At 68.5% G+C, this 56,790-nt stretch carries 50 protein-coding genes (1 of these 50 only partly in view); 22 read left to right on the forward strand and 28 right to left on the reverse strand.

All coding sequences use genetic code 11. From position 1 onward, the window contains the following. The first annotated feature begins 110 nt into the window (after positions 1-110). From ABD679_RS04175 to ABD679_RS04205, 7 genes are all read left to right on the forward strand, one after another. Positions 111-1,082 carry a hypothetical protein gene (locus ABD679_RS04175; RefSeq protein WP_344758697.1) on the forward strand — a complete coding sequence of 324 codons (972 nt, stop codon included), beginning with the start codon at positions 111-113 and terminating at the stop codon, positions 1,080-1,082. Between the two features lie 457 nt (positions 1,083-1,539). Beyond that, positions 1,540-2,160 (forward strand): CDP-alcohol phosphatidyltransferase family protein, encoded by a 621-nt coding sequence (locus ABD679_RS04180; RefSeq protein WP_344758698.1) that lies wholly within the window; start codon positions 1,540-1,542, stop codon positions 2,158-2,160. Positions 2,161-2,218: 58 nt separating this feature from the next. Further along, the gene (gene phaE, locus ABD679_RS04185; RefSeq protein WP_344758699.1) at positions 2,219-3,292 is read left to right on the forward strand and encodes a class III poly(R)-hydroxyalkanoic acid synthase subunit PhaE; all 1,074 of its coding nucleotides are present in this window, start codon (positions 2,219-2,221) and stop codon (positions 3,290-3,292) included. 1 nt (position 3,293) lies between these two features. Beyond that, positions 3,294-4,364 carry a class III poly(R)-hydroxyalkanoic acid synthase subunit PhaC gene (locus tag ABD679_RS04190; RefSeq protein ID WP_344758700.1) on the forward strand — a complete coding sequence of 357 codons (1,071 nt, stop codon included), beginning with the start codon at positions 3,294-3,296 and terminating at the stop codon, positions 4,362-4,364. Between the two features lie 92 nt (positions 4,365-4,456). Continuing rightward, the gene (locus ABD679_RS04195; RefSeq protein ID WP_344758701.1) at positions 4,457-4,657 is read left to right on the forward strand and encodes a PspC domain-containing protein; all 201 of its coding nucleotides are present in this window, start codon (positions 4,457-4,459) and stop codon (positions 4,655-4,657) included. Then, positions 4,654-5,118 carry a hypothetical protein gene (locus ABD679_RS04200; RefSeq protein WP_344758702.1) on the forward strand — a complete coding sequence of 155 codons (465 nt, stop codon included), beginning with the start codon at positions 4,654-4,656 and terminating at the stop codon, positions 5,116-5,118. The genes ABD679_RS04195 and ABD679_RS04200 overlap by 4 nt, the downstream gene beginning before the upstream one ends. Before the next feature lie 368 nt (positions 5,119-5,486). Further along, a complete protein-coding gene (locus ABD679_RS04205; RefSeq protein WP_344758703.1) occupies positions 5,487-5,903 on the forward strand; it encodes a hypothetical protein in 417 nt (138 codons plus the stop codon). A 6-nt stretch (positions 5,904-5,909) separates the two neighbouring features. Here ABD679_RS04205 and ABD679_RS04210 read toward each other — a convergent pair whose 3' ends face one another. Then, entirely contained in the window at positions 5,910-6,710 is an 801-nt protein-coding gene (locus ABD679_RS04210; protein WP_344758705.1) for an NRDE family protein, read from the reverse strand. Between the two features lie 4 nt (positions 6,711-6,714). Further along, the gene (gene arsC, locus ABD679_RS04215; RefSeq protein ID WP_344758706.1) at positions 6,715-7,086 is read right to left on the reverse strand and encodes an arsenate reductase (glutaredoxin); all 372 of its coding nucleotides are present in this window, start codon (positions 7,084-7,086) and stop codon (positions 6,715-6,717) included. 185 nt (positions 7,087-7,271) lie between these two features. Here arsC and ABD679_RS04220 point away from each other — a divergent pair, with 185 nt between their 5' ends. Further along, on the forward strand, positions 7,272-7,628 hold the full coding sequence (locus ABD679_RS04220) for a DUF1428 domain-containing protein (protein WP_344758707.1): 357 nt from the start codon (positions 7,272-7,274) through the stop codon (positions 7,626-7,628). Positions 7,629-7,638: 10 nt separating this feature from the next. Then, positions 7,639-8,238, forward strand: a complete 600-nt coding sequence (locus ABD679_RS04225; RefSeq protein WP_425561843.1) for a YceI family protein — start codon at positions 7,639-7,641, stop codon at positions 8,236-8,238. A 79-nt stretch (positions 8,239-8,317) separates the two neighbouring features. Here ABD679_RS04225 and ABD679_RS04230 read toward each other — a convergent pair whose 3' ends face one another. From ABD679_RS04230 to purB, 14 genes are all read right to left on the reverse strand, one after another. After that, positions 8,318-9,574, reverse strand: a complete 1,257-nt coding sequence (locus ABD679_RS04230; RefSeq protein WP_344758709.1) for an RNA polymerase sigma factor — start codon at positions 9,572-9,574, stop codon at positions 8,318-8,320. Positions 9,575-9,733: 159 nt separating this feature from the next. Further along, entirely contained in the window at positions 9,734-10,087 is a 354-nt protein-coding gene (locus ABD679_RS04235; RefSeq protein ID WP_344759127.1) for a low affinity iron permease family protein, read from the reverse strand. Positions 10,088-10,187: 100 nt separating this feature from the next. After that, positions 10,188-11,198 (reverse strand): SDR family oxidoreductase, encoded by a 1,011-nt coding sequence (locus tag ABD679_RS04240; RefSeq protein WP_344758711.1) that lies wholly within the window; start codon positions 11,196-11,198, stop codon positions 10,188-10,190. Between the two features lie 87 nt (positions 11,199-11,285). Next, the gene (locus ABD679_RS04245; protein WP_344759149.1) at positions 11,286-11,471 is read right to left on the reverse strand and encodes a hypothetical protein; all 186 of its coding nucleotides are present in this window, start codon (positions 11,469-11,471) and stop codon (positions 11,286-11,288) included. A gap of 173 nt (positions 11,472-11,644) precedes the next feature. Next, positions 11,645-12,886 (reverse strand): TCR/Tet family MFS transporter, encoded by a 1,242-nt coding sequence (locus ABD679_RS04250; protein ID WP_344758712.1) that lies wholly within the window; start codon positions 12,884-12,886, stop codon positions 11,645-11,647. A gap of 322 nt (positions 12,887-13,208) precedes the next feature. After that, on the reverse strand, positions 13,209-13,802 hold the full coding sequence (locus tag ABD679_RS04255) for an LOG family protein (protein WP_344758713.1): 594 nt from the start codon (positions 13,800-13,802) through the stop codon (positions 13,209-13,211). Between the two features lie 205 nt (positions 13,803-14,007). Continuing rightward, positions 14,008-15,450: a dihydrolipoyl dehydrogenase gene (lpdA, locus tag ABD679_RS04260; protein WP_344758714.1), complete on the reverse strand. Its 1,443-nt coding sequence runs from the start codon at positions 15,448-15,450 to the stop codon at positions 14,008-14,010. A 123-nt stretch (positions 15,451-15,573) separates the two neighbouring features. After that, entirely contained in the window at positions 15,574-16,818 is a 1,245-nt protein-coding gene (gene sucB, locus ABD679_RS04265; RefSeq protein ID WP_344758715.1) for a dihydrolipoyllysine-residue succinyltransferase, read from the reverse strand. 45 nt (positions 16,819-16,863) lie between these two features. Further along, on the reverse strand, positions 16,864-19,689 hold the full coding sequence (locus tag ABD679_RS04270; RefSeq protein WP_344758716.1) for a 2-oxoglutarate dehydrogenase E1 component: 2,826 nt from the start codon (positions 19,687-19,689) through the stop codon (positions 16,864-16,866). Positions 19,690-19,847: 158 nt separating this feature from the next. Continuing rightward, the gene (locus ABD679_RS04275; protein WP_344758717.1) at positions 19,848-20,789 is read right to left on the reverse strand and encodes a GNAT family N-acetyltransferase; all 942 of its coding nucleotides are present in this window, start codon (positions 20,787-20,789) and stop codon (positions 19,848-19,850) included. After that, the gene (locus ABD679_RS04280; protein ID WP_344758718.1) at positions 20,786-21,991 is read right to left on the reverse strand and encodes a ribosomal protein uL16 3-hydroxylase; all 1,206 of its coding nucleotides are present in this window, start codon (positions 21,989-21,991) and stop codon (positions 20,786-20,788) included. Before ABD679_RS04280 ends, ABD679_RS04275 begins: the two co-directional genes overlap by 4 nt. Before the next feature lie 90 nt (positions 21,992-22,081). Beyond that, on the reverse strand, positions 22,082-22,900 hold the full coding sequence (locus ABD679_RS04285) for an ankyrin repeat domain-containing protein (RefSeq protein ID WP_344758719.1): 819 nt from the start codon (positions 22,898-22,900) through the stop codon (positions 22,082-22,084). A 214-nt stretch (positions 22,901-23,114) separates the two neighbouring features. Next, the gene (locus tag ABD679_RS04290) at positions 23,115-24,539 is read right to left on the reverse strand and encodes a Tle-like phospholipase domain-containing protein (RefSeq protein WP_344758720.1); all 1,425 of its coding nucleotides are present in this window, start codon (positions 24,537-24,539) and stop codon (positions 23,115-23,117) included. A 99-nt stretch (positions 24,540-24,638) separates the two neighbouring features. Beyond that, positions 24,639-26,009 (reverse strand): adenylosuccinate lyase, encoded by a 1,371-nt coding sequence (gene purB, locus ABD679_RS04295; RefSeq protein WP_344758721.1) that lies wholly within the window; start codon positions 26,007-26,009, stop codon positions 24,639-24,641. A 147-nt stretch (positions 26,010-26,156) separates the two neighbouring features. On the opposite strand from purB, the gene ABD679_RS04300 reads away from it, so the two are divergent. Beyond that, complete coding sequence (locus tag ABD679_RS04300; RefSeq protein WP_344758722.1) at positions 26,157-27,557, forward strand: class II fumarate hydratase; 1,401 nt, start codon at positions 26,157-26,159, stop codon at positions 27,555-27,557. 67 nt (positions 27,558-27,624) lie between these two features. On the opposite strand, the gene ABD679_RS04305 is transcribed toward ABD679_RS04300, so the two are convergent. The 6 genes from ABD679_RS04305 to ABD679_RS04330 are packed head-to-tail and all read right to left on the reverse strand — an operon-like array spanning position 27,625 to position 31,908. After that, positions 27,625-28,248 (reverse strand): YggN family protein, encoded by a 624-nt coding sequence (locus ABD679_RS04305; RefSeq protein ID WP_344758723.1) that lies wholly within the window; start codon positions 28,246-28,248, stop codon positions 27,625-27,627. A gap of 32 nt (positions 28,249-28,280) precedes the next feature. Continuing rightward, positions 28,281-29,111, reverse strand: coding sequence for a DUF4097 family beta strand repeat-containing protein (locus ABD679_RS04310; RefSeq protein WP_344758724.1), 831 nt, complete (start codon positions 29,109-29,111; stop codon positions 28,281-28,283). Positions 29,112-29,171: 60 nt separating this feature from the next. Next, positions 29,172-30,224 carry a hypothetical protein gene (locus tag ABD679_RS04315; RefSeq protein ID WP_344758725.1) on the reverse strand — a complete coding sequence of 351 codons (1,053 nt, stop codon included), beginning with the start codon at positions 30,222-30,224 and terminating at the stop codon, positions 29,172-29,174. Next, positions 30,221-31,102 (reverse strand): ABC transporter ATP-binding protein, encoded by an 882-nt coding sequence (locus tag ABD679_RS04320; RefSeq protein ID WP_344758726.1) that lies wholly within the window; start codon positions 31,100-31,102, stop codon positions 30,221-30,223. The genes ABD679_RS04315 and ABD679_RS04320 overlap by 4 nt, the downstream gene beginning before the upstream one ends. Further along, positions 31,099-31,470 (reverse strand): GntR family transcriptional regulator, encoded by a 372-nt coding sequence (locus ABD679_RS04325; RefSeq protein WP_344758727.1) that lies wholly within the window; start codon positions 31,468-31,470, stop codon positions 31,099-31,101. The genes ABD679_RS04320 and ABD679_RS04325 overlap by 4 nt, the downstream gene beginning before the upstream one ends. 3 nt (positions 31,471-31,473) lie before the next feature. Beyond that, a complete protein-coding gene (locus ABD679_RS04330; RefSeq protein ID WP_344758728.1) occupies positions 31,474-31,908 on the reverse strand; it encodes a hypothetical protein in 435 nt (144 codons plus the stop codon). Positions 31,909-32,410: 502 nt separating this feature from the next. Between ABD679_RS04330 and ABD679_RS04335 the strand changes: the two genes are divergently transcribed. The 5 genes from ABD679_RS04335 (at position 32,411) to ABD679_RS04355 (ending at position 36,522) form a co-directional block, all read left to right on the forward strand. Next, positions 32,411-33,352: an FKBP-type peptidyl-prolyl cis-trans isomerase N-terminal domain-containing protein gene (locus ABD679_RS04335; RefSeq protein ID WP_344758729.1), complete on the forward strand. Its 942-nt coding sequence runs from the start codon at positions 32,411-32,413 to the stop codon at positions 33,350-33,352. A 72-nt stretch (positions 33,353-33,424) separates the two neighbouring features. Further along, positions 33,425-34,225, forward strand: coding sequence for an FKBP-type peptidyl-prolyl cis-trans isomerase (locus ABD679_RS04340; RefSeq protein ID WP_344758730.1), 801 nt, complete (start codon positions 33,425-33,427; stop codon positions 34,223-34,225). Positions 34,226-34,238: 13 nt separating this feature from the next. Further along, positions 34,239-35,585 (forward strand): UDP-glucose dehydrogenase family protein, encoded by a 1,347-nt coding sequence (locus ABD679_RS04345; protein WP_344758731.1) that lies wholly within the window; start codon positions 34,239-34,241, stop codon positions 35,583-35,585. A gap of 2 nt (positions 35,586-35,587) precedes the next feature. Then, positions 35,588-35,803 (forward strand): SlyX family protein, encoded by a 216-nt coding sequence (locus tag ABD679_RS04350; protein WP_344758732.1) that lies wholly within the window; start codon positions 35,588-35,590, stop codon positions 35,801-35,803. A 110-nt stretch (positions 35,804-35,913) separates the two neighbouring features. Then, positions 35,914-36,522: a DUF2058 domain-containing protein gene (locus ABD679_RS04355; protein WP_344758734.1), complete on the forward strand. Its 609-nt coding sequence runs from the start codon at positions 35,914-35,916 to the stop codon at positions 36,520-36,522. 103 nt (positions 36,523-36,625) lie between these two features. Here ABD679_RS04355 and metH read toward each other — a convergent pair whose 3' ends face one another. The 3 genes from metH to ABD679_RS04370 all read right to left on the reverse strand — a co-directional run bounded on the left by metH (position 36,626) and on the right by ABD679_RS04370 (position 41,685). Then, positions 36,626-39,322 (reverse strand): methionine synthase, encoded by a 2,697-nt coding sequence (gene metH, locus ABD679_RS04360; RefSeq protein ID WP_344758735.1) that lies wholly within the window; start codon positions 39,320-39,322, stop codon positions 36,626-36,628. 226 nt (positions 39,323-39,548) lie between these two features. Beyond that, complete coding sequence (locus ABD679_RS04365; protein WP_344758737.1) at positions 39,549-40,634, reverse strand: homocysteine S-methyltransferase family protein; 1,086 nt, start codon at positions 40,632-40,634, stop codon at positions 39,549-39,551. A gap of 121 nt (positions 40,635-40,755) precedes the next feature. Then, positions 40,756-41,685 (reverse strand): ArsR/SmtB family transcription factor, encoded by a 930-nt coding sequence (locus tag ABD679_RS04370; RefSeq protein WP_344758739.1) that lies wholly within the window; start codon positions 41,683-41,685, stop codon positions 40,756-40,758. A gap of 240 nt (positions 41,686-41,925) precedes the next feature. Here ABD679_RS04370 and ABD679_RS04375 point away from each other — a divergent pair, with 240 nt between their 5' ends. The 3 genes from ABD679_RS04375 (at position 41,926) to ABD679_RS04385 (ending at position 49,164) form a co-directional block, all read left to right on the forward strand. Beyond that, positions 41,926-43,074 carry an acyl-CoA dehydrogenase family protein gene (locus ABD679_RS04375; protein ID WP_344758741.1) on the forward strand — a complete coding sequence of 383 codons (1,149 nt, stop codon included), beginning with the start codon at positions 41,926-41,928 and terminating at the stop codon, positions 43,072-43,074. 215 nt (positions 43,075-43,289) lie between these two features. Further along, a complete protein-coding gene (locus tag ABD679_RS04380) occupies positions 43,290-48,260 on the forward strand; it encodes an NAD-glutamate dehydrogenase (protein WP_344758742.1) in 4,971 nt (1,656 codons plus the stop codon). Positions 48,261-48,378: 118 nt separating this feature from the next. After that, positions 48,379-49,164 carry an NAD kinase gene (locus tag ABD679_RS04385; RefSeq protein WP_344758743.1) on the forward strand — a complete coding sequence of 262 codons (786 nt, stop codon included), beginning with the start codon at positions 48,379-48,381 and terminating at the stop codon, positions 49,162-49,164. A 98-nt stretch (positions 49,165-49,262) separates the two neighbouring features. Here ABD679_RS04385 and ABD679_RS04390 read toward each other — a convergent pair whose 3' ends face one another. Beyond that, positions 49,263-49,604 (reverse strand): 4a-hydroxytetrahydrobiopterin dehydratase, encoded by a 342-nt coding sequence (locus tag ABD679_RS04390; protein WP_344758744.1) that lies wholly within the window; start codon positions 49,602-49,604, stop codon positions 49,263-49,265. A gap of 186 nt (positions 49,605-49,790) precedes the next feature. On the opposite strand from ABD679_RS04390, the gene ABD679_RS04395 reads away from it, so the two are divergent. After that, positions 49,791-50,384 carry an NfuA family Fe-S biogenesis protein gene (locus ABD679_RS04395; protein ID WP_344758745.1) on the forward strand — a complete coding sequence of 198 codons (594 nt, stop codon included), beginning with the start codon at positions 49,791-49,793 and terminating at the stop codon, positions 50,382-50,384. Positions 50,385-50,411: 27 nt separating this feature from the next. Further along, entirely contained in the window at positions 50,412-52,154 is a 1,743-nt protein-coding gene (locus tag ABD679_RS04400) for a hypothetical protein (protein WP_344758746.1), read from the forward strand. Positions 52,155-52,302: 148 nt separating this feature from the next. Here the strand turns inward: ABD679_RS04400 and ABD679_RS04405 are convergent, their stop codons facing one another. Further along, positions 52,303-52,743, reverse strand: a complete 441-nt coding sequence (locus ABD679_RS04405) for a c-type cytochrome (protein WP_344758748.1) — start codon at positions 52,741-52,743, stop codon at positions 52,303-52,305. Positions 52,744-52,751: 8 nt separating this feature from the next. After that, complete coding sequence (locus ABD679_RS04410; RefSeq protein WP_344758749.1) at positions 52,752-53,159, reverse strand: c-type cytochrome; 408 nt, start codon at positions 53,157-53,159, stop codon at positions 52,752-52,754. Between the two features lie 230 nt (positions 53,160-53,389). On the opposite strand from ABD679_RS04410, the gene ABD679_RS04415 reads away from it, so the two are divergent. After that, positions 53,390-54,529, forward strand: a complete 1,140-nt coding sequence (locus ABD679_RS04415) for an efflux RND transporter periplasmic adaptor subunit (protein ID WP_425561844.1) — start codon at positions 53,390-53,392, stop codon at positions 54,527-54,529. Next, positions 54,529-56,790: the 5' portion of an efflux RND transporter permease subunit gene (locus ABD679_RS04420; protein ID WP_344758751.1), read on the forward strand. It continues 1,233 nt past the right edge of the window; the window shows 2,262 of its 3,495 coding nt (coding positions 1-2,262); the start codon lies at positions 54,529-54,531; its stop codon lies beyond the right edge, outside the window. Before ABD679_RS04415 ends, ABD679_RS04420 begins: the two co-directional genes overlap by 1 nt.

Genomic DNA, 56,790 nt, shown 5'->3' on the forward strand with positions numbered 1-56,790 from the left:
TCCGATACGAGGAAAGGCTTCCTCAGCAGTGAACCCCATCGCCGGTTACACAAAAATCTGTACACCCTCGCGAGCCGCTGCAGGAGGGAGCGGCCCCTAATGCGCGACAGATGGTGTCGGCGATCAACCCCGCCTATTTGGAGTTCACCAAGACATTCAGAACGAGCTTTCGACCGTTTGCCATATTGATTGCAGTATGGGGTGGTGGTTTCTTCTTTTTGATGATGATTCCATCGATATTTGATATGCTATCAAGGCTTAATGAAGAAAGAACTCAGATATTCTTCCTGCTTGTCTCAGTATTATTGCTCGCAATTCCAGTGGCCTGCTTTGTGTTTGCGTATCGCCTGCTAAATACTTTTCAGTCTAGGATTATCCTTAGTCGTACCCTCAGGCGCTTCTACCAATGGCAGGGTAAGAAGCTAGGCTGGACTTGGGTTGACTATGACACGATAGTGCCTGCAGTTTACGGCTATACAGGAGTCTCACCTTACGGCGCCAGCTCGATGTACATGCTGGACGTCTATGAGGTGGAGCCGAGAACGCGCCGAATTCTGAAGGGCATCCGGGTCAGCGATGCGGCTAACTATGTGATTGCCCAAGCCGAGTTGTGGGAGTTCATTCGTCTATACATGGAAGCGCCACCACACAATGTGCCGCCGATCGAGTATCGCCTTCCAGAGGGTCAGGAGCACGGGATCCATGCGCGCATCGATCGGGACACCATTCCCGGTCTGCTCGACGATGAGCATCGTCTGAAACGCGGCTTGTTCTACAAGCTCTACTTCGGTATGGGGGCGATGTTCAGTTACTGGGCCGATCGGATGATTCCGTGGATCGAGCGCCACACTCGCCGTCCGCCGTTGCCCCCGGAGTTGGAGGAGTCGATGCAGTGGGAGGGGGAGAACCCTTACCGGGTCATCCCGCCAACCGAGATCGAGCAACGGGCGATCGACGGCGAGTTGCCCTACATGAATTTGCGCTGGCGTATTGGAATGATGCTGTCCACGCTGGCATATGGAGGAAGCTTCCTGTTCATGGTGTTCGTTGGCTGGCGTGAAGTGATCTTCGGTCCAGACTGACGTTTGCACTGGGATGGATTCCCGAGGGCGCCAACTAGGAACGGATTAAGAACGGATCAGGTTGAGCGGGGTACGCCCGCGCCAATTTGCTCACGCTAGAAGTGGAATTTTCTCGTAGTCTTTCCCGAGGAGGTTCCATGAAGCAGCCCGCTTCACCGACAGCCAGATGATCGCCGTGCTCAAAGCTGGCGCGCGGGTCTCGGAGCTTTGCCGGGAGCACGGCATCAGCTCGGCAATGCCGGCTCTCAACAGACGAATGTCTGGTCAGCTCGCACTGGCCGCCTAGCTCCACTTTTGGTGGCCGCTAAAAGCAGGGGGGGATTACCGATGCATTTGGTTTTGATGTTTGGAGATGTGCCGTCCGGTCACCAGTAGGGAATGCTATCGTCAGCGCGGTACAGGCGCCCATCGCCTGCACGATGTCTTCAATTCCCGCTCCCCGCATTCCGGCAACGCCATGCAACGCCCCCGCCACTTCTCCATGCTCCGCGAATTCCAGCTGGCCGACTGGTTCACGCTGGCCAATGCCTTTTGCGGGACAGGGGCAATTTTTGCGGCGATGCGGTTCCTGCATGAGGGTGTGGTTCGCGATCTGATGGTGGGGATGGCGCTGATTCCGCTGGCGTTCGTGTTCGATGCGCTGGACGGGCGGATTGCGCGGTGGCGGAAGGTGGCTTCGACGCTGGGGCGGGAGCTGGATTCGCTGGCGGACGTGATCTCGTTCGGCGTCGCGCCGGCGGCGCTGGGTTATGCGTGCGGGATGCGCGGCGGCTGGGACTGGGTGGTGCTGAGCTATTTCGTCGGCTGTGGGGTCAGCCGGCTGGCACGCTACAACGTCACTGCCGAGACGCTGGCCGATGGTGGCGACAAGGTGAAGTATTTCGAGGGCACGCCGATCCCCACCAGCCTGGCCATCGTGGTGGCGTTGGCGATGGCGGCCTGGCTGGGGCGGATCGGCGATGCGCTCTGGTTCGGGATGTGGCAGGTGGGGCCGTGGCAGTTGCATCCGCTGGTGCTGGTCTATGCGTTGTCGGGGTCGCTGATGATCAGCCAGACCCTGCGCATCCCCAAGCCCTGACCCGCCGGATTGCCGCCGGACGATTGCTATGATCGTGGCCTGATCCGGGAGGAAGGCAATGGGCGACAGCGGGCAGCATGGGGGGGCACAGCCGGGCGATTTCGACGCATTGGCGCGCCAGTACTGGAATGCCTGGGCAGGGGCGCTGCGCGGCGCATCGCCGGAGGCGGTCGCGGCCCAGCCCTGGCAGGCGGCGATGGACTGGTGGGGGCGCGCTGTACAGGGCGGTCCCGCCGCGTCCGGCGACGCCCTGGGGCGGTTCAATGCGCAGGCGCGCCAATGGTTCGGGCAGATGCAGCAAGTCGCCGCGCAGTTTGGCGGCGGCGACGCCAGTGCCTCGCAGATCGCGTCCGCCTGGCGACGGGCGGTGGAGTCGGCGGGCGCAGACCCGTTCGTCGACCTGATGCGCGGCATGCGCGGCCCCGGGCTGGAGGGCTTCGAGCAGTGGTTCGAGCAGGCCAGGCCGTGGCTCGACGGGATGCGTGGCGAGTCGCTTTCGTGGCTGCGCACGCCGACGTTCGGCTTCGCCCGCGAACACCAGCAGCGCTGGCAGCAGCTGGCCCTGGCGGTGGCCGACTACCAGCAGTGCACGCAGGCCTACGACGAACTGATGCGCGAGGCCACGCGGGATGCCTGCGCGATCTTCGAGGACAAGCTCGGCGCACACGAGGCACCGGGAGAGCAGCTCCAGTCGGCGCGAGCGCTGTTTGACCTGTGGGTGGATGCCGCCGAGGACGCTTACGCGAAGATCGCGCTGTCCAGAGAGTTCCAAGAAGCGTACGGAAAGCTGGTGGACGCGCAGATGCGGGTCCGCGGGGGTGTCCAGCGCGAGGTGGAGCAGGCGTCCGCGGTGTTCGGCATGCCGACCCGCACCGAGCTGGACGGCGCGTATCGCAAAATCGTGGCGCTGGAGCGGCAGCTGCGGAAACTGCAGGATGAAATGAAAGCCGCGTCCGGTCCGGCCAAGGCAGGTGCACCGGCGCCGGCTGCGCGAAAGACCCGGAAAGCCGCGCCTGCGAAGACGACCCAGACCAAGGCCGCGGCCTCGCGCAAGCCGGCGGCGAAGAAGCAGATTGCGAAGAAGCAGGCGCCAAAACCCGCGAAGAAGAAGACCACGAAGGGGAAGCGCTGACATGGCCGGACCACTGGACATCACCCCGGACCGGCTTGCCGCCGAGGCGGTCGCGTTCCAGCAGAAGCTCATGGCCGGGCTGCAGACCCTGCGCGAGGTCGACGACGTCGACTACGGCGCCACCGCGAAGGAAGAGGTCTGGCGCGACGGCAAGGTCGTGCTTTACCGCTACCGCGGCGAAGGCAAGCCCACCGCGAAGGTGCCGCTGCTGATCAGCTACGCGCTGGTCAACCGCCCGTACATGGTCGACCTGCAGGCCGACAAGTCGATCGTGCGCAACCTGCTGGCGCGCGGCGAAGACGTGTACATCATCGATTGGGGTTACGCGGACCGCTCCGACCGGTTCCTGACGCTCGAGGACTACATCGAACGCTTCCTCGGTGGCGCGGTCGACCACCTGCGCGAAGCGCACGGGCTGGACGCGATCAACCTGCTCGGCATCTGCCAGGGTGGCGCGTTCTCGCTGTGCTATGCGTCGCTGCACCCGGACAAGGTGCGCAACCTGGTCACGATGGTCACGCCGGTGGACTTCCACACCGACGACAACATGCTGTCCAACTGGACGCGGGCCATGGACGTGGACCTGTTCGTCGATACGCTGGGCAACGTGCCGGCGGACCTGATGAACCTGTGCTACCTCACGCTCAAGCCGTGGCGGCTGTTCGCGCAGAAGTACGTGGGGCTGGTCGACATCCTCGACGACAAGCGCAAGGTCGAGGATTTCCTGCGCATGGAGAAGTGGATCTTCGATTCCCCGGACCAGGCGGGTGAAGCGTTCCGGCAGTTCGTCAAGCAGTTCTACCAGGCAAATGGCTTCGTCAACGGCGGCATCGTGATCGGCGACCGCGAGGTGCACCTGGGGCTGGTCGAGATGCCGGTGCTCAACATCTTCGCCGAGCAGGACCACCTGGTGCCGCCGGCGGCATCGAAGCGGTTGAAGGAACTGGTCGGCACCGACGACTACACGGAGCTTTCCTTCCGTGGTGGCCACATCGGCATCTATGTGTCCGGCCGGGCGCAGAAGGAAGTGCCGGGCACCATCCACGACTGGCTGGCCGAGCGTTCGCGCTGACCGATGGCTGCGCACGCGAACCAGCCTGCGTCGACGTTGCTTAACGCATGTCAGGCTAGACTCCAGCCGTCTTCCGGCCCGCAATCAAGACGATGAACCAGCCGCAACGTTTCACCCGATCGATCAATGACCGCGTCCTTGCCGGCGTCATGGGCGGCATCGCGCAGCGCTACGGCTGGAATTCGACCCTGGTGCGCGCGGTCTACGTCATCGTCTCGGTCGCCTCCGCCGCGTTCCCCGGCATCCTGGTCTACCTGGTCCTGTGGCTGCTGATGCCCGAAGGCGACGGTTGAGCGCATCGCCTGGCGCATATCGTGCGCCGGGCGCCGGCCTGCGCGCGCTGCAGCTGCTGGGCATCGTATGGACGTTGCCCAACACGCTGGTCGGATGTGTCCTCGGCGTTGCCGGCCTGGCTGCCGGCGCGCACATGCACCTGCGCGTGCGCGACCTTGCGATCGTCTTCCATCGCTGGCCCTGGGGACCGGGTGGTGCGCTGACGCTGGGCAACGTGATCCTGCATACCGGCGACACGCTCGACTCGGCGTGCATGACCTATGCCCATCGCGCGGGCCACGGCGAGGAGGCACCGATCGTGCTGGCGGACCACGAGCGCGCGCATGTGTACCAGTACATGGTGCTCGGCCCGCTGTTCCTGCCGCTGTACCTGCTGTGCGGCGGCGTCTCGGTGCGCAACCGCTTCGAGCGCGCCGCCGATCGCTACGCCTGCGAAGGCCGCAGCTGGTGGCCGTGGTAGAAGGGCCGCGTGCCGACGAACGGTCACTGCGTTTTACATCCTGGTAACGGGCATCGCGGTAATCTGCATCCGTCGAAGAAAAAGCGGAAGGCGAAAGCCGGAAGCAATCGCTTCGACGACAGAAGGCTCAGCCGATCGGAGAAATCCGGCAGACTGGGCCTTCTACTTTTGTGCGGTCGCGACAGACGCTTGCCGGTTTTTCAGGTGATTGCGCGACATGCTGCGCGTATCGGGGCAACAACGGCGCGCAAGCTGCGGATCCTCCTTCCTCTTTCGTCCGTTTCCACGTGAATGCGCTTCCGCAGCGCGTGCGCTAGGCTCGTGTGGGCGAGGGAGGGCTGGGAATGAATCGAGACGGGTTCCGCGCTTTGACGCCGTGGTCTTTCTTCCTGCCCATCGCGCTGGCCGTGGCACTGGGCGTGCTGGTTGCCAACGGGCTTGGGGCGATGTTCTTCGGGGCAGGCGAATCCGGCAGCGCGCAGCAGGTGCGGGCCGATGATGTGGACGCCGACGGCGACGCGCACACCCCGGATGATGTGCCTGTTCCCGGCGCGAAGGCATCCGCCGCATCGGGAAGTGCCGATGCGGCCGACATGGACGGCAAGCCCGAAGCAGAGGCACCTGTCGCGCTCGAGCCGGTCAGGCTGCCGGGTCCCAGCGCTGCGCGGCGCGACGGACTGTCGCGCGCCTGCATCGGCGGCACCATCGCGGTGCGCGCGACCAACGGCTGGGAGCAGGAAGTGGTGGAAGACGCGCCGGCGCGCTGCATCGCCGCCTCGCCCTGACGCTGCTCAGTCGCCGGATCGGCGCAGCGGCAGGGACCGCAGGCTTTCGCCCAGCACCGAGGCGTCCGGGCCGAACCGGCGCTCCGCGAACAGGATCGATGCGTCGTCCACCAGCACCACGCTGCTGCAGCGGGTGCCGTAGCGCGGGTCACGCACAAACGGCGGCGACAGCCGGCGCTCCAGTTCCGCTCCCACCCCGGTGTCGGGCAGCGCGTCGTCCGGCGCGATGGTGGTGTCAGCGAGTGTGTCGAGCAGCGGCGCGATCACGTCGGCACCGGGTGACTTGACGCCTGCCGCCGGTGACTGCAGCCATGCGTCCAGGGCCCGGGTGGCGCGCGTGGTCTTCGGCCAGGGCGCGTCGAACGCGCCGTTGGACATCGCATGCAGGCCGGGCGCGACGACCGCCGCGGCGAAGCCCGGATGATTGCCCGCGAACGCCAGCGTGTTGCCATCCCAGGCCAGCAGGTTGAAGCGCCCGAACTCCGCCGCGACCGGCGCCAGCGCTTCCGTTGCCGCCACCGCGGCGGTGTCGCCGCGCACGAAGTCGCGCACCAGCGCGCCGCGGGAGCGCGGCCTGGCTTCGGGCGCCAGGCCGGCGCGGACGTTGGTGACCGCTGCCAGCCGCCCGCGCTTGGAGACCTGCAGCCAGCCGCCGCCCTGGACCAGGTCGCGGCCGCCGTAGACGTCCGCGGCCTCCGGGTCCACGCCCGCGGCGGCGCTGGGCCGCGCGTGCAGTTCGTCGCGGTTGGCGATCAGCGCCAGCCGGTAGCGCGGGTGTGCGCGCCAGGCGAGGGCGACCAGGCACACCGGCTCAGTCGCCGCTGGTCGGCAGCAGGCCGGCCACGAGCTCGGCCGGCCGGCACAGGCGGGTGCCCAGCGGCGTGACCACGATCGGCCGGTTGATCAGGACCGGATGGGCAAGCATGGCGTCGATGAGCGCGTCGTCGCCGATGGACGGGTCGTCCAGGCCCAGCTCGGCATAGGGCTCGGCCTTCGTCCGCAACACCTCACGCACCGGGACGCCCATCGCGTCGATCATGGCGACCAGGGTCTCCCGGTCCGGCGGGTCCTTGAGGTATTCGATCACGCGCGGCTCGAAGCCGGCGTTGCGGATCATGCCGAGCGTGGTCCGCGACGTGCCGCAGGCGGGGTTGTGGTAGATGGTGATGTCGGGCGTTGCCATGGAGCCGGAACCTCGTCGGTTTTGGTGCGAACCGACAGTTTCGTCCGATGCGCCCGGCAATGCGAGCCGGATGGCCACGGGCGACGCGCGATGCGATGTCGATCCGGCGCCCGTCCGTTCGTCGCTCTCCAGAACCCCCGGCATTCCGGCCGGTGGTCGCAGCCATGCAAGCGAGGAGGTCCCCAATGCGTTATGTCGATGGTTTCGTGGTCCCGGTCCCCAAGGAGAACCTGGCGGCCTACCGGCGCCTGGCCCGCAAGGCGGGTGCGATCTGGAAGGAGTACGGCGCGCTGGAGTACGTCGAATGCGTCGCAGACGACGTCCAGCCCGGCAAGCGCACGTCGTTTCCGCAAAGCGTGAAGCTCAAGCCGGACGAAGTCGTGGTGTTCTCCTGGATCGTCTACAAGTCGCGGGCCCAGCGCGACCGCATCAACAAGCAGGTCATGGCCGATCCGCGCCTGGCCGACATGGACCCCAAGTCGATGCCGTTCGATGGCAAGCGGATGTTCTGGGGCGGCTTCAAGACGATCGTGGAACTGTGAGGGCCGGGCGATGGTGAACACGACACGATGCGTGCTCGCAGTGCCGGCGCTGGCGCTGCTGCTGGGTGTCACCGGCACGGCCGCGGCGGCGACGCGGACCTACGACATCGACCCGGAGCACACCTTTCCCAGCTTCGAAGCCGACCATCTGGGCGGGCTGTCGGTGTGGCGGGGAAAGTTCAACAGCAGCCACGGCAGCGTGACGCTGGACCGCGAGGCAGGCAGCGGAACGATGGAGGTCGTGGTCGACGTATCGAGCATCGACTTCGGTCATGACGCGCTCAACGAACACGCGCTCGGTGCCGAGCTGTTCGACGCGGGGGAGTATCCACGGGCGGTCTACAAGGGACGGCTGGAAGACTTCGTGGACGGCAGGCCGACGCGCGTGGCGGGAGAGTTGACCCTGCACGGCGTGACGCGCCCGGTCGAACTGGAGGTCAGGAGCTTCAAGTGCATGCCGCACCCGGTGCTCAAGCGTGAGCTGTGTGGTGCCGATGCCCTGGCGACGATCCAGCGCGACGAGTTCGGCATCGATGCGGGCAAGGACTACGGCTTCGACATGGCGGTGACGCTGCGGATCCAGGTCGAGGCGATCGTGCGGGAGGAGTGAGGGGGCGCCAGGTTGACGCGTGGGGCGCTGCGCGCCTCCGTCTCCCGCAGGCGGGAGAGGGGGCTGGGGTCGCGTCGCATCAGGCGCACTCGCGCGCCCTGGCCAGCAGCAGCTCGCGTTCGCGCACGTTGCGGGTCATGCCGGCCGCGCGTTCGAACTCCGCGCGCGCCTCGTCGAAGCGTTCGAGCCGGCGCAGCAGCTCGCCGCGGACGCTTGGCAGCAGGTGGTAGTCGCGCAGGGCGCGCTCGCCGGCGATGGCGTCGACGGCGGCCAGCCCGGCCTCCGCACCCGCGGCCATCGACACCGCCACCGCGCGATTGAGCGCGACCACGGGCGAGGGCAGGACGCGCACGAGCGCGTCGTAAAGCGCGACGATCCGCGGCCAGTCGGTGTCGTCGGCGCGCGCAGCACGTGCATGGCAGGCGGCGATCGCGGCCTGCAGGGCGTGGCTGCCCTCGCGCCCGCCGAGCGCTTCGGCGCGCTCAAGCGAGGCCAGGCCCTGGCGGATCAGCGCCTGGTCCCACTGCGTGCGGTCCTGGTCGAGGAGCAGGACCGGTTCGCCATCCTTGCCAACGCGGGCAGCGGCGCGCGAGGCCTGCAGTTCCATCAGCGCCAGCAGGCCGTGGACTTCCGGTTCGCGCGGCATCAGCGTCGCCAGCGTGCGGCCCAGGCGCAGCGCCTCCTCGCACAGCGCCGGGCGCAGCCAGTCTTCGCCCGCGGTGGCGGCGTAGCCCTCGTTGAAGACCAGGTAGATCACTTCGAGCACGGACGCCAGCCGCTCCAGCCGGTCGTCGCCGCGCGGCACCTCGAATGGCACCTGCTTCTCCGACAGCGTGCGCTTGGCGCGGACGATGCGCTGCGCCATCGTCGGTTCGGGCACGAGGAAGGCGCGCGCGATTTCGTCGGTGGACAGCCCGCAGAGCATGCGCAGGGCCATGGCGACGCGACCTTCGCGCGGCAGCACCGGATGACAGGCGGTGAACACCAGCCGCAGCAGGTCGTCACCGATGTCGTCGTCGAGCGCCTCCTCGAATCCCGGGGCCATGGCCTGCTGCGCCTCCAGCTCACGCGCGATCTCCGCGTGTTTCCTCCATTGCAGCTTGCTGCGTCGCAGGCGGTCGATGGCGCGGCGCTTGGCCGTGGCCATCAGCCAGGCCGCGGGGTTGTCCGGCATGCCGGCCTCCGGCCAGCGTTCCAGCGCGGCCACCAGCGCGTCCTGCGCCAGTTCCTCGGCCAGTCCCACGTCGCGGACCATGCGCGCGAGCGCGGCAATCAGCCTGGCCGATTCGGCGCGCCAGGTGGCCTCGATCGCGCGGTGGATGTCGGTCGTCGTCATCGCGCCGATCACAACACCGGCGGCCCGGTCGCGCAAGCCCGCTGCTGTCCCACAGCACCTCGGGCGCGTTCCGCGGTCGTCGCAGGCCGCGCCCTTGTGATATTGACGAAGCAGGGCGGGGGAATTCGACAATCAGGGAAGGCCTGCCGGCGCGAAGCTTCAATCGTCGGCCAGTGCATCCCCGTCGCGATGGCCGTTGCGCTCGCTTTCCTCGCGCGCCTCGCGGGCGAGTTCGGCGAAGCGCCTGCGCTGCTTTTCCAGCGCGGTGTCGTCGAGTTCCTCCAGTGCGAGCAAGGTGTTGTTCGCAGTCTCGGTGGCGCGGATCAGTTCGTCCAGCTTGATCTGCAGGGCTTCGGTGTCGCGGTTCTGCGTGTTCTGGATCAGGAACACCATCAGGAAAGTGATGATGGTGGTCCCGGTATTGATCACCAGTTGCCAGGTGTTGTTGAACTTGAAGACCGGCCCGGTCACCGCCCAGATGATGATCAGCAGCGCGGCGATCGCGAAGCACAGCGGCCGCCCTGTGAATCACGCCGCCGCCTGGGCGAAGCGCGTGAACGCGGAGGAATGTTTCATGCCAGCCTCGCTGGAAGGAAATGCCGGAGTCGCCCGCTCATCCGCGCGGACCGCCCATCACCGGAAGCACCACGCCGTTGACATAGGACGCGGTAATGGGCGAGGCGAGAAACACGTAGGCCGGCGAGATCTCCTCCGGCTGTGCCGGGCGCCCCATGTCGCTGTCCTTGCCGAAGTCGACGACATCGCCGGCGGATTTGTCGGCCGGGTTGAGCGGCGTCCAGACCGGGCCGGGCGCGACTGCATTCACGCGGATGCCGCGTTCGAGCAGGTTGGCCGCCAGCGAGAGGGTGAAGGCATGGATCGCGCCCTTGGTCGCGGAATAGTCGAGCAGGTGCGGGTTGCCGAAGATGCCCGTTTCCGAACCGGTGTTGATGATGCTGGCGCCTTCGCCCATGTGCGCCAGCGCCGCGCGCGCCATGTTGAAGTAGCCGCCGATGTTGGTGCGCAGGGTTTCCTGCAGGCGCGCGTCGGTGATGTCGGCGATGTCCTTCGCGTGCAGCTGGAAGGCGGCGTTGTTGACCAGCACGTCGAGCCGGCCGAAGGCCCTGGCCACCTTGCGCACGGCGCCGTCGCAGAACTTCGCGTCGCCGACGTCGCCAGCATGGAGGACGCAGCGGCGGCCTTCGGCTTCGACGCAGCGTTTGGTCTCCTTTGCGTCGGCGTGTTCGTCCAGGTAGAACACCGCCACGTCCGCGCCTTCGCGCGCGAACAGTACGGCCACCGCGCGGCCGATGCCGGAGTCGCCGCCGGTGACGATCGCGGCCATGCCCTCGAGCTTGCCGCTGCCGGCGTAGTCGGGCGCGAGGAAGCGCGGCTGCAGTTCGAGGTCATGCTCGTTGCCGGGCTTGGGCAGGTGCTGCGCCGGCATCGGGTTTGCCGGCTGGCGGCGGATGCCGGCCTGGACCGGCTTCTTCTTCTTTTTCGCAGCGCTCTTGGACGCCCGTTTCCCGGCCTTCGCATCGGCCTGCTTCTGCAACGTGCGCTGCCGTCGGACAGCCGTGGCAGCGGCCTTGTGCGGTGCCTTGCCTTTCGCCGTGGTCGCCATCGCCGATCCTCCCTGCGGATGCAGTGGGGCGACGATAGGAACCCCGGCGTCGTTGCCGCGTGACACGCCGCTGCGGCGCGCCCGGGATCAGTCGGATGTCCGGGCGGGGATGAAGGGCGATGCCGGGTCGCTGGCCGGGAAGGTTTCCTCCAGCGCCTCGTCCTGGTTGTCGCTCTCGTGCTGCTTGCGTTGCTGTCGATGTTGCGGTGTTTCAGGGGCGCAGTCATCGCCGGGATCGATGGGTGGATCCTTGCGGTCGCGACGGTTGCTCATTGCGATGCTCCGTGGCTGGTGTCGAGCCGATGGTGCGGTAGTGCGGTGGCCGGGCCGCTGGAGTCGGCAGCGCGGCCGCGCCGCGGGGCTGGACGCTCAATATCCGCCCGCGGCCGTTGCCCCGGCGTCAAGATGTACACCGCGTCGGCGCACGGGTTGGAAGGCGATGGCGTTCAGGCAGCGGCAGCCGCGGCGAGTTCTGCACGGCGCGCCACCCGCCAGCCGATGACCGCCGCGCCGAGTAGCACCGCCGATGCGATCAGGAACGCGGTACCGGGGTGCGGGAACCACGCCTCCGGCCCCACCGAAACCGCATACACCGCGCCGAAGAACAGCGGCGACACCACGCCGGCGATCGCGCCGACGCTGTTGTTCGCACCCTGCAGCTGGCCCTGTTCGGACTCGGACACACGCTGGGTCATCAGCGACTGGATCGTCGGCATCGCCAGCCCCCACAGGGCGTTGGGCAGCATCGCCAGGGTGAACAGCACCCCGGTCGGCGCCAGGCCCATGCAGGCGATACCGGCGGCGCCGAAGCACAGCCCGGTGATCATCACCCGGCGGTCGCCGAAGCGTTTCACGGCGGGACCGACGAGCAGGCCCTGCACCAGCATGTCGAGCACGCCGACCATCGCCAGCAGCACGCCGACCTGCCATGCGCTCCAGCCATAGCGGTAACCGGCGTAGAGCACGAACACCGCCGAAAACACGTGGTGGGCGAAGTACAGCAGGAAGTTGACGCCGGCCAGGCCCGTGAGCTCCGGGTGCGAACGCAGCAGGCGCAGGGCGCCCAGCGGGTTGGCGCGTTTCCACGAGAACGCCATGCGTCGCTCCTGCGGCAGCGATTCGGGCAGTACCAAGGCGCCGTACAGGAATGCGATGCCGCTGAGTCCGGCCGCAGCCCAGAACGGCGCCCGCGGCGACCATTCGCCGAGCACGCCGCCCAGCAAGGGGCCAGCGACGAAGCCGGCGCTGAAGGCGGCGCCGATCAGCCCGTAGCCGCGGGCGCGGTGTTCGGGCTCGGTGATATCGGCCATGTAGGCGAACGCGGTGGTGAAGCTGGCCGACGTCACGCCGGCGATGATCCGGCCCAGCGCCAGCCACCACAGGTCCGGCGCCACCGCCATGAGCACGTAGTCGATGGCCAGGCCGACGGTGGAGATCAGGATCACCGGCCGCCGACCGTACTGGTCGGACAGCGAGCCGATCACCGGCGAGGCGAGGAACTGCATCAGCGCCCACAGGGCGACGAACAGGCCGTTGATGATCCCGGCGCGCGCATTGGAGCCGGTGAACTGTTCGATCAGCGTTGGCAGGACGGGGATGACGATGCCCATCGACAGCACGTCGAGCATCGCAGTGACGAGGATGAACGCGATCGCGGCCTTGCTGGCGCGGAAGGCGACAGGAGACATGGAATGATTTCCGGGGAGTGCGCCGGCTTGCCGGCGCGGAGTGCGGATGCACGGACGATCCCGGGCCTTGGCCGGGACGGAGGAAACGGACCCGGCCCGTGGGGCAGGGGAAGCGCGTGGCTTCAGGTGTTGGCGACAATCCGCATGGTTGCTGCCCCTCGGCGAACAAGGGGCGCGATGTTACACGATGGCCGATTGCGCGTGCCAGCGGCGCCTGCGGCGGGGTTCACGTGGCGAAGGTGCGGGTCGGCACGGTTCGCGGGATTGAAGGGAACAGTCTTGCCACTTCGCTGCGTGGCCGTGGCAGGAAGTCCCGCGCGGATCAGCGCAGCCCGCTCCTGCGCTTGGCGTCGAGCCACTTGAGCGCATGCGCGGGCTGGTAGCCGTCGAGCCAGGCGAACAGTCCGTCGATGTCGTCGCCGTGCCACAGGTCGGCGCGCTGGTCAGGATGCAGGAAGCGTTCGGCGACCATGCGGTCGATCATCGCCAGCAGTGGATCGTAGAAGTCGTCGACGTCGAGGAAGGCGCAGGGCTTCTCGCCGAGGCCGAGCTGGCGCCAGGTGAGCATCTCGAACATCTCGTCCATCGTGCCGAAGCCGCCGGGTAGGGCGACGAAGGCATCGGCCAGGTCGAACATGCGCGCCTTGCGCTCATGCATCGAGCCGACGACTTCAAGCCGGGTCACGCCGCGGTGCGCGACTTCCAGGTCCACCAGTTGCTGCGGGATCACGCCGATAACTTCGCCGCCGCCCTCCAGCACCGCGTCGGCGACGATGCCCATCAAGCCGACGTTGCCGCCACCGTAGACCAGGGCCAGCCCATCGGCCGCCATGCGCGCGCCCAGGGCCTTCGCACGTTCGGCATAGGCGGGGCGGAGGCCGGCGTTGGAGCCGCAGTAGACGCAGATGCTTTTCATGGGGCAGGGTTCTTGAAGATCGGTGCGGAGCCTGGAGTCACTGGATCCCCGCCTGCGCGGGGATGGCGATCAGAAATCCAGGGTCCAGGTTTTGCCCCAGCCCCCAGGTTGGGGGCGGTTCGCGCCGAAGGCGCGAAGGGGCGGGGATGGCGGCATGTTTTGGGGCCCGCGGTTTGCGCAGCAAATCGTGGGCGCAAGGCGAACCCTAGTTCGCCTTGTGGATCGCCCGCTTGTCCACCGCCATCGCCGCGTCGTGGATCGACTCGGACAGGGTGGGGTGGGCGTGGCAGATGCGGGCGAGATCGTCGGCGGAGCCCTTGAACTCCATCGCCAGCACGCCTTCGTGCACCAGTTCGGAGACGCCCACGCCGACCAGGTGCAGGCCGAGCACGCGATCGGTTTCGGCGTGCGCGATCACCTTCACGAAGCCGGCCGGTTCTGCCATGGCCACGGCGCGGCCGAGCGCGGCGAACGGGAAGCTGCCGGTCTTGTACGGCGTGCCGTCTTCCTTGAGCTGCTGCTCGGTCTTGCCGACCCAGGCCACTTCCGGCTCGGTGTAGATCACGTTGGGGATGGTGTCGTAGTTGACGTGGCCGGGCAGGCCCGCGATCAGCTCGGCCACCGCGATGCCTTCCTCGAAGCCCTTGTGCGCAAGCATCGGCCCGCGCACGCAGTCGCCCACGGCCCAGACGCCGTCGACGCCGGTGTGGCAGTGCTCGTCGACCTCGATCACGCCGCGCTGGTCGAGCTTGACGCCGGTGCCTTCGGCCAGCAGGTCCTTGCTCGCGGCGCGACGGCCGACAGCGACCAGCAGCTTGTCGAAGGTGATCGTCTGCTCGCCGTTCTTGTCGGTGTAGGTGACGACCACTTCCTTCTTCTTGCCCTTGCCCTTGACCTCGGTCTTCGAGACCTTGGCGCCCAGGCGGATGTCCAGGCCCTGCTTCTTGAACTCGCGCGCGGCGGTCTTGGCGACCTCGGCGTCGGCGACGGCCAGGAAGTCGGGCAGGGCCTCGAGCACCGTGACCTCGGCGCCCAGGCGCTTCCACACGCTGCCCAGCTCCAGCCCGATCACGCCGGCGCCGATCACGCCCAGGCGCTTGGGCACTTCGGTGAAGTCGAGCGCGCCGACGTTGTCGACGATGCATTCGCCGTCGAACTTCGCGAACGGCAGTTCGATCGAATCCGAGCCGGCGGCCAGCACCACGTTGGCGGCCTTGAGTTCGACCTCGGAGCCGTCGTGCTGCTTGACCTTGACCACGTTGCCCGGCTGCAGCTGGCCGAAGCCGTAGAACGGCGTGACCTTGTTGGCCTTGAACAGCATCGCGATGCCGCCGGTGAACTGCTTCACGATGGCGTCCTTGCGGCCGACCATCTTCGCCACGTCCATCTTCGCGTCCTTGAAGCTGATGCCGTGCTGGTCGAACAGGTGGCCCATGTTCCAGTACTGGCGCGAGGAGTCGAGCAGCGCCTTGGACGGGATGCAGCCCACGCGCAGGCAGGTGCCGCCCAGCGCCGGCTTGCCGTCCTTGCCCAGCGCGGCGTCGATGCAGGCGGTCTTCATGCCCAGCTGCGCGGCGCGGATGGCGGCGTGGTAGCCGGCGGGGCCGGCACCGATGACGATGACGTCGAATTGCTGTTGTTCGCTCATTGCGTGGTCCTTGTTCCTGGTTCCCTCTCCTTCAAGGGGAGGGCTAGGGGGATGGTTGCCTCGCGGCGTCGATGGGGAAACCCATCCCCATCCCGACCTTCCCCTTGAAGGGGAAGGGGAAAGTTACATGCCGAGCAGCATCCGGTGCGGATTCTCGAGCTGGTTCTTGATGTCCACCAGGAACAGCACCGCGTCCTTGCCGTCGATGATGCGGTGGTCGTAGCTCAGCGCGATGTACATCATCGGCGCGGCGACGACCTGGCCGTTCTCGACGATGGCGCGCTCCTTGATCGTGTGCATCCCGAGGATCGCCGACTGCGGCGGGTTGACGATCGGCGTCGACATCAGCGAGCCGAAGGTGCCGCCGTTGGTGATGGTGAACGTGCCGCCCTGCAGGTCCTCGAGCTTCAGCCCGCCCTCGCGCGCGGCCCTGGCGTAGCCGTCGATGCCCTTTTCGACGTCGGCAAAGGACATGCGCTCGACGTTGCGCAGCACCGGGGTGACCAGGCCGCGGTCGGTGGAAACCGCGATCGAGATGTCGGCGTAGCCGTGATAGATGATGTCCTCGCCGTCGACCGAGGCGTTGACTGCCGGGTACTTGGCCAGCGCGTTGGCCGCGGCCTTGGCGAAGAAGCTCATGAAGCCGAGCTTGATGCCGTTGGCCTTCATGAAATCGTCCTGCAGCTGCTTGCGCATCGCCATGACGTTGGCCAGGTTGACCTCGTTGAACGAGGTCAGCATCGCGATCGACTCCTTCGACTGCATCAGGCGCTCGGCGATGCGCTTGCGGATGCGGGTCATCGGCACGCGCTCTTCCGGACGCGCGCCGCCGGAGACGCCCGCGGTCTTGCCGCTGGCGTAGTTGACCAGGTCTTCCTTGGTCACCGCGCCGCGACGGCCGGTGCCTTCGACCTGCGACGGGTCGATGCCTTCCTTCGTCGCGGTGAAACGTGCGCCCGGCGGCAGGTCGTCGGTCTTCGCCGCGGCGCCGCCCTTGCCGGCGGAGGACTTGGGCTGGACTTCCTCGGCGCCCGCCGCCGGCTTCGACGGCGTGGTCGCCGGGGCGTCGGCCTTCTTGTCGTTGGCGGGCTTGTCGGCCTTGGCGTCTTCCTTCGGCGCTTCGGCGGCCGCGCCTTCCTCGATCACCGCGATGACCTGCTGGCTGGTGACGGTGGCGCCTTCCTCGAACTTGAGTTCCTTGATCACGCCGTCGACGGTGGACGGGACTTCAAGCACGACCTTGTCGGTTTCGAGATCGACGAGGTTCTCGTCGCGCTTGACCGCATCCCCGACCTTCTTGTGCCACGACGCGATGGTGGCGTCGGAAACGGATTCGGGAAGGACCGGGACTTTGATTTCGGTGGCCATGGTGGGCGGCGTCCTGATGGAAACGTGGAAGGAGGGCGGGGCGGATTATTCGCTGACGGTTTCGCCGTCGAGCGGGTTGACCAGTGCGTCGGCAACGAGTTGCTTCTGTTCGGCGACGTGGTCGTTGAAATGGCCGACGGCCGGGGCAGGCGAGCGCGGGCGGCCGGCATAGTGCAGCGACTGCTTCGGAGCCAGGCACGCGACCAGGTGGTGGCGGATCTGGTACCACGCGCCCTGGTTGTGCGGCTCTTCCTGGCACCAGACCACGTCGGTGGCCCTGGTGTAGCGCTTGAGCTGCGCGGCCAGCAGTTCGCGCGGGAACGGGTACAGCTGCTCGACGCGGATCAGCGCCACGTCGTCGGCGCCGCGCTTTTGCATGTCCTCGAGCAGGTCGTAATAGACCTTGCCCGCGCACAGCACCACGCGCGTGGCTTTCTTCGGGCTGCTGGTGGTGTCGGGGATCAGGTGCTGGAACTCCCCATCGGCCAGTTCGGCCAGCGACGACACCGCCAGCTTGTGGCGCAGCAGCGACTTGGGCGTCATCACCACCAGCGGCTTGCGGGTGTCCATGCACAGCTGGCGGCGGATCATGTGGAAGGCCTGCGCCGGCGTGGTCGGCACGCAGACCAGCATGTTGTCCAGCGCGCACAGCTGCAGGAAACGCTCGAGGCGTGCGGAGCTGTGCTCCGGGCCCTGGCCCTCGTAGCCGTGCGGCAGGAACAGCGCCATCCCGCACAGGCGGTTCCACTTGGCCTCGCCGGAGCTGATGAACTGGTCGATCACCACCTGCGCGCCGTTGGCGAAGTCGCCGAACTGGCCTTCCCAGATGTCGAGCGTGTCCGGGTCGGCGGTGGCGTAGCCGTATTCGAAGGCCATCACCGCTTCCTCGCTGAGCAGCGAGTCGATGATGATGGCGTCCTCGGGGTTCTTCACCAGCTGCTGCAGCGGCAGGTAATGGGTGTCGCTCTTCTGGTCGTGCAGCACCGCGTGGCGGTGGAAGAAGGTGCCGCGGCCGCTGTCCTGTCCGACCAGGCGCAGCTTGTGGCCTTCGTCGAGCAGGGTGGCGTAGGCGAGGTTTTCGGCGAAGCCCCAGTCGCCGGGCTGTTCGCCTGCGGCCATCTTGCGGCGGTCGTCGTAGATCTTGGCCACGCGCGGATGCAGCACGATGTCGTCGGGGACGGTGTTGATCACCTTGGCCAGCTTGTCGAGCGTGGCGCGCTTGACCGTGGTGTCCACCGGGTCGGACAGCTTGCCCGACAGGTACTGCGACCAGTCGATGGTGAATTCGTCGGGCTTCACCTCGGCCAGCTCGGTGGTGACTTCGCCCGCATCGAGCTTGTTGCGGTAGCCGTCGACCAGCGCCTGCGCGTCGTCGCCGGCGATCACGCCGTCGGCCGCCAGGCGGTCGGCATAAAGCTCGCGGGTGGTCTTGTGCGCGCGGATGGTCTTGTACATCAGCGGCTGGGTCGCGGCCGGCTCGTCGGCCTCGTTGTGGCCGTGGCGGCGATAGCAGACCAGGTCGATGACCACGTCCTTGCCGAAACGCTGGCGGAAGTCGAATGCCAGCTCCGCGCAGAACACCACGGCTTCCGGGTCGTCGCCGTTCACGTGCAGCACTGGCGCGCCGACCATCTTGGCCACGTCGGTGCAGTACAGCGTGGAGCGCGCATCCTCGGCGGCGCTGGTGGTGAAGCCGACCTGGTTGTTGATGACGATGTGCACCGTGCCGCCGACGCGGAAGCCGCGTGCCTGCGACATCTGGAACAGCTCCATCACCACGCCCTGGCCCGCGAACGCGGCATCGCCGTGCAGCAGGATTGGCAGCACCTGCTTGCGCTCGGTATCGCCGCGGCGGTGCTGGCGCGAGCGCACGGAACCGGCGACCACCGGGTCGACGATTTCCAGGTGCGAGGGATTGAAGGCCAGCGCCAGGTGCACCGGGCCGCCGGGCGTGTGGATGTCGGCGGAGAAGCCCATGTGGTACTTCACGTCGCCGGTGTGGGCGCGGTCGTCCCCGGCGTGGTCGAACTTGCCCTCGAACTCGTCGAACAGCTTGCGCGGCGACTTGCCGAGCGTGTTGACCAGCACGTTGAGGCGGCCGCGGTGGGCCATGCCGATGACGATGTCCTTGACCCCGTCCACGCCGGCGCGGCGGACCATGTCGTCGAGCAGCGGGATCATCGAATCGCCGCCTTCCAGCGAAAAGCGCTTCTGGCCGACGTACTTGGTGTGCAGGTAGCGCTCCAGGCCCTCGGCCGCCGTCAGGCGCTCGAGGATGCGGCGCTTTTCGTCGTCGGTGCGCTTGAAATCGCCGCCGGCCGCTTCCAGCCGCTCGTAGATCCAGCGGCGCTGCTCGGCGTCGGTGATGTGCATGAACTCGGCGCCGATCGGGCCGGTATAGGTGGCCTTGAGGCGTGCGAGCAGGTCGCCCAGCTTCATCCGCGCGTTGCCGCCGACGCCGCCGGTGCTGAATTCCGAGGACAGGTCGCTCTCGGACAGGCGGTGGAAGGCGAGGCCCAGGTCGGGCGCCTCCGGCTTGTCCTGCATCGCCAGCGGGTCGAGGTTCGCACCCAGGTGGCCGCGCGAGCGGTAGGCCGTGATCAGGCGACCGATGTGGCGCTCGCGCTCGTCGCCGGTGCCTGATGCAACGACGCCGCGGGCGGCCTGGCGGCCGGCGGCGGCGACGCTTTCGATGATGGCGGAGTGGGGGACGTCGCCGGCCTCGCGGCCCCTGAATCCGTCGAACCACGCCTTCCACTGCGGCCCCACGCTGTCCGGGGTGACCAGGTACTGCTCGTACAGGTCCTCGATGTAGGCGGCATTGGAGCCGAGCTGGGAGGACTGCGCAAACTGCTTCAGGAGACTGTCCACGTCTGGCGTATTGGGCTCGAAGAGGAAGGGGCAAACGCCTGATTCGACGGGATTTTCGCAGGCCCGTGGAGTGGCGCGGGAAAGAACTTCAATTATAGCCGCTGGGCGTGCCGCAGTGCATCATGCCGCGGGACGGCGTGTTTCCCCTGCGGTCATCGTCAGAGTCCCAGTGCGCGGTATTCGGTGCAGGGACGTGCGCGTTCCCAGACCGGCCGGAAGTGCTCCGCGAGCTGGCGCGCGCGGCCCGCGGCGCCGGTTTCGGCTTCGCCCTCCAGGCGGTGGCCGAGCGGGCGGAAGTAGTAGCCGCCGTCGTCGTTGGCCAGGTAGGCGGACGGATATTTGTGGTCGACCGGGTCGGCGACCTCGCGGAACGCGATCGCGCTGGGCAGGCGCTGGGCCAGCGCCAGCAGCGGCGCCAATGCGCGCTGCGGCGCGGCGGCATCCTGCAGCAGCACCTGTACCTGGACGCCATCGCCGCGGGTGCACAGCGCGCGCATGGCCTCGAGTACGCGCGGCGCGTCGAGCAGGCCAGGGTCCAGTTCGCGGCTGTAGACATGCAGGCCGTGGCGGGCCTGGCCGATGATCGCCGCGGTGACGGCAACGGCTGCATCGCGGTCGTCGATCGCCTGCGGCCGGTCGATGCGGCGGCGCAGCGCCTGGTGCTCGATGCCGGCTTCCATGAAGCGCTCGCCGACCGGCACGAAGCCGTGGCGCGCATAGAACGCCTGCGCCGACACCTGTGCGTTGAGGGCGATGTCGCTCCAGCCGTGCCCGCGTGCCAGTCGCAGCAGGGCGTGCAGCATCGCGTCGCCGACGCCCGCGCCGCGCCAGTCGCGCAGCACGGCCATGCGGCCGATGCGGGCGGGGGCGCTCTCATCCGGAGGCGGCACGAGCCGGCCGGTGCCGACCGGCTCGCCGGCGCGGTCGCGGGCAATCACGTGCGCGCAGCGCGGATCGAGTGCGTCGCGTTCTTCCTCGACGGGGACGTTCTGTTCCACCACGAAGACCTGCTCGCGCACCGCGAGCAGGTCTTCGGCGGCATTCGCGAACTCGACCGCTTCGACGCGGAACGGCCCGCGCGTGGCAGCGATGGTGTTCACTGCGGATCGTCCTCCGGTTCGACGAGGTGGTAGTGGCCGCCCTGGAGCAGGTCGTAGACCGCGTCGCGGCCACTGTCGGAAAGCTGTGCGTAGGCGGCGCCGTCGAGCGTGGGCGCGGCGGCGATGGCGCGGGCGTCGCGCACGGGCAGGGCATGGGCCTGGCCCGCCGCATACAGCCGCGCACCCCTGCCGGCACGGCGCCAGGCCATGCGCGTCCACGGGTGGCGGTGCAGGACGTGGCCCTGCTGCAGGTCCCACTCGATCTCGATCCGCGAGCGCGCGTCGTCGCCGGGCATGGCTTGGCCGGCGCTGCGGTACAGGGTGATGAAGCGGCCGAACCAGTCACCCAGCCGTTCCGGATCGTCGGTGCGCAGCGCGTCGAGCGCGGCGGCCACGCGCTGCATCGCCGCGCCGTCGATCTCGTGCGCATCCTTGGCCGGGGCGAGGTCCGGATCGACGTAGCGCGGGCCGTCGTCGGTCTCGGCAGCCAGCGCGTCGACGAAATCGCCCAGCAGTTCCACCGCCGCGGGCGCGCGCATGCCGACCGAATAGGTCAGGCACGGGTCCTCGGCGATGCCATGGTGGGGCACGCCGGGCGGCAGGTAGAGCATGTCGCCGGGGGCCAGGATCCAGTCGTGGGTCGGGTTGAAGCGCTGCAGCAGCTTGATCTCAACGTCCTTGCGGAAGTGCAGCGGCGGCGCGTCGCCGGCGTCGATCTGCCAGCGCCGGTGGCCCTGCGCCTGCAGCAGGAACACGTCGTACTGGTCGACGTGCGCGCCGACCGATCCGCCGGTCGCGGCGAAGCTGACCATCACGTCGTCGATGCGCCAGCGCGGCAGGAAATCGAACTTCGGCAGCAGGGCGGCGATGTCGGCATCCCACTTGTCGACGTCCTGCACGAGCAGGGTCCAGTCGCGGTCGCCCAGGCCGGGGAACTCCTCCTCGCGGAAGGGCCCGTGGCGCACCTTCCAGGCGTCGCGTCCGCGGTCGTGCTGGATGAGCCGGGACAGGGCCGTGTCCTCGCAGGCCAGGCCGGCCAGGTCCTCGGGTTCGATGGGCGAAACGAAGCCGGGGAAGGCATTGCGGATCAGCAGCGGCTTCTTCTGCCAGTAATCGCGCAGGAAATCGGCCGCGGGCATGCCCAGCGGCTGCGTTGCGGAGCCTTCGACTTCGATGGGGAGCTGGGCGCGGGAGCGTGCCATGGGCGGGTCCGGTGGTCGTCTGCCGCCATTGTCGCGCCAACCGGATGAATGTCGCTTCGGCAGGGTGGTCCCGCCGCGTGACGACGAGGGTCAGCCGTCGTCCAGACTGCGCCCGAGTTCGGCCTCGCGGTCGCGGATTTCGGTGTCGATGTCGCGCGGCGGCCCGGATTGCCCGCCATCGCTGCCCTGGGATGCGCGCAGGCGCGCCAGGTGGGACGGTTCGGCAGGCGCCGGGAAGCCGCGCGCGGCCAGCAGCGCCTGGCAGCGTTGCTGCGCCTGCGCCAGCTGCGGGTAGCGGCCGGCCTGCACCGGCCACCAGTAGATGTTCTCGACGACGGGCTGCGCGCCGATGCGTTCGGCAACGGGTGCGGCTTCGATCGTGTAGCCGGGGTCGGCGCCGTGCTCCAGCAGCCACAGCGCCTTGTCGAAGCGGCCGGCGCTGTAATGGCCAAGGAGGGTGTCGCCGGGCATGCCGTGCGCGGTCGCGTTGACGTCGGCACCGCGTTCGACCAGCAACTTGACGTTGTCCCACTCCCCGGCGAGTGCGGCGACCATCGTCAGCGGCTCGCCGTCGGCGTTGCTGCCGTCGACCTTGCCACCATGGTCGAGGAAAGCCTGCAGCAGGCGCGGATCGGGCGCTTTCGCGGCCCAGACGATGGCGTGGCCCGCGGCGGGCACTTCGCGGTCGGGATCGGCGCCGTTGTCGAGCAGGGCGGCCACGCCGTCGACGTTGCCCTGCAGCACCGGCCAGGCGACCAGCGGCAGGCCACCGGGCGACACCGCATTCGGATCGGCGTGCTCCTCGCGGACGAGCCGCCGGACTTCAGCCGCGTCCCCCGCAGCCGCGGCGCGTGCCAGGGCCAGTTCGGGTCCGCTGAAATGCCGTTCGATGTCGAGTGTCTGGGACACCTTGGATCCTTGGGTGGAGGGAGCGGGTGCGGCGGCGTCCGGCCCGCGGCAGGCCGCGAGTGCGCACAGGGCAAGGACCAGCCACATCGTCTTCATCATAAGCGCGCGCGGACGGCATGCGGGTGTCCGTCCGGAGGATACGCCAGCCCCTGCGTCACGTGGCCGGAGTACCGGCGCGGGATGCACGCAGCGGTGGCAGGGTGACGGCAGCGCGTCAGCCCAGTTCGGCCTCCAGGGCGTCCTCGCGGCTGCCGACCTCGGTGCCCAGCGAGGCGTCGAGCACGCCGAAGCTGTGGCGATCGATCATCTCGCCGAAGGTGTCGCGCACGTCGCCGGACAGGCCCTGCTTGCCGGCGGCGATCACCACCGCCAGGTCGCGGTTGACCTCCTCGATGCTCTTGCCGCTGGCGCGCGCGAATTCGCCGATGTTGTCGACCACGTCGCCGACGGTCTTGATGCCGCCGCCCATGTTCTTCAGCACGTCGCCGGGCAGGTACTTGTCCGCGTCCGCGAGGCGGTCGCCGAGCCAGTCCGTCGCGCCATCGACGATGTCGCCGAGCTTGCCGAAGAAGCCGCCGGTCTTCTCGGCCGCCACGCCGGGCAGGCTGAGCTTGTCGGCGGTGCTGTTGATGTCGGCGAGGATGTCCTCGAGCGGGATCACGTCGGGCCGGGCGCTGCCATCCTTGTTGGTGGCGTCGAGGGTGACGACGGTACCGGCGGCATCGGGCAGGTCGCGCAGCTGGTCGCCGCTGGCGTTGGTCGGCAGCGAGTTGCCGGTGTAGTGGTTGTAGATGGCCACGCCGAGGTTGAGGTCGGTGGCCAGCGCGTCGGCGTTGCGCGACGTCAGCCCCTGCGTGTCGCGCTGCAGCGTGGTCAGCAGGTCGCCGTCGACCGCGTAGGTGGTGATGCCGGCGTCGGCATCGGCCGGTGGCGTCAATCCGCGTTCGGAGAGGAAGCGGGAGGTGGTGTCTGAATGCACGCCGGCCGGGTTGGAGACGATCCCCTGTCCGCCGGTGACCTGCGCCGCGGCGGTGGCGAGGCCGCCGCCCAGCGAGTGGCCGCTGTAGATGACGTTGCCATCGCTGTGTTCGCTGACCGTGGTGGCCAGGCTCATCGCGCGCTCGTAGTACTCCTCCGGGTTGCCCATCGCCTGCGCGACGTCGGCGTTGACGTCCTGGACGTCGCCGAAGTCGGTGCCTTCGAACGCCAGCACCGGCTGCGCATCCTTGCCGTAGACGGCCGGGTCGGGAATGAACAGCTCGGCGTTGAAGCCAGACCCTTGCGGGTGCAGCTGCGAGGAGGTGATGCCGTATTGCTTCAGCTCGGCCGCGCTGGCCTTGTGCCAGCCGTCGGGCGCGGCGTCGTTGGCGCCGAGCGAGCGGCTGAGCTGCAGGACCTCGCGGTCGTGGTAGAGCGTGGCGAGATCGTCGGTCTGCTTCCAGAGCGCGCCGTCGCCTTTTTCCTGGGCCTGCGTGTAGCCCCGGGTCAGCAGTTCGCGCTGCTTGGGGTCGGAAGTGGAGGCGTCGACCTTGGCCTGGATCTCCTCGGGCGACTGCCGTGGCGGCGGTGGCGGCGGCGGTGCGACCGCCTGCATCACCGTCTGGGCCGATTGCCTGATGCTGTCGAGAATGGTGGACATGGCCGCACTCCGGCTGGCGTTGGATGCCCCCTTTGATAACGGAGTGCCGGCCGGCGTGCCATTGGGGCTGACCCTAGGCGCTTCGCCGGGCGCCGCGACTCAGATGTCGCTGGCCAGCCGGTCGGCCAGGCCGGTGTAACCGCCCGGCGTCAGCGCCAGCAGCCGCTGTTTCTCGTCCTCGGGAAGGTCCAGCGAGTCGATGAATCCGCGCATCGAGGCCTCGTTGATGCCCTGGCCACGGGTCAGGGCCTTGAGCTGTTCGTAGGGATTGGGCAGGCCGTGGCGGCGCATGACGGTCTGCACGGCCTCGGCCAGCACCTCCCAGGCGGCGTCGAGATCGGCGGCCAGGCGCCCGGGGTTGGTCGAGAGCTTGCCCAAGCCGCGCAGCAGCGCGTCGTAGCCGATCAGGGCGTGGCCGAAGGCGGTGCCCAGGGCGCGCAGCACGGTAGAGTCGGTGAGGTCGCGCTGCCAGCGGCTGACCGGCAGCTTGGTCGAAAAATGGTCCAGCAGCGCGCTGGCGATGCCGAAGTTGCCCTCGGCGTTCTCGAAGTCGATCGGGTTGACCTTGTGCGGCATGGTCGAGCTGCCGACTTCGCCGGCCTTGACCGCCTGTTTGAAGTAGCCGAGCGAGATGTAGCCCCAGATATCGCGGCACAGGTCGATGCAGATGGTATCGATGCGGCGTTGCGCGTCGCAGGTCTCGGCGACGCAGTCGTGCGGCTCGATCTGGGTGGTGTACGGGTTGAAGTCCAGGTCCAGGGACTCCACGAAGCGGCGCGCGAACGCCGGCCAGTCCACGTCCGGATACGCGGCGACGTGGGCGTTGTAGTTGCCGACCGCGCCGTTGATCTTGCCGGTGAGCGATACCGCCGCCAGTTGTTCGCCCTGGCGCCGCAGGCGGGCGACGACGTTGGCGATCTCCTTGCCGACCGTGGTGGGCGAGGCGGTCTGGCCGTGGGTACGCGAAAGCATCGGAAGCGCGGCGTGTTCGTGCGCCATCGCGCGCAGGGCTTCGATAACCTCGTCGAGCTTCGGCAGCAGCACCTCGCGCCGGGCCTGGTTGAGCATCAGCGCGTAGGACAGGTTGTTGATGTCCTCGCTGGTGCAGGCGAAGTGGACGAATTCCAGCGCCGGGCCGAGCTCGGCGTCGTCCTTCAGGCGCTCTTTGATGAAGTACTCGACCGCCTTGACGTCATGGTTGGTGGTGCGCTCGATCTCCTTGACCCGGGCGGCGTCGGCGACGGAGAAACCTTCGGCCAGCGCACGCAGGCGCGCGGCGGCGGCGTCGCCGAAGGGCGCGAGCTCGGCGATGCCGGGCTCGGCGGCCAGCGCCAGCAGCCATTCCACCTCGACCCGGACCCGGGCCCTGAGCAGGCCGTACTCGGAGAAGATCGGCCGCAGGGCATCCACCTTGCCGGCGTAGCGGCCGTCGAGCGGGGACAGGGCGAGCAATTGCGATTCGGTGGACATGGCGGGGGTGCGGTGCGGGAAGCCGGGCATTCTACTGTGGCCGCCGGCCATCGGCCCTGCGCAGGCGCGGCGGAAGCCGCGAGCCTGGCTCCCGGCGAGGCGTTCGGGGTGGCGGCGTATCCTGAAGGCCTCACTCAGGAGGACATCATGGCCACGCAGCGCTACCGGACCGAACACGACAGCATGGGCGAACTGCAGGTGCCCGCCGAGGCGCTGTGGGGCGCGCAGACGCAGCGCGCGGTGCAGAATTTCCCGGTGTCGGGGCGGCCGATGCCGCGCGGCTTCATCCGCGCGCTGGGGCTGGTGAAGGCGGCCGCGGCCACGGTCAACGCCGAGCTGGGCCTGTTGCCCAAGGGCGTGTCGCGCGCGATCCGCGCAGCGGCGCTGGAGGTGTCCGCGGGCGAGTACGACGCGCAGTTCCCGATCGACATCTACCAGACCGGGTCCGGTACATCGTCGAACATGAATGCCAACGAGGTGATCGCGACGCTCGCCTCGCGCAGCCCGCAGTCCGGCAAGAAGCCGGTCCATCCGAACGACCACGTCAACCTCGGCCAGAGTTCCAACGACGTCATTCCGACCACGCTTCGCGTCAGCGCGCAGCTGGCCGTGGTCGAGGACCTGCTGCCGGCCCTGAAGCACCTGCGCAGGACCATCGACGGCCGCGCCCGCGCCTTCGGCAAGGTGGTCAAGACCGGGCGCACGCACCTGATGGATGCGATGCCGATGACTTTTGCGCAGGAGTTCGGCGCGTGGTCGTCGCAACTGGCCTCGGCGCAGGGACGGATCGAGGATGCGCTCAAGCGCCTGCGCCGGCTGCCGATCGGCGGCACCGCGATCGGCACCGGCATCAATGCCGATCCGCGTTTCGGCAAGGCGATGGCGAAAACGCTATCGACGCTGGCGAAGACGAAGTTCGAATCGGCCGCCGACAAGTTCGAGGGCCTGGCCTCGCAGGACGACGCGGTGGAGCTGTCGGGCCAGCTGAGCGCGCTGGCGGTGGCCCTGATGAAGATCGCCAACGACCTGCGCTGGATGAACTCCGGGCCGCTGGCGGGGCTTGGCGAACTGGAGCTGCCGGCGCTGCAGCCGGGCAGCTCGATCATGCCCGGCAAGGTCAACCCGGTGGTGCCGGAGGCGACGGTGATGGTCTGCGCCCAGGTGATGGGCCACCACACGGCGATCACGGTCGCCGGCCAGACCGGCAACTTCCAGCTCAACGTGACCCTGCCGCTGATCGCGTCGAACCTGCTCGATTCGATCGGACTGCTGGCCAACGTCTCGCGCCTGTTGGCCGACACCACCATCGCCGGGATGAAGGTGCGCCGCGACAACGTCGCCGCCGCGCTCGACCGCAACCCGATCCTCGTCACCGCGCTGAACCCGATCATCGGCTACGAGAAGGCGGCGGCGATCGCCAAGCGTGCTTACAAGGAAGGGCGGCCGGTGCTCGACGTGGCGCTGGAGGACAGCGGCCTGCCGGCGGCGGAACTGCGCAAGCTGCTCGACCCCAAGGCGCTTACCCGCGGCGGCATCCAGGGCGGTTGAAGCCGGGGCGGCCCGTGCAATCGGGCCGTGCGCGTCGTTCCCGCTTCAGTGGGGACGGCGGGCGGTCCTAGCCGGCCGCCGCCGTGGCCGCGGCTTCCTCCGCGTCGTCCCGGCAGTCGTCGATGTCCGACTGGTCCATCTTCGCGTAGGGCGCGAACTCGGGCAGCTGTGCCACCAGTTGCTCCTGCGCTTCGAGCAGCGCGGGGAAGTGGTCGCAGATCCGGAGCGCCTGCGCTTCGAACTGGCGTGCTTCGGCCTCGATCTCCTCTTCGACCTTGTCGCCCTTGCCCGACAGCACGCCGCGCAGCGCCTTGCCGGCGGCGCGCATGCCGAAGTCGGCGCCCTGCATGCCGATGTCGGTACCGGTCACGGCGAGGTCGATGAGGCCGGCCCGGTACCGCAGCAACAACTCGCGCTGTGCATCGTTGATGGCGACCTTGTTGTTCTCGATGACCAGGTCGCCCTGTGGCGTGATCTTCGCCCCGGCGTGCCCGTCGACGGAATTGAGCTTGATGTCCTGGTTTTCCAGCTTCGAGCGCACCTTGGCCGCGACCTTGCCGAGGGTGCGGTTCGCGACCCGGTCAGCGGATCCGGCGCCCTGTGGCGCGTGCGCGGTCGATGGTGCATCGCGGCCGCAGCCGGCGGCGAGCGCCAGGCAAGCGAGCAGGGCGAGGGTGGTTGCCTTGGTCATGGTCGATCCCCTGGTCATGGACGGTGAAGGCGTCAGCGCTTGCGCGGCAGGTCGACGCGGCCGGTGACGCCGCGGTGGTCCACGTCGCCGCTGCCGGCCGAGCGCACGGTCAGGTCGCCGCGAGCGCCGTCGACTTCGATGTCGCCCGAGCCGATCGAGCCGACCGTGATGTTGCCGCCGATGTCCTCGAGGTCGAGGTCGCCGGAGCCGACCGAGCCAACCTCCACCGGGCCGCGGGTGGAGCGGATCGACACGTCGCCCGACCCGATGCTGCCGATCTTCGAGGGACCGCCGACATTGCGGATGACGGCGTCGCCCGAGCCGACCGAAGCCAGGTCCAGCGAGCCGATGTCATCGGCCTTGAGGTCGCCGGAGCCCAGCGACGCGGCCAGTTCGCCGCGGATGCCGCTGGCCCGCACGTCGCCCGAGCCGGTGGCGATGCGGGCGCTGCGCGCGCCTTCGACGCTGGCGTCGCCCGAGCCGACCTTGAGTTCCACCGCGATGTCGTCGGGTACGCTGGCCTGGAGCTCCATGTAGGCGTATTGGCTGCCGTTGAAAAGGCCGCCGAACCTGCCCTCGCGCTTCGCGGTGACGACCAGGCGGTCGCCGGACCGCTGCTGCGACAGCACCAGTCGCGACAGGTCGTCTTCGCGCGATGCACAGGCGCGGCCTTCGACGCGGTTGCCCGGCTTTGCCGCCGCGCGCACGTCCAGGTCGTTGGCGCCGATGTCGAACACGACCGTCTTCACGCCGGCCATGTCCAGCTGCAGGTCGCGCGGCTGGCTGTGTTCGCACTCCGGCGCCGCGGCGGCGGCCAGCGGCAGCAGGAGCAGGGCGCCGAGGATGAGGGTTTGCTTGCGCATGGGGAACTCCTTGTGGTGTCCGGGGGCGGCGCCGGGCAGGGCGCAGCCAAAGATCGCGGGTCAGTCGGCCAGTTCGCGACGGCGGCGCAGCTGGATCGCGACGTAGATCATCACCGCGCCTGCCACCGCGCCGATCCAGAGCTGCGGCATTGCCAGGCTGGTCAGCTGGCTGGCCGGCGACAGGGTCTGGAGGACCTGCTCCAGCCCCTCGCTGCCGTTATCGAAGGCGCCACCGCGATGCAGCAGGTCCATGCCCGGCACCGTGCCCAGCAGCAGGCGGCCGACGACGTTGCTCCAGAACCAGGAGCTGTCGAGGTGGAACATCTCCATCAGGTCGAACCAGCTCACGAAGATGCCGGCGAACAGCGGCACCATGATCGCCCACAGGAACGGCTTGCTGCGCGACCACGCCGAGCACAGCAGCAGCCAGCCGACGGTCGGCAGCGACCACAGTGCGTAGACCGGGATCCAGGCCAGGGTGCCGCCGATGATGTTCAGCGGGCTGGCCGGACCCCACAGCAGCGTCCACGGATTGCCGCCGTGCACGAGTACCACGACGCTGAGCATGAGCATGAAGCCGAGCATGGTGACCAGCGAGGCAACCACGGCCAGTACCGGCGCGACCACGATCGCGCTGGCGACCTTCGACAGCACCGTCTGCGCGTCGGACACCGGCAGCGACTTCCAGAACAGTACGCTGCGGTCCTTGCGCTCGTCGTACAGCGCGCCGAGGCAGTAGAAGAACACCACGAACGCCAGCACCAGGAACGGCCAGGACGAGCTCAGGAACAGGGTCAGGTCGATGCCGCGGGCGAGTTCCGCCATGTCGGCGGCGTCCATGCGGCTGGTGAGCTGGCCGATGTCCAGGCCGTTGACGGTGATCCCGTCGAACTGGAGGTCGCCGCTGCCGGCCGCGCGGCGCGCGGCGACCAGGCCGAAGACGATCATCATGCCGGTGAGCAGCAGCGAGATGCCGCCGGCGATCAGCGGCGCCCACAGGAAGCCGCCCTTGTGTTCCCAGTATTCGCGCTGCAGCAGCAGCTTGAACTTGTGGGTGGGATGGACCGGCGCGGCGGCGCGCGGCACGGCGACGTCGTGGTCGGTGGCGTTCATGCGTAGGTTCCCTTCATGGTGGCGACGAACAGGTCGGCCAGGCCCGGCGTGCGGGTCTCGCCGAGGCGGGCCAGTTGCGCCTGCGGCACGCCGTCGAACAGCATCACGGTTTTGCCGAAGGGCAGGGCGCGCTCGTCCACGGGGCCGAGGCTGCGCGCCTGCTCCGCGCGATCGGCGTCGACCATCAGCTCGACGAAGCGTTCGCCGACGGCGTCCATCGGCGCGTCCAGCACGATCTTGCCGGCGCGGATGAACATCACGTCGGTGAGGATGTGCTCGACCTCCTCGACCTGATGGGTGGTGATGACGATGGTCTTCTGCTCGTCGAAGTAGTCCTCCAGCAGGCGCTGGTAGAACTGCTTGCGGTAGAGGATGTCCAGGCCCAGCGTCGGCTCGTCGAGCACCAGCAGGCGCGCGTCGATCGCCATCACCAGGGCCAGGTGCAGCTGCACGATCATGCCCTTGGACAGCTCGCGCACGCGCTGGCGCGGCTTGAGCTGGGTGTTGGCCAGGAAGCGCTCGCAGCGGGCGCGGTCGAAGCGCGGGTGCACGCCGGCGACGAAGTCGATGGCTTCCTTGACCCGGATCCAGCGCGGCAGCACCGCGACGTCGGCGATGAAGCACACGTCGTTCATCAACTCGTCGCGCCGTGTGCGCGGATCCTTGCCCAGCACCCGCAGCTCGCCGTCGAACGGCGTCAAGCCGAGCATGGCCTTGAGCGCTGTGGTCTTGCCGGCGCCGTTGGGCCCGATCAGGCCGACGATGCGGCCGGCGCCGATGTCGAAGCGCGCGCCGTCGAGGGCGACGGTGCTGCGGTAAGTCTTGCGCAGGTCGCGTGCGGTGACGACGTGGTCGTCCATGGCGATGGCCGTGTTCATGCCTTGCCTCCATTGCGTACCGGGGCGAGCAGGTCTTCCATCGACAGGCCAAGCCGCTGGATGCGTTCGAGCACCAGCGGCCATTCCTCGTTGAGGAAGCGTTCGCGTTCGTTCGACAGCAGTTTCTTCGATGCCTCTTCGGTGACGTACATGCCCAGGCCTCTGCGTTTTTCGACGAGTGCTTCGTCCGCGAGCTCCTGATAGGCGCGCGAGACGGTGATGGGGTTGAGCTGGTATTCGGCGGCGACCTGGCGCACGGAGGGGAGTGCGTCGCCGGGCTTGAGCACGCCATCGAGCATCATCGCGATGACGCGCTCCTTGAGCTGGCGATAGATGGGTGCGCCATCGTTCCACTGGATTGCGCTCATGGCTCAGCTCCGGCTGCCGCGGCGCAGGCCCTGCGCGAAGGAGAAGTAGGGGACGGCCAGCGCGCCGCGGACCTGGCGCGCATGGCGGCGTTTTTCCCGCGCGGCCTCGCGCCTGGCATCGGCCTGGTCGGAGGTGGCGTCGATCGCCGCGCCCAGTGCGGCTTCGGTGGACACCGTCGCGGCGAAGCTGACGACGCTGGCGATGGTGTCGCCCAGCGACGCGCTCTGGTCGAGGTCTTCTTCCAGCTGCCGGGCGCGGGCCTCGATGTTCAATTCGAGGGCGTCGGCGCCGATGTCGGGAGCATGGACAACGACCGCGGCCAGCGAGGCCGGTGCGTCCTGGCCGGACGGCGCCGGGCCGGAGGCCATCAGCGTGAGCGCGAGCATCACGCCGGCGGCGGAGAAGGCGAGCATCGAGTTGTGGAGCTTGCGGTTCATGGCGAACGTCCTGCTCTGGGTGATCGGTGTTGTATGTAACTATAACACCATGACACGCAGGGTCAACAGGTTTTTGGGTCAAAACGACCCAACTGAAGTCATGGTCGCCATCGATGGGGGTGGGTGGCCTCTTTTTTCTTTCAAAACAGTGAGTTGCCGGGTTCCTTCCCCCCATGCTTGGCCCCTGCGCCCATCAATAATGAGGCCGGAGTCATGGGCGTGGCTGGTTCCCGGCAGGATTCCCGGCGCCCTTTCCACGCCGGAAGGGCAATCGGCACGGGACATGTCCGCGGCCACTCGGGCGACGACTGGCGGAACCCGCTGCACGTCGTTGCGCCTGCCCGGGAACAGGCGCCGCCGGGCCGCCATCGCGGGCGATGTGGCGCGGACCGCACGCATCCGGCGATGCGCGCACGACAGCGATTGCCGGGGCAGGCCATGGCCGCGACAATAGGCGACTTCGCGCCGCAATCCCGCGGGCGCCCACAGGAGTCGTTCCGGTATGAAGTCCCTGCTGCGCGCAATCGCCGCGCTGTCGATCATCGCGGCCATGATCCCGGCCGCAGCTGCTCTGGCCCAGGACAAGCAGGCGCTGTCCGGCGAGCGTGACAAGGCCAGTTACATGGTGGGCATGGACGTGGCCAAGTCGCTGGCGCCGGCCGCCGAGGACATGGATCTGGCCGCCTTCGAGCGCGCGGTACGCAACAGCTTCGACGGCGGCGAGCCACTGATTTCGGAACAGGACGCCGCCGAAACCGGACAGGCCCTGATGCAGCGCGTGGCCGCGCGCAGCGGCCGCCCGGTGCCGGGCCAGCCGCCGGGATCGCAACCGCCCACGGTCGACAAGGGCAAGGTGGGCCTGCTGGTGGGCGCGGACATCGGCCGCTCGCTGGCGCCGGTCAAGGAAGAGATCGACCTGCCGGTAGTGATGCAGGCGCTGAAGACGACGCTGGCCGGCGGCAAGACGCTGCTCAGCGACGCCGAGGCCGATGCCATCCGCACCGCCTTCGGCCAGCGCGTGCAGGCCAGCGCGAAGGCCCGGGCTGAGCAGGCCGGCATCCGCAACGCTGCCGAGGGCGAGAAATTCCTCGCCGCCAACAGGTCCGTCAAGGGCGTGTTCGTCACGCCGTCGGGCCTGCAGTACATGGTGCTGCGGCAGGGCTCCGGCCCGCGTCCGCACCCCAGCGACCGCGTCCGCGTGAACTACCGCGGGACGCTGCTGGACGGCAGCGTGTTCGACACCTCCGAGCAGCACGGCGGCCCCGCCGAGTTCGGCCTCAACCAGGTGATCCCCGGCTGGACCGAGGGCGTGTCGATGATGCCGGTCGGCGCCAAGTACCGCTTCTGGATCCCGGGTGACCTTGCCTACGGCGCAAAGGGCAACGATTCGATCGAACCGAACTCGACCCTGGTCTTCGATGTCGAACTGCTCGATATCCTCTGATCCCGGCCATCCGATTTCCAATCCCCCTGCCGGCACGTTGCCGGCCCGCCGCACAACCGGAGTTGCCACGACATGACACCCCGAAACCGCTTTGCCACCGCCGGCCTGCTTGCCGCCTCCCTGGCCCTGGGCCTCGCCGCCTGCAAGCCGATCGACCCGGATGCGACGGGCAAGGACAAGGCGGGCGCGACCGCCAACGACGCCGGCAACGGCGACATCGCCAAGAGCAGCGGCCTGAAGACCGAGAAGGAGCAGGCCAGCTACATGGTCGGCATGTCGCTGGGCAAGTCGCTGGAGCCGATCAAGGACGACATCGACATGGACACCGTGGTCAAGGCGATGAAGACCGTGGCGTCCGGCGGCAAGGCCGTGCTTACCGACGAACAGGCGCAGCAGGTCGCGCAGGCCTTCGACCAGCGCCTGCAGGCCAAGCGCGTGGCCGAGGCCGACGCCGCCGCGAAGAAGAATGCCAGCGAGGGCGAGGCCTTCCTTGCCGCCAACGCGAAAAAGCCGGACGTCAAGACCACCGAGTCGGGGCTGCAATACCAGGTGCTGGTCGAGGGCAAGGGCCCGAAGCCGACCGCCGACGACATGGTCAAGGTGCACTACAAGGGCGAACTGCTCGACGGCACCGAGTTCGACAACTCGCATGACCGCGGCGAACCGACGGTGTTCTCGCTGCAGCAGGTCGCGCCCGGCTGGGCCGAAGGCGTGCAGCTGATGCCGGTCGGCAGCAAGTACAAGCTGTGGATCCCCAGCGACCTGGGTTATGGCGAGACCGGCACCCCGGGCGGCCCGATCCCGCCGAATGCCACGCTGGTGTTCGAGGTCGAGCTGCTCGACATCGTCAAGCCGGAAGGCGACGCACAGTAAGGGAACGGCACGCATGCGCGTCGCGATTTTCGGCACCGGCTACGTCGGCCTGGTCACCGGGACCTGCCTGGCCGAAGTTGGCCACGAGGTGGTCTGCGTCGATATCGACCAGGCCAAGGTCGACGGCCTGGAGCGGGGCATCGTCCCGATCTACGAGCCGGGCCTGGAGCCGATGGTCAAGGCCAACCACGCGGCGGGGCGGCTGCGCTTTACCACCGACGCGGCGGAGGCGATTGCGCACGGCGAAGTGGTGTTCATCGCCGTCGGCACGCCTCCCGACGAGGACGGCAGCGCCGACCTGCAGTACGTGCTCGCCGTGGCCGGGACCATCGGCACGCACCTGCAGAAATCCGCGGTGGTGGTGGACAAGTCGACGGTGCCGGTCGGCACCGCCGACAAGGTGAAGGTGAAGATCGCCGAAACGCTTGCTGCCCGCGGCGCGGACATACCCTTCGAAGTAGTCTCGAACCCCGAGTTCCTGAAAGAGGGTGCGGCGGTCGAGGACTGCATGCGTCCGGATCGGATCGTGATCGGCGCCGACAGCGCGCAGGCGGTGGAGACGCTGCGCCGGCTGTATGCACCGTTCAACCGCAACCACGAGCGGATCGTCAGCATGGATGTGCGCTCGGCGGAGCTCACCAAGTACGCGGCGAACGCGATGCTGGCCACCAAGATCAGTTTCATGAACGAGATCGCCAACATCGCCGAGAAGGTCGGCGCGGACGTGGAGATGGTGCGCAAGGGCATCGGCTCGGATCCGCGCATCGGCTGGCACTTCATCTATCCGGGCGCCGGCTACGGCGGCTCGTGCTTTCCCAAGGACGTGCAGGCGCTGGCCCGCACTGCGCAGCAGCACGGGCACGAGCCGACGCTGCTCGACGCGGTGGAGTCGGTCAACGAACGGCAGAAGGGCCACCTGTTCGAGTTGATGCTGCGCCACTACGGCGACGCCGCCGCGCTGCGCGGCAAGAGCATCGCGCTGTGGGGACTGGCATTCAAGCCCAACACCGACGACATGCGCGAAGCCTCCAGCCGCAGGCTGCTGCAGCAGCTCTGGGACGCGGGCGTGCATGTGCGCGCCTACGATCCCGAGGCCATGGACGAAACGCGCCGGATCTTCGGAGAGCGCGCCGACCTGGTCCTGTGCGAAAGCGCCGATGCCGCCATCGAGGGCGCGGACGCACTGGTCGTGATCACCGAATGGAAGCAGTTCCGCAGCCCGGACTTCGATGACCTGGAGGCGCGGTTGGCGGACGCGGCGATCTTCGACGGCCGCAACCTTTACAAGCCAGGCGACGTCGAGGCCGCAGGCCTGGCGTACTACGGCATCGGCCGCGGCCGCTCGATCGGTATCGACTGACGATGGCCGACGGACTCGAACAACGCATCGTCGAGCTGGAAACGAGGCTCGCGTTCCAGGAGCAGGCGCTGTCCGAGCTCAGCGACGCGCTGGCCGCGGCGCGCATCGAGGCGGGCGAGAATGCCGAAATGCTGCGCCGCGCGCTGGAAATGATGAAGCAGTCGCGCGGCGAGTTCTTCGCCGATCCGTCCGAGGAACCGCCGCCGCCGCATTACTGAGGGCGCGGGTTGGTTGGTGGTCCGAGACGCCGCCGTCAACCGGATCCATTCATCCCCGCGGCCTGCATGCTGGCAAACTTCCCCGGCCCTCTACCAACCACCTGCCCCCCATGAGCGACACACTCCGCGACCAACTCCTGGGCCTGGGTTTCAAGCCCGCGCCGAAGACCCCAAAGGCGCCGCAGCGCGACAAGGGGAAGCCCGGCAAGCGTGGTCCGGGTGCCCCGGGGCGTCCACAGGCCGGCAAACCGGGGCAGGGCGCGCCGCAGAAGAAGCGGCGGCCGCAGTCGCGCGAGGACATCGACCTCGCGAAGGCCTACGCGATCCGTGCCCAGCGCGAGAAGGACGAGCGCATCGAGGCCGAACGCCGCAGGCAGGAGGAAGCACGCCAGCGCCGCGAGGCCAAGGCGAAGCTCGCGACGATGCTCGAGGGCAAGGCGCTCAACGACGAGGCCGCCGAACACGTGCGCCACTTCGAGTACGGCGGCAAGATCAAGCGCATCCACGTCACCATCGACCAGCTCAAGGCGCTCAATGCCGGCGAGCTGGGCGTGGTGCAGCTCAACGGCCGCTACCTGCTGGTGACCGCAGCGGTGCTGGCGGATGCCGAAGCGATCTTCGCGCCGGCGGTTGCGCTCAAGGTCGACCCGCAGGCGCCCGCCGAAGATGACCCGTATGCCGACCCGCGCTACCAGGTGCCGGACGACCTGGTGTGGTGATCAGGGCTGATGGCTTGCAGGAGTGGCTTCAGCCGTGAGTTTTTGGATGCTGGCGAATGAATGAAAACCTCGCGGCTGAAGCCGCTCCTGCAGGCGCGGCGCGCTATTCCGGGTCGTAGTCGAGGTTCGACGCCAGCCAGCGCTCGGCCTGCTGCAGCTCCACGCCCTTGCGCCTGGCGTAGTCGGCGACCTGTTCCTTCGACACCCGGCCGACGACGAAGTACTGGCTCTTCGGGTGGCTGAAGTAGTAGCCGGACACGGCCGCCGTGGGCAGCATCGCGAAGCCTTCGGTCAATTCCATGCCCGCGTTGCGTTCGGCGTCGAGCAGGGCGAACAGCTTGCGTTTTTCGCTGTGCTCAGGGCAGGCGGGATAGCCCGGCGCGGGACGGATGCCGCGGTACTTCTCGGCGATCAGGGCCTCGTTGTCGAGCGCCTCGTCGGCGGCGTAGCCCCAGAACTCGCGGCGCACGCGCATGTGCAGGTGCTCGGCCAATGCTTCGGCCAGGCGGTCGGCCAGCGCCTTGAGCAGGATCACGTTGTAGTCGTCGTGGTCGGCGCGGAAGCGGTCGATGTGTTCCTCGATGCCGATCCCGGCGGTGACCGCGAACGCGCCGATCCAGTCCTGGCGGCCGCTGCCTTCGGGCGCGATGAAATCGGCCAGGCAGAAATCGGGCCGCTCGACCGGCTTGTCGACCTGCTGGCGCAGGAAGTTGAAGGTGGTGGGGGCCTCCGCGCCGGGCAGGGCGACATCGACGATGACGTCGTCGCCGGCCGAGCGGGCGGGCCAGATCCCGAACACGGCCTTTGCGGTCAGCCACTTTTCCGAAACGATCCGCTCCAGCATCGCGCGCGCATCGCGGTACAGCTCGTTCGCGCTCTGCCCGACCACCTCGTCCTCGAGGATCGCCGGGAACTTGCCGGCCAGCTCCCAGGCCTGGAAGAACGGCGTCCAGTCGATGGTCTCGACCAGCGCCTGCAGCGGATAGTCGTCGAACACGGTGAGGCCGGTGGTGTTCGGCGCCGGCGGCGCGTAATCGTCCCAGCCGCCGTCGAAGCGCTGCGCGCGCGCCTTGTCCAGCGGTACCAGCCGCTTGGCGCCGCCGCGATTGCGATGGCGTTCGCGGATTTCGGCGTAGTCGCTGTCGTTGGCGGCGACGAAGGCATCGCGCAGTTCGCGCGAGATCAGCGACTGCGCCACGCCCACCGCGCGCGAAGCGTCCTTCACCCACACCGTGGGCGACTTGTAGTGGGGGTCAATCTTCAGCGCGGTGTGCGCGCGCGACGTCGTCGCGCCGCCGATCAGCAGCGGGATGGTGAAGCCCTGCCGCTGCATCTCGCGCGCGACGTTGCCCATTTCCTCCAGCGACGGGGTGATCAGGCCGGAAACGCCGATGATGTCGGCGTTCTCGGCCTTGGCGGTATCGAGAATCTTCTGCGCCGGCACCATCACGCCCAGGTCGACCACGTCGAAGTTGTTGCAGGCCAGCACCACCCCGACAATGTTCTTGCCGATGTCGTGCACGTCGCCCTTGACGGTCGCCATGATGATCTTGCCGTTGGACTTGCCGGTGTCGCCCGTCCTTTCCTTTTCCGCCTCGATGAAGGGCAGCAGGTAGGCCACGGCCTTCTTCATCACGCGCGCCGACTTGACCACCTGCGGCAGGAACATCTTGCCGGCGCCGAACAGGTCGCCGACCACGTTCATGCCGTCCATCAGCGGGCCTTCGATCACGTCCAGCGGGCGCTCGGCCTGCTGCCGGGCTTCCTCCGTGTCCTCGACCACGTACTGGTCGATGCCGTGCACCAGCGCGTGGCTCAGCCGCGCGCGCACGGGCTTTTCGCGCCAGGACAGGTCCTCGGCCTTCGCCTTGCCCTTGCTGCCCTTGTAGCGTTCGGCCAGCGTCAGCAGGCGCTCGGTGGCGTCGGGGCGGCGGTTGAGGACCACGTCCTCGACGTGCTCGCGCAGTTCGGGGTCGAGTTCGTCGTAGATCGGCATCGCGCCGGCGTTGACGATGCCCATGTCCATGCCGGCCCTGATGGCGTGGTACAGGAACACCGAGTGGATCGCCTGGCGCACCACCTCGTTGCCGCGGAATGAAAACGAAACATTCGAGACGCCGCCGGAGATGTGGCAGTGCGGCAGCGTCTTGCGGATGATCCGCGCGGCCTCGATGAAGTCGACCGCATAGTTGTTGTGCTCCTCCATGCCAGTGGCGATGGCGAAGATGTTGGGGTCGAAGATGATGTCCTCGGGCGGAAAGCCGACCTGCTCGGTCAGGATCCGGTAGGCGCGCGTGCAGATTTCGACCTTGCGTTCGGCGGTGTCGGCCTGGCCCTGTTCGTCGAAGGCCATCACCACCGCCGCGGCGCCGTAGCGCAGCACCGTGCGCGCCTGCTCGATGAAGGCGTCCTCGCCCTCCTTCATCGAGATCGAGTTGACCACGCCCTTGCCCTGCAGGCACTTGAGGCCGGCCTCGATCACGCTCCACTTCGACGAGTCGACCATCACCGGGATGCGGGCGATGTCCGGCTCCGAGGCGATCAGGGTCAGGAAGCGCACCATCGCCTTCTCGGAATCGATCATCCCCTCGTCCATGTTGACGTCGAGGATCTGGGCGCCGTTGGCGACCTGCTGCCGCGCGACTTCGACCGCCTCGTCGAAGCGGTCTTCCTTGATCAGCTTCTTGAACTTGGCGCTGCCGGTGACGTTGGTGCGCTCGCCGACGTTGATGAACAGAAGTTCCGGCGTGATGACCAGCGGTTCGAGGCCGGACAGGCGGGTGTGGCGGACTTTCGTCATGGGTTGGGACTCATGTGCTTGTCATTGCTTTGCTTGTCGTCCGCTTTGGCTTGTCATCCCGAGCGCAACGAGGGATCTGCTTCATTGCCCACGGACAAAGCAGATCCCTCGCTGCGCTCGGGATGACAAGAAGCTTTGGGATGACAGGGAGCTTTGGAATGACAGGAGCTTTGGAATGACAGGAAATTCGGGATCAGAGGAACAGGGCGCATGTCAGGCAGGGACGTCAGGCGGCTTCGGCCAGCGTGGCTGATGGTGGTTTGCGCGGCGCGACGCCGGCGACCGCCTCGGCGATCGCGCGGATGTGGTCGGGCGTGGTACCGCAGCAGCCGCCGACGAAGTTGAGCAGGCCCGACTCGGCGAACTCCTTCAGCGTCGTGGCCATTTCCTCCGGCGTCTCGTCGTACTCGGCGAAGGCGTTCGGCAGGCCGGCGTTGGGATGCGCACTGACGTATCCCTCGGCGATCCGCGACAGCGTCTCGACGTGCGGGCGCAGGTCCTTCGCGCCCAGAGCGCAGTTCAGGCCGATCGACAGCGGCTTGCCGTGCGCGACCGAAGCGTAGAAGGCCTCTGCCGTCTGCCCGGACAGCGTGCGTCCTGAGGCGTCGGTGATCGTGCCGGAAATCATCACCGGCAGGCGCCCGCCGCGGGCCTCGAAGACTTCCTCGATCGCGAACAACGCGGCCTTTGCGTTGAGCGTGTCGAAGATGGTCTCGACCATCAGTACGTCGGCGCCGCCGTCGATCAGCCCCTCGGCGGCTTCGCGATAGTTCTCGCGCAGCTGGTCGAAGCTGGTGTTGCGGAAGCCCGGGTCGTTGACGTCGGGGCTGATCGACGCGGTGCGGCTGGTCGGGCCGAGCACGCCGATCACGAAGCGGGGCTTGTCCGGCGTCGACGCTTCGGCGGCGTCGCAGCATTCGCGGGCGATGCGTGCGCCTTCCCGGTTGAGTTCGTGGACCAGATGCTGCAGGTGGTAGTCGGCCTGGCTGATGGCGGTGGCATTGAAGGTGTTGGTTTCGACCAGGTCGGCGCCGGCGTCCAGGTATTCGGCGTGGATCGCCGCGATCACGTCCGGCCGGCTCAGCGTCAACAGGTCGTTGTTGCCCTTCAGGTCGTGGCCCTGGCGATCCGCACCACCGGCCTGCCGGCTGTCGAAGCCGTCGGCGAAACGCTCGCCGCGGTAGTCGGTTTCTTCGAGCTGGTGGCGCTGGATCATGGTGCCCATCGCGCCGTCGATCACGAGGATGCGTCGGGCGAGTGTGGCTTCGAGCGCGGCAACGCGGTCCGGGTGCAGCCAGGGGAGGATGGTCATGTGCCTGATTCCTGCAGGAAAGCGGCTCGGTCACGGGTCAGGTCCGATGAGCGCGGATGAAGCTGCTTCATTTGTTCGCTTGATCCGCGCCCATCCGATTCGATCCGTGGCAAAAGAATGCTCATGGTTTCTTGGCGATCAGCGAGATCACCTCGAAGTGCGGCGGCCTCTTCTCGCGGGTGACGGTTTCGGAGTTCTGTACCGACAGGCCGGCCTTGTCGACGAACTTGCGCAGTTCCTTCTCGGTGAAGCCGAGGTTGGCGTGGCCGTAGGCCTCGACCACGCTGCGGTGTTCGTGGCGGGCCAAGCTCGACAGCAGCAGGCGGCCGCCCGGGCGCAGCACGCGCGCGGATTCGGCCACGGCCTGCGCGGGCCGGGTGGCGTAGGTCAGCGCGTGCATCAGCACGACCAGGTCGAAGCTGCGGTCCTTGAAGGGCAGGGCGTGCATGTCGGCCTCGCGGACCTCGACGTTGCGGTACTGGCGCAGGCGCTCGCTGGCAGCCGCAACCACGCGCGTGCTGCTGTCGATGCAGACGTAACGGTGCGCATGCGGGGCCAGCAGCTCGGCCAGCACGCCGTCGCCGGAGGCGATGTCGAGCACGTCGCCGGTCTCGAACAGCGGCAGCACCGAGCGCGCCAGCGCCTCCCAGGTGCGGCCGGGCGAGTAGTGGCGCTCCATGTCGCCGGCCACCGAGTCGGCCCAGTTCTGGTCGGCCGCGCGCATGGCCAGCACGGCGGCGACGCGCTCGGCGTCCTGGCGCAGCAGCGGGTCGTCGCTGCCGGCGCTCAGGGCCTGCCACAAGCTGCGCTGGGCCGGATCGAGGGTGGTTTCGTCGAAGCGGTAGTAGGCCGATACCCCGGAGCGGCGGTCGCGCACCAGACCGGCCTCCTTGAGCCGCGCCAGGTGGGTGGACACGCGCGGCTGGGCCAGGCGGGTGATTGCCGACAGTTCGGCGACGGTCAGCTCCTCGCCCTCCAGCAGCATCAACAGGCGGACGCGGGTGGCGTCGGCCAGCACTTTCAGGCGGGTCGACCAGCCCTCGAGATCCATGGATATCTTCCTATCGCGATATAGCGATAAGTTTCCCCCGTGCGACGGGAGAGGTCAAGCGCGGGGCGCTGGCCTCCGGTGCCTGCACGCGACGGACGCAATGCCGGAGGCGTGCCGGAAGGATGCCGGGCAGGGGAGGCCGAATGCGGACGCAACATGACTGGCCTTGCGCCGGGTTCTTCGGTTCTCCGCGGGCCCCGGCTACAATTGGCCGTCTGACCTCAAGGCGGAGCGCGCGACGTGGATTTTGGGTTCACAGAAGAACAGTTGATGATCCAGGACGTGGCGCGGCGCATCGCGCAGGAAAAGATCGCCCCCAGCGCTGAAGGCTTCGACAGGAGCGGCGAATTCCCCCTCGACAACATCCGCCTGCTGGGCCAGAACGGCCTGATGGGCATCGAGGTGCCGGCCGAGTATGGCGGCGCCGGGATGGACTCGGTCGCCTACGTGCTGGCGATGGTCGAGGTGGCCGCCGCGGACGCCGCGCATTCGACGATCATGTCGGTCAACAACTCGCTGTTCTGCAACGGCATCCTGACCCACGGCACCGAAGAACAGAAGCAGAAGTACGTGCGCGCGATCGCCGAGGGCGACGAGATCGGCGCCTTCGCGCTGACCGAGCCGCAGTCCGGCTCCGACGCCACCGCGATGCGCTGCCGTGCGGTGAAGCAGGCCGACGGCACGTACGTCGTCAACGGCAAGAAGAGCTGGATCACCTCCGGCCCGGTGGCGAAATACATCGTGCTGTTCGCGATGACGGATCCGGACAAGGGCGCGCGCGGCATCACCGCCTTCCTCATCGATACCACCCGCGAGGGCTTCGGCCGCGGCAAGACCGAGCCCAAGCTCGGCATCCGCGCCTCGGCCACCTGCGAGATCGAGTTCAACGACTACGTCGTGCAGGCCGACGAGGTGCTGGGCGAGCAGGGCCAGGGCTTCAAGATTGCCATGGGCGTGCTCGACGCCGGCCGCATCGGCATCGCCTCGCAGGCGATCGGCATCGCCCGCGCGGCCTACGAGGCCACGCTGGAGTACGTGCGCGAGCGCAAGGCCTTCGGCCAGCCGATCGGTACGTTCCAGATGACCCAGGCCAAGATCGCCGACATGAAGTGCAAGCTCGATGCCTCCCTGCTGCTGACGCTGCGCGCGGCGTGGCTGAAGGGGCAGGGCAAGCGCTTCACCACCGAGGCCGCGGTCGCCAAGCTCACCGCCTCGGAGGCGGCGATGTGGATCGCCCACCAGGCGGTGCAGATCCACGCCGGCATGGGCTACAGCAAGGAAATGCCGATCGAGCGCTACTTCCGCGACGCCAAGATCACCGAGATCTACGAAGGCACCAGCGAGATCCAGCGACTGGTCATCGCCCGCCACGAGACCGGGTTGCGCTGAGCGATGTCCATGCCTTCCGGGACCTGCCGTTCGGACAGAACCGCCTGTCCGGTCGGACGCGGCCGCGATCGCCGCCGGACCACGATCGCCGCGCCGCGGGTCGCCACCCACCCGTATCCGTCCTGAGCATTCCGCGCCAGGCATCGCCAGTGTTGTGACCCTCCACCCCGGAGCACGGCATTCGCACGCGCTCCACCCATCATCGGATACCTCCCATGAGCACGCCACGCAAATCCGCCACCTCGCGCCCGGCCGGGCGCAAGGTCGACTCCGCTCGCCAGCGCCGCAAGCCGGGCCGCGACGCGACCGCCCTGCTGGATCCGATCTTCGAGGTCGTCCGCAAGCGCGCGGGCAAGGCGGGCCAGGACGATGCGATCGCATTCGCCGACGCCTTCTACAACCGCCTGACCCCCGACGAGCTGCCGCTGCACAGCCCGGACGGCTGGGCCGCGCTGGCGACCGATTTCCTCGATTTCGCCCGCAGCCGCAAGCGCGGTACCGCGAACGTGCGCCTGTTCAACCCGAGCGAGAAGACGCACGGCTGGGATTCGCCGCACACGGTGCTGCAGATCGTCAATGACGACATGCCGTTCCTGGTCGACTCGGTGACCATGGCGCTGGCCGAACTTGGCATCGGCGTGCACGTGCTCGGCCACCCGGTGGCGCCGATCACCCGCGACAGGGCTGGCAAGCTGGCCGCGGTGGGCGAGGGCGATCCCGAGTCGCTGATCCACATGGAGATCGACCGCCAGACCGGCGACGCGATCGAGCAGGTCAAGGCCAGGCTGAAGACCGTGTTGGCCGAGGTCCGCGGGATCGTCGCCGACTGGGGCGCGATGCGCGAGAAGATGCTGCAGGTCGCCGACGACATCGGCGACCGCAAGATGCCGGTCGGCGAGGCGGGGCGCCACGAGGCGCAGGAATTCCTGCGCTGGGCGGCCGACGACCACTTCACCCTGTTCGGCTACCGCGAATACGTGGTGAAGAAAAAGGGCAAGGAAGAAATCCTGTGCGCCATCGAGGACAGCGGCCTGGGCCTGCTGCGCTCGAAGGACGTGGGCAAGCCGCGCCTGCTCAAGTCGCTGGCGGCACACTACATGCCGCAGTCGGGCGCGGTCGACGCGCTGATCCTGACCAAGACCAACGCCCGCTCGACGGTGCACCGCCCCGGTTACATGGACTACATCGGCGTACTGGAGTTCGGCCCCGACGGGCGGCCGACCGGCGAGCAGCGCTTCCTCGGGCTGTACACCTCCAGCGCCTACAACCGCCGCCCGTGGGACATCCCGCTGGTGCGCGAGCGCTTCGAGTACGTGATGCGCGAGTCCGGCCTCAAGCCGAACAGCCACAGCGGCAAGGCGCTCAAGCACATCCTCGAGACGCTGCCGCGCGACGAGCTGTTCCAGTCCGGCGAGGAGGAACTGCTCAAGCTCACCACCGGCATCCTCGGCCTGCAGGAGCGCGTGCGCAGCAAGCTGTTCCTGCGCCCCGACCGCTACGGCCGTTTCTACTCGGCGCTGGTGTACCTGCCGCGCGACCGCTACAACACCGATCTGCGCATGCGCGTCGAAGCGCTGCTCAAGCGCGCGCTGCACGCCGACCACGTCGACACCAACATGCAGGTGGGCGAGTCGCCGCTGGCGCAGCTGCACATGATCGTGCGCCCGCGCGCGGGCGAGAAGTTCGAACTCGACCAGGCCGCGCTCGAGGCCGAGCTGGCCGACATCGTGCGCAACTGGCACGACGACCTGCGCGACGCGCTGGTGGCCGTGCACGGCGAACACGAGGGCCTGGCGCTGGCGTCGCGCTACGGCCGTCCGTTGCCGACCCCCTACCTGCAGGAAGCCGGCACCGATATCGCGGTCGACGACGTCCGCCACCTGTCCTCGCTTGCCGGTCCCGACGACCTGGCGCTGAGCCTGCACCGTTACCACGAAGGTGTCGGCGGCCTGCGCCTGAAGTTCTACCGCCAGCACAACGACCTGCCGCTGTCGGACGCGCTGCCGATGATGGAAAACATGGGGCTGCGCGTGATCACCGAGCATCCCTACCTGCTGCAGATCGACGGCACGCCGACCTACCTGCAGGACTTCGAGGTCGAGTCGGTGCGCGAGTTCGACATCGGCGCGGTCGGCCATGCCTTCGAGGACGCGTTCCTGCAGGTCTGGCGCGGCAACGCAGAGAACGACGGCTTCAACCGCCTCGTGCTTGGCGCCGGCCTGACCTGGCGCCAGGTGGCGATGCTGCGCGGCTACTGCAAGTTCCTGCTGCAGGTGGGCGTGCCGTTCTCGCAGAGCTACGTGGAGGAAACCTTCTCCCGTTACCCGCTGCTGGCCAGGCTGCTGGTGGAACTGTTCGAAGCGCGCTTCGAGCCGGGCCGCGACAAGGAGGCCAAGGCCGCGGCCACGGAGGCCGCCAGCCGCCTGGAGAAGCAGTTCAAGCAGCTCAGCGGCAGCGATATCGATGCGCTGAAGACGCTGGGCAAGGTCGTCAATGCCCGCGGCAAGCCGCGCGAGGTCCAGTACGACACCGCGCGCGACGCGCTCAAGGCGCTGCTCGACCGCGTCGCCAGCCTCGACGAGGACCGCATCCTGCGCAGCTTCATGGGCGTGATCGACGCCACCCTGCGCACCGGCTACTACCAGTCCGGCAATGACGGCGGGTTCAAGGACTACATCGGCTTCAAGTTCGATTCGGCCCGCGTGCCGGACCTGCCAAAGCCGCGTCCGTACCGCGAGATCTTCGTCTACGGCCCGCGCGTGGAAGGCACCCACCTGCGCTTCGGTCCGGTGGCGCGCGGTGGCCTGCGCTGGTCCGACCGCCGCGAGGATTTCCGCACCGAGGTGCTGGGCCTGGTCAAGGCACAGATGGTGAAGAACACCGTGATCGTGCCGGTCGGCTCCAAGGGTGGCTTCTTCGTCAAGCAGCCACCGGCCGACCGCGACGCGCTGCAGGCCGAGGGCATCGCCTGCTACAAGATGTTCATCAACGGCATGCTCGACATCACCGACAACCTGGTCGACGGCAAGGTCGTGCACCCGCGCGACGTGGTCCGCCACGACGAGGACGACCCGTACCTGGTGGTCGCCGCCGACAAGGGCACCGCGCGTTTCTCTGACATCGCCAACGGCATCGCCCGCGAGCACGGCTACTGGCTCGACGACGCGTTCGCCTCCGGCGGGTCGGTCGGCTACGACCACAAGGGCATGGGCATCACCGCCCGCGGCGGCTGGGAGTCGGTCAAGCGCCACTTCCGCGCGCTCGGCCGCGACAGCCAGTCGCAGGACTTCACCTGCGTGGGCATCGGCGACATGTCCGGCGACGTGTTCGGCAACGGCATGCTGCTTTCAAAGCACATCCGCCTGGTCGCGGCGATGGACCACCGCCATATCTTCGTCGACCCGAACCCGGACTCGGCGACCTCGTACAAGGAGCGCCTGCGCCTGTTCAAGCTGCCACGCTCGAGCTGGGAGGATTACGACAAGGCGCTGATCAGCAAGGGCGGCGGCGTGTTCCCGCGTTCGGCCAAGTCGATCCAGGTGTCCGCGCAGATGCGCGAGGCGCTCGGGCTGGGCGCGGACGTTACCGCGATGAGTCCCAACGAGCTGATGAGCGCGGTGCTCAAGGCGCCGGTCGACCTGCTGTGGAACGGCGGCATCGGCACCTACGTCAAGGGCAGCGGCGAAACCAACGCCGACGTCGGCGACCGTGCCAACAACGCCATCCGCATCAATGGCGGCGAGCTGCGCTGCAAGGTGGTGGGCGAGGGCGGCAACCTCGGCTTCACCCAGTGCGGGCGCATCGAGGCGGCGCACAACGGGGTGCTGATCAACACCGACTTCATCGACAACTCCGCCGGCGTCGACACCTCCGACCACGAAGTCAACATCAAGATCCTGCTCAACGGCGAGGTGCAGGCGGGCAAGCTCAAGGTCGAGGCGCGCAACAAACTGCTCAAGTCGATGACCGACGAGGTCGCCGAACTGGTGCTCAACGACAACTACCGACAGAACCAGGCGCTGAGCCTGATGGAGCGGATGAGCGTGTCGCGGCTGGGCTCCAAGCAGCACTTCATCCAGACGCTGGAGTCGCAGGGGCTGCTCGACCGCCAGATCGAGTACCTGCCGTCCGATGCCGAAATCGCCGAGCGCAAGGCGCGCGGCCTGGGCCTGACGCGGCCGGAGCTGGCAGTGCTGCTGTCGTATGCGAAGCTGGTGGTGTTCCAGCAGCTGGTCGACTCCGACGTCCCCGAGGATCCGTACCTGTCCAAGGAACTGGTGCGCTACTTCCCCGGGCCGCTGCAGAAGAAGTACGCCAAGGCGATGGAGCAGCACCGCCTGAAGCGCGAGATCATCGCCAGCGCAGTCACCAACTCCACCATCAACCGGATGGGCGCGACCTTCCTGCTGCGCATGCAGGAAGACAGCGGCCGTGGCCCGGACGAGGTGGCGAAGGCCTTCACCATCACCCGCGAGACGCTCGATGCACGCGAGCTGTGGGCGCGGATCGACGCGCTCGACGGCAAGGTGCCCGAGTCCGTGCAGATCGACGCACTGCAGGTGATCTGGTCGCTGCAGCGCTCGATGACGCGCTGGCTGCTGTCGCGTCCGGGCGCGATTCCCGGCATCGCCACGGCTGTTGAGCGCTACCACGACGGCTTCCGCGACATCCGCGCGGGCGACGCGATCCTGCCCGATTCGCAGCGCCCCGCCTACGAGGCCAGCCTGGCCGAGTGGCGCAGCAAGGGCATGCCGGAGGAACTGGCATTGCAGCTGGCCGCGCTGCCGTACCTGGAGCCGTGCTGCGACATCATCGAGGTCGCGCGCGAGCGCAGGCTCAAGCCGGTCGACGTGGCCAAGGTGCACTTCCGCCTCGGCGACGCGCTGCGGCTGCCGTGGCTGGTCGAACAGATCGACCAGCTGCCGGTGGAAGGCCGCTGGCATGCGGTCGCGCGCGGCGTGCTGCGCGACGAACTGGCCGCGCAGCAGCGCGCGCTGGTCGGCCAGGTGCTCTCGACCCGCGGCAGCGGCGCCGATGCCAAGGTGCAGGCGTGGATCGGCCGCGACGACGCGGCCCTGCGCTTCACGCTGTCGATGCTGGGCGAACTGGCCGCGCAGAAGACGCTCGACTACCCGACCGCGTCGGTGGCCGTGCGCCGGCTTGCGCAGCTGACCGTCAACGGCTGACGCCGCGCGGGATCGCCGGCGGCGCGCCGAATCGCGCCGCCGGCAGCATGGAGATGACCGGGACCCGGGCCGCGCACGCGGCCCGGGTTATGCTCGTGGCTCGTCCACGGAGCCGCCAATGACCGCGAATCCACGCATCGCCTTCCTTGCCAGCCAGACCGACGACGCGCAGGCGGCACTGGCCGCGCTGTCGGGCGCGCACGGCCAGCACGCGCCGGAAGAGGCCGACGTGCTGTGTCCGCTGGGTGGCGACGGCTTCATGCTGCAGACGCTGCACCGCCACGGCAGCCTGGGCAAGCCGGTGTACGGCATGAAGCTGGGCAGCGTGGGCTTCCTGATGAACCACTACCGCGCCGAAGACGCGGCCGGCGTCCTGCTCGAACGCCTCGCCGCGGCCGAGCCGGCGGTGCTGCGGCCGCTGGAAATGCTGGCGCAGACCGAATCGGGCGCGAGCGTGGGCTCGCTGGCCTACAACGAGGTGTCGCTGCTGCGGCAGACCCGGCAGGCCGCGCACCTGCGCATCGACCTCAACGGACAGACGCGCCTGGACGAACTGATCAGCGATGGCGTGTTGGTCGCCACGCCCGCGGGCAGCACCGCCTACAACTTTTCCGCGCACGGGCCGATCCTGCCGCTGGGCTCGAACGTGGTGGCGCTGACCCCGATCGCGGCCTTCCGCCCGCGGCGCTGGCGCGGCGCCGTGCTCAAGGCCGACACCGAGATCCGCTTCCACGTCGTCGATCCCTACAAGCGGCCGGTGAGCGCGACGGCCGATTCGCACGAGGTGCGCGACGTGGTGGAAGTGACGATCCGCGAATCGCGCGACCGCACCGTGACCCTGCTGTTCGATCCCGAGCACAATCTCGAGGAGCGGATGCTCGCCGAGCAGTTCACCAGCGGCTGAAACATCGGCGGGCAGTGGCGGTGGGAGCGGCCATGGCCGCGATGCCTTTCCGCGAAGGCCCGTCGCGGCCATGGCCGCTCCCACGGGGCTGGGCGGACTTATCCGGCCAGCAGCTCGGCCTTCGCCGCGCAGATGAAGTCGTTCTCGCTCAGCCCGCCGACGTCGTGCGTGGAATACCGCACCACGCAGCGGTCGTAGTGCACGCCAAGATCCGGATGATGGTCCTCGCGGTTGGCCATGTGCGCCAGCGCGTTCACGAACGACATCGTGTGGTAGTAGTCCTTGAACCGGTACGTCTTGCCCAGCGCGTGGCCGTCCTCGAGCAGTTCCCAGCCCGGCACCTGCGGCAGCAGCTCCTGGATACGGGCCTGGGTGAGCTTGTGTTCGCTGCCCTTGCGCGCCGCGCAGCGGGCCTGGGCGAGGGGGATCAGGTCGGTCATGTCGGCTCCTGTCGGACTGGCCGCGCTGGCGGCGTGCTGAACGGGGATTGCCGGCCGCGCCGGTTTTACGGAACCGGAACGAACGTGGATCGGCAGGCTCGCTAGAATACGCGCCACGGTCGGCAACTTTCGAATCCGCGCGGATATCGCCGCGCGCGCCGGCCACAGACGGCAGGGCAGCACGCAATGATCGACATTTCAGAATCCGCGCAGGCGCATTTCCGCAAGCTGATCGAACGCGAGGCCGTGCCCGGCATGGGCGTGCGGCTGGCGGCCAGGGACGCGGGCACGGTGAAGGCGGACGTGCGGCTCGAGTTCGCCGAACCCGGCGACCTGCACGGCGACGAGTGGGCGATCGACTGCGACGGCTTCACCCTGTGGCTCGACGCCGACAGCGCGCCCTACCTCGACGGCGCGCAGATCGACTACGCCACCCAGGCCACCGGCGGCCAGCTGCAGATCCGGGCGCCGAAGATCAAGGGCGAGGCGCCCGCCGAATCCGCGTCGCTGGTCGAGCGCGTGCGCTGGCTCATCGAGCACGAGATCAATCCCCAGCTGGCCAGCCACGGCGGCAACGTGTCGCTGCAGGAAGTCACCGCCGAAGGCGTCGTGGTGCTGCGCTTCGGCGGCGGCTGCCACGGCTGCGGCATGGCCGACGTCACCCTCAAGCAGGGCATCGAGAAGACCCTGCTGGAGAAGGTGCCCGGCGTGACCGCGGTGCGCGACGCCACCGACCACGACAGCGGTACGGCGCCGTACATCGCGCGCGGTTCCGCGTGACGCGGTGATGGCGCCGGCGGCTGCTGGATGACGTTTTCTTCCGCCGACCTGATCGAAGCCCTGTGGCGCCGCCGCAGGCGATCCCTGCGTCCGGGTCGCGCGCCCGGCGAATTCCCGCCCGGCTGGACGGCGTGGTTCGATGCGCTGAAGGTACGCGTCGGCGCCGTGACCGGCGCCACGGCCGAGGCATTCATCGCCATTTTCATGGCGCGCGAGCCGAAGCTGCCGCCGCGCGCGACCGCGACGCTCGACCGCTGGCGGGCCTTCAACACGCTCTGGCGCCAGCAGTGGCATCCGGCCAGCGAGGACGAGCGCGGGCTGCGCGTGTTGGCCATGGCGATAACGCTGCTGGCGCACCTGTTCTTCGCGCTGTTCCTGGCCTACCTGGCCTACGTGCGCATCATGGCCATTCCCGAGCAGGGCGAGGCCAGCGCCGGCGAAGAGGTGATCCAGGTCGAGTTCATCGGCGAAGGCACGCCGGAAGACGAAGGCGGCGGGCCGCCGCAGGGCGAGGCCGTCGCCGAGGAAACGCCCGCCGCCGCGGCGCAGGGCGAGGACCGCACGCCGCAGCCGGCGGCGCCCATGCCGCCGCAGCCACAGCCGGAGCAGCAAGTCGCCACGCAGCCGACGCCGCCGCAGATCACGCGGCCCGAACCGGAGCGGCCGACGCTTTCGCCGCAGGTGCCGGAGCCGGTCGTCGAGCTGCCACCGGTACAGCAGCCGCTGCAGGTGACGGAAACCCCGCAGCCGGACACGACCTTCACCATGCCGCCCGTGCGCATGGCCGAGGTTCCCCTGCGCGACGTGCGCGTACCGGAACTGGCCGCGCCCGCGCCCGCGATCGAAGTGGTGGAAGTGCCGGCGCCGGTCACGGCCCCGCAGCCGCGCGAGGTCGCGACGCCGGCGGCGCCGGTGGAACTGCCGCGACAGGAGGCGGAAGTCGCGGTCCGCGAGATTCCCGCGCCGCTGTCGCCGGTCGAAGTGCCGCGTACGCCAGCGCCACCGATCGCCGCACCCGACCTGCGGCCGGCGCAGGCGCCGTCGGTGGCCACCCGCAGCATTCCGGCGCCCGAACCGACGGCTTCCGGCACCGCGCCGTCGGCCCAGCCGGACGATGGTGAAACCGGCGCCGCCACGAAGCCATCGTCGTCGTCGCAGGCGGGCACGGCGGCGCAGGAACGCCCGTCCAGCGGCAGCGAAAGCGCCAGCCAGGGCACGCGTCCGTCCGTGACCGCTGCCGGCAGCGGGACCACTCCCGTGCCCAATCCCGGTGCGCTGCCGTCGCCGAAGCCGGGCGACGACTGGGGCATGTCCGACCGCAACCGTCCCGGCGGCCAGGCGGGCACGTCCGGACTGTTCAACGCCGACGGCTCACCGAAGCTGGCGTCCGGCGACGGCAAGGTCGGTGGCGGCCTGCCGCCGGGGACGATCACCGAGGACTTCGAGAAGATCGACCGCAACGGCACCTGGCTCAAGCGCCCGCCGATCGACTACACGCCGACTGCCTTCGACAAGTTCTGGGTGCCCAACGAGACCCTGCTGCAGGAATGGGTGCGCCGGAGCATCAAGGAAGTCCTGATCCCGATCCCCGGCACCAGCAAGACCATCAAGTGCTCGGTTGTCCTGCTGGCACTGGGCGGTGCCTGCGACATCACCGATCCCAACCTGCAGGACGTGGAAGCCGAGGCGCGCGAACCGCCCGACGTGCCGTTCAAGCCCGAACTGCAGGAAAACCAGGGTGCGCTGGGCAAGCCGCCTGGATCGCAGTAGCTGGCCGCAGCGGGTCCGTCAGCGGGCTGTGCGGAGTGCAACCGGACAGCCGGCTGGAAGCGTGGCCCCGGGATCGGAGAAAAACAAAAAAGGCCCGCAAGCGCGGGCCTTTTCGAGCGTGTCGCCAGCAGGCGACTGCGCGGAACGACTACTTGTTGACGCCGTGCAGGTCGCGCAGGTGCGTCTCGCGCGAACCGAAGTAGGCCGCCAGGTCGGCGATCTGCTGGTCGGTCAGGTCCTTGGCCTGCTGCGACATCAGCGCGTGCTCGCGGTTGCCGTCGCGGTACTCCTGCAGCGAATGCGCGATGTAGTCGTAGTACTGGCCGCCGAGCTTCGGGTAGCTGGCGTCGATGGGCGCGTTGCCTTCCTCGCCGTGGCAGTCCACGCAGGACTGGCCGGTGGCCTTGCCCTTGGCGTGGGCGAGCTGTTCGCCGGCGTCGACGTGGCCATTGGGCAGGCCGGCCGAGGAGGAAGTGTGGCCCGCGCTGCGGTCCGACGCGGAGTGCTCGACCGGCGTGTCGCCGCCGGAGCAGCCCGCGAGCGCGACGGCGGAGGCGAGGGCGATGGCAAGGAGGGGGGTACGGGTCATGGCGCGGCTCACGGCTTCAGCTCCGAAAGGTAGGCAGCAATGTCGGCGATGTCCTGCTCCGAGAAGCTGTGGGCCTGTGCCTGCATGGTGGGGTGCTTGCGCGTGCCCTTCTGGTACTCGGTCAGCGCGTTGACCAGGTAGGTCGCCGACTGCCCGCCGATACGCGGCACGTGGTAGTTCGGGTACGCATTCTTGTAGCCGGTGACGCCGTGGCAGCCCTGGCAGGTGTAGGTGAGCTGCTTGCCGCGCTCGGCCGAACCTGTCGGCGCGGTGGAGGCAGCGGCACTCTCGGCCGGCTGCGCCGCGGCCGGGGCGGGCTCGGCGGTTTCGGGCGCCGCGGTTTCGGTCTGGGCAAATGCCGCGACGGAAAGCACGGCAAGGACAAGGCTGGCGGCGATCGGCAGCGGTCGCGTCATAATCGGTATCCGCAATCGTGAATGGCTGGAATGGAACTGGCTGGTCACGCGATCGCGCGTCGCCGATGCGTAACCGCAACAGTATAGCGACAGCTTGAGATCAACCCAAAGGGACCCACCTGTCCCCACCTTGCCCGGCATCCGCCGGCAGTCACCATGACCTCTGGCGGATGCCGCCCGGGAGCGAGGTGATATACCTTGCTACAACACCGTAGGGGTCTCTTTTGAAGATGGACAGGAACACCATGTTTTCAGGCGTGGCGAAGGCATTGCTGGCGGGCGTCCTGGTGGCCGGCACGGCTGCGCTGGGCGGCTGCGGGGACCACGGCGAGGGCGTCGCCCAGGCCAGGGCGGCGGAGGCGGCGAAGGGCACAGACGCCGTCCCGGTGGAAGTCGCCAAGGCCACCCGGCGCGCAGTCGCGGCCAGCTACACCGGCACCGGCGCGCTGGAGGCACGCGCCGAGGCACAGGTGGTGGCCAAGACCTCGGGTATTGCGATGGAGGTGTTCGCGGAGGAAGGCCAGCAGGTGAAGGCCGGGCAGGTGCTCGTGCGCCTGGATTCGGATCGCGCGCGCCTGCAGGTCGCGCAGGCCGCGGCGCAGGTGCGCAAGCTGGAAGCCAACTACAAGCGCGCCGTGCAGCTGGAAGCGCAGCAGATGGTCAGCGCCAACGACCTCGACCAGCTCAAGTACGACCTGGCCAACGCGCGCGCCGCCTGGGACATGGCCAGGCTGGAGCTGTCGTACACCAGCGTGGCCGCGCCGATTTCCGGCGTGGTCGCCTCGCGCGACATCAAGCCGGGCAACTTCGTCCAGATCAACTCGCCGATCTTCCGCATCGTCGACGGCAGCCGGCTGGAGGTGACGCTCAACGTGCCCGAGCGCGAGCTGGCCAAGCTGCAGGCGGGGCAGTCGGTGACCCTGGCGGCCGACGCGCTGCCGGGGCGCACCTTCGAAGGCACCGTGGACCGCGTGTCGCCGGTGGTGGACACGGGCACGGGCACGTTCCGCGTGGTCGCCGCGTTCCCCGGCCAGGGCGACCTGCACGCGGGCATGTTCTGCCGCCTGAGCATCAACTACGACCAGCGCGCCGATGCGCTGGTGATCCCGCGCGCGGCGCTGCTGGAAGACGGCGGCGAGCCGGCGGTCTACGTCGCCCGCGACGGCAAGGCCGCGCGCACGGTGCTGAAGCTTGGCTACGACGACTCGGGCTGGGTGGAGGTCCGCGAAGGGCTGAAGGAAGGCGACGCCGTGGTCGTGGCCGGCAAGGCCGCGCTGCGCGAGGGCAGCACCGTCCAGGTCCTCGACCGTGACGCGCCCGCGCAGGCTGACGCAAAGGCGAAGGTGCCGGCCGCGCAGGCGCCGCGCTGATGGCAGGGCACGACGCCGTCCCCGCGGCGCGCGGGTTCGACCTGATCGAATTCGCCACCCGCCGCCGCGTCACCATCGCGATGATGACGCTGACCCTGGTGCTGTTCGGCCTGATCTCGCTGTCCGGGCTCAAGGTCGAACTGCTGCCTGACCTGAGCTATCCCACGCTCACCGTGCGCACCGACTACGAGGGCGCCGCGCCCGCCGAGGTCGAGACCCTGATCTCGCAGCCGGCCGAGGAGGCGCTGGGCATCGTCAAGGGGCTGCGCAAGCTCAAGTCGATCTCGCGCACCGGGCAGAGCGATGTCGTGCTCGAGTTCGCCTGGGGTACCGACATGCAGCAGGCCGGGCTGGACGTACGCGACAAGATGGAAACGCTGCAGCTGCCGCTCGACGCCGATCCGCCGGTGCTGCTGCGCTTCAACCCGTCCACGCAGCCGATCATGCGCCTGGCGCTGTCCTCGAAGAACGAAAGCGGCGGCGAGGCCGACGCCGTGCGGCGCCTGATGGAACTGCGGCGCTACGCCGACGAGGACCTCAAGCGCAAGCTGGAACCGGTCTCCGGCGTGGCGGCGGTGAAGGTCGGCGGCGGCCTGGAGGACGAGATCCAGGTCGACATCGACCAGCGCAAGCTGGCCCAGCTGGGGCTGTCGCTGGATACCGTGATCCAGCGCCTGCAGCAGGAAAACGTGAACCTGTCCGGCGGGCGCCTGGAAGAGGGCACGCGACGCTACCTGGTGCGCACGGTCAACCAGTTCGCAACGGTCGAGCAGATGCGCGAAATGCTGCTGACCACGGCCGGCGGTTCGAGCAGCGGTTCGTCGTCGTCGACCGGCGACAACAGCCAGCTGATGTCGGCGATCCTCGGCAGCCGCGACCCGAACGTGATCGCCGCGCTGCGCGGCGACAGCGGCGGCGGGATCAGCGCGCAGGTGCGGCTGAAGGACGTGGCCCAGGTCAGCCAGGGCTACAAGGAGCGCGAAGCGGTGATCCGCACGGGCGGCCGCGAGGCGGTGGAAATGGCCGTCTACAAGGAAGGCGACGCCAACACCGTGGCCACCGCCGACGCGCTGGAAGCGCGGCTGAAGACCGTCCGCGAGCAGATGCCGGGCGACATCGAGCTGACCGTGGTCGAGGACCAGTCGGTCTTCATCCGCAACGCGATCAGCGACGTCAAGCTCGACGCGGTGATCGGCGGCCTGCTGTCGGTGCTGATCATCTTCCTGTTCCTGCGCGACGGCTGGAGCACGTTCGTCATCTCGCTGTCGCTGCCGATCTCGATCATCACCACGTTCTTCTTCATGGGCCAGCTGGGGCTGAGCCTCAACGTGATGTCGCTGGGCGGCCTGGCACTGGCCACCGGCCTGGTGGTGGACGACTCGATCGTGGTGCTCGAGTCGATCGCCAAAGCGCGCGAACGCGGGCTGGGCGTGCTGGAGTCGGCGATCGCCGGTACCCGCGAGGTGTTCATGGCGGTGGTCGCCTCGACGCTGACGACGATCGCAGTGTTCCTGCCGCTGGTGTTCGTCGAAGGCATCGCCGGGCAGCTGTTCCGCGACCAGGCGCTGACCGTGGCGATCGCCATCGCGGTGTCGCTGGTGGTGTCGATGACCCTGATCCCGATGCTCAGCGCGCTCAAGGGACGGCCGCCGATGCAGTTCCCCGACGAGCCGCCGCGCGAGGCCTGGCGTCCGCAAAGCCGCTGGCAGAAGCCGGCGGCGCTGGCCGGGCGCGGCGTGGGCGCGGTGTTCCGCTACGGATTTTTCGCGATCGTGTGGTCGGTCGTGCGCGTGTTCCGCGGCATCACCGCGGTGGTCGGCCCGGTGATGCGCAAGGCCAGCGACCTGGCGATGGCGCCCTACAATCGCGCCGAGGCCGGCTACATGCGGATGCTGCCGGCGGCTCTGTCGCGGCCCTGGCCGGTGCTGGGCGTGGCCGCGATCGCCTTCGCCGCGACCCTGGCGGTGGTGCCGCTGCTGGGCGCGGACCTGATCCCGCAGCTGGCGCAGGACCGCTTCGAGATGACCGCGCGGCTGCCGCCGGGCACGCCGCTGGCGCGGACCGACGCGCTGGTGCGCGAAGTGCAGCGCCAGCACGCCGGCGACGAGGGCGTGCGCCTGCTGTACGGCGTGTCCGGCACCGGCACGCGGCTCGATGCCAGCCCGACCGAGAGCGGCGAGAACATCGGCAAGCTCACCGTGGTCATGGACGAGGCCAGCCGCGAACCGGAGCTGGTCGAAGGCTTGCGCAAGACCATGCAG

Origin of the sequence: Luteimonas lutimaris (genome assembly GCF_039537065.1) — a bacterium.
Taxonomy (GTDB): domain Bacteria; phylum Pseudomonadota; class Gammaproteobacteria; order Xanthomonadales; family Xanthomonadaceae; genus Luteimonas; species Luteimonas lutimaris.

What these genes read in the sequence shown, in the direction of transcription:
- metH (WP_344758735.1), bottom strand. Translation starts at nt 39,322, where the DNA reads ATGACGAAAGTCCGCCACACCCGCCTGTCCGGCCTCGAACCGCTGGTC.
- ABD679_RS04245 (WP_344759149.1), bottom strand. Translation starts at nt 11,471, where the DNA reads ATGAGCAACCGTCGCGACCGCAAGGATCCACCCATCGATCCCGGCGAT.
- ABD679_RS04230 (WP_344758709.1), bottom strand. Translation starts at nt 9,574, where the DNA reads ATGACGACGACCGACATCCACCGCGCGATCGAGGCCACCTGGCGCGCC.
- ABD679_RS04330 (WP_344758728.1), bottom strand. Translation starts at nt 31,908, where the DNA reads ATGAACCGCAAGCTCCACAACTCGATGCTCGCCTTCTCCGCCGCCGGC.
- phaE (WP_344758699.1), top strand. Translation starts at nt 2,219, where the DNA reads ATGGGCGACAGCGGGCAGCATGGGGGGGCACAGCCGGGCGATTTCGAC.
- ABD679_RS04350 (WP_344758732.1), top strand. Translation starts at nt 35,588, where the DNA reads ATGGCCGACGGACTCGAACAACGCATCGTCGAGCTGGAAACGAGGCTC.
- ABD679_RS04175 (WP_344758697.1), top strand. Translation starts at nt 111, where the DNA reads ATGGTGTCGGCGATCAACCCCGCCTATTTGGAGTTCACCAAGACATTC.
- ABD679_RS04280 (WP_344758718.1), bottom strand. Translation starts at nt 21,991, where the DNA reads ATGGCACGCTCCCGCGCCCAGCTCCCCATCGAAGTCGAAGGCTCCGCA.
- ABD679_RS04385 (WP_344758743.1), top strand. Translation starts at nt 48,379, where the DNA reads ATGACCGCGAATCCACGCATCGCCTTCCTTGCCAGCCAGACCGACGAC.
- ABD679_RS04395 (WP_344758745.1), top strand. Translation starts at nt 49,791, where the DNA reads ATGATCGACATTTCAGAATCCGCGCAGGCGCATTTCCGCAAGCTGATC.
- ABD679_RS04340 (WP_344758730.1), top strand. Translation starts at nt 33,425, where the DNA reads ATGACACCCCGAAACCGCTTTGCCACCGCCGGCCTGCTTGCCGCCTCC.
- ABD679_RS04225 (WP_425561843.1), top strand. Translation starts at nt 7,639, where the DNA reads ATGGTGAACACGACACGATGCGTGCTCGCAGTGCCGGCGCTGGCGCTG.
- ABD679_RS04325 (WP_344758727.1), bottom strand. Translation starts at nt 31,470, where the DNA reads ATGAGCGCAATCCAGTGGAACGATGGCGCACCCATCTATCGCCAGCTC.
- ABD679_RS04220 (WP_344758707.1), top strand. Translation starts at nt 7,272, where the DNA reads ATGCGTTATGTCGATGGTTTCGTGGTCCCGGTCCCCAAGGAGAACCTG.
- ABD679_RS04310 (WP_344758724.1), bottom strand. Translation starts at nt 29,111, where the DNA reads ATGCGCAAGCAAACCCTCATCCTCGGCGCCCTGCTCCTGCTGCCGCTG.
- ABD679_RS04320 (WP_344758726.1), bottom strand. Translation starts at nt 31,102, where the DNA reads ATGAACACGGCCATCGCCATGGACGACCACGTCGTCACCGCACGCGAC.
- ABD679_RS04305 (WP_344758723.1), bottom strand. Translation starts at nt 28,248, where the DNA reads ATGACCAAGGCAACCACCCTCGCCCTGCTCGCTTGCCTGGCGCTCGCC.
- ABD679_RS04290 (WP_344758720.1), bottom strand. Translation starts at nt 24,539, where the DNA reads ATGTCCACCATTCTCGACAGCATCAGGCAATCGGCCCAGACGGTGATG.
- ABD679_RS04300 (WP_344758722.1), top strand. Translation starts at nt 26,157, where the DNA reads ATGGCCACGCAGCGCTACCGGACCGAACACGACAGCATGGGCGAACTG.
- ABD679_RS04405 (WP_344758748.1), bottom strand. Translation starts at nt 52,743, where the DNA reads ATGACCCGTACCCCCCTCCTTGCCATCGCCCTCGCCTCCGCCGTCGCG.
- ABD679_RS04335 (WP_344758729.1), top strand. Translation starts at nt 32,411, where the DNA reads ATGAAGTCCCTGCTGCGCGCAATCGCCGCGCTGTCGATCATCGCGGCC.
- ABD679_RS04180 (WP_344758698.1), top strand. Translation starts at nt 1,540, where the DNA reads ATGCAACGCCCCCGCCACTTCTCCATGCTCCGCGAATTCCAGCTGGCC.
- sucB (WP_344758715.1), bottom strand. Translation starts at nt 16,818, where the DNA reads ATGGCCACCGAAATCAAAGTCCCGGTCCTTCCCGAATCCGTTTCCGAC.
- ABD679_RS04410 (WP_344758749.1), bottom strand. Translation starts at nt 53,159, where the DNA reads ATGACGCGACCGCTGCCGATCGCCGCCAGCCTTGTCCTTGCCGTGCTT.
- ABD679_RS04255 (WP_344758713.1), bottom strand. Translation starts at nt 13,802, where the DNA reads ATGAAAAGCATCTGCGTCTACTGCGGCTCCAACGCCGGCCTCCGCCCC.
- ABD679_RS04355 (WP_344758734.1), top strand. Translation starts at nt 35,914, where the DNA reads ATGAGCGACACACTCCGCGACCAACTCCTGGGCCTGGGTTTCAAGCCC.
- ABD679_RS04370 (WP_344758739.1), bottom strand. Translation starts at nt 41,685, where the DNA reads ATGGATCTCGAGGGCTGGTCGACCCGCCTGAAAGTGCTGGCCGACGCC.
- ABD679_RS04345 (WP_344758731.1), top strand. Translation starts at nt 34,239, where the DNA reads ATGCGCGTCGCGATTTTCGGCACCGGCTACGTCGGCCTGGTCACCGGG.
- arsC (WP_344758706.1), bottom strand. Translation starts at nt 7,086, where the DNA reads ATGGCAACGCCCGACATCACCATCTACCACAACCCCGCCTGCGGCACG.
- ABD679_RS04380 (WP_344758742.1), top strand. Translation starts at nt 43,290, where the DNA reads ATGAGCACGCCACGCAAATCCGCCACCTCGCGCCCGGCCGGGCGCAAG.
- purB (WP_344758721.1), bottom strand. Translation starts at nt 26,009, where the DNA reads ATGTCCACCGAATCGCAATTGCTCGCCCTGTCCCCGCTCGACGGCCGC.
- ABD679_RS04315 (WP_344758725.1), bottom strand. Translation starts at nt 30,224, where the DNA reads ATGAACGCCACCGACCACGACGTCGCCGTGCCGCGCGCCGCCGCGCCG.
- ABD679_RS04240 (WP_344758711.1), bottom strand. Translation starts at nt 11,198, where the DNA reads ATGGCGACCACGGCGAAAGGCAAGGCACCGCACAAGGCCGCTGCCACG.
- ABD679_RS04195 (WP_344758701.1), top strand. Translation starts at nt 4,457, where the DNA reads ATGAACCAGCCGCAACGTTTCACCCGATCGATCAATGACCGCGTCCTT.
- lpdA (WP_344758714.1), bottom strand. Translation starts at nt 15,450, where the DNA reads ATGAGCGAACAACAGCAATTCGACGTCATCGTCATCGGTGCCGGCCCC.
- ABD679_RS04400 (WP_344758746.1), top strand. Translation starts at nt 50,412, where the DNA reads ATGACGTTTTCTTCCGCCGACCTGATCGAAGCCCTGTGGCGCCGCCGC.
- ABD679_RS04390 (WP_344758744.1), bottom strand. Translation starts at nt 49,604, where the DNA reads ATGACCGACCTGATCCCCCTCGCCCAGGCCCGCTGCGCGGCGCGCAAG.
- ABD679_RS04365 (WP_344758737.1), bottom strand. Translation starts at nt 40,634, where the DNA reads ATGACCATCCTCCCCTGGCTGCACCCGGACCGCGTTGCCGCGCTCGAA.
- ABD679_RS04190 (WP_344758700.1), top strand. Translation starts at nt 3,294, where the DNA reads ATGGCCGGACCACTGGACATCACCCCGGACCGGCTTGCCGCCGAGGCG.
- ABD679_RS04415 (WP_425561844.1), top strand. Translation starts at nt 53,390, where the DNA reads ATGGACAGGAACACCATGTTTTCAGGCGTGGCGAAGGCATTGCTGGCG.
- ABD679_RS04250 (WP_344758712.1), bottom strand. Translation starts at nt 12,886, where the DNA reads ATGTCTCCTGTCGCCTTCCGCGCCAGCAAGGCCGCGATCGCGTTCATC.